Origin of the sequence: Paraburkholderia sp. USG1, from assembly GCF_031570135.1 — a bacterium.
Classification (GTDB): domain Bacteria; phylum Pseudomonadota; class Gammaproteobacteria; order Burkholderiales; family Burkholderiaceae; genus Paraburkholderia; species Paraburkholderia dioscoreae.
Genome location: NZ_JAMWXW010000004.1, coordinates 57,672 through 114,453, shown reverse-complemented (window position 1 = coordinate 114,453; position 56,782 = coordinate 57,672). Strand labels below are relative to the sequence as shown.

Genomic DNA, 56,782 nt, shown 5'->3' with positions numbered 1-56,782 from the left:
CAAATTCAAGGTCGGCATTTCCATGCAGACCATGAATCTCGACTGGTCGCAACTGCAGGTGCAAGGCATTACCGATACGCTGAAGAAGTACGGCGTGGAAGTGATCGGCACGGCATCGGCTGAATACCAGGTCGACAAGCAGATCGCCGATATCGAGAACACGATCCAGCGTCATCCGGACGGCATCATCTCGATTCCGGTCGACGGCACGGCAACGGCCGCCACCTACAAGAAAGTGTCGGCGGCCGGCATCAAGCTCGTGTTCATGGACAACGTGCCGACCGGCCTGAAGCATCCGGAACAATACGCCGCGATGATTTCGGCGGACAGCGAAGGCAACGGCCAGATCGCGGCGAAAGTGCTAGCCTCGTGCGTGCCGCAAGGCGCGACCGTCGGGCTCGTGAATTTCGGCGTGGATTACTTCAGCACGACGGAGCGCACCAAGGCCGTCAACGACTGGCTGAAGAAGAATCGCCCGGACATCAAGATCAAACAGGTTGCCTTCACGGACCCGTCGAAAGTCGGGCAGATCGCGGGCGATTTCCTCACCGGCAATCCGGACGTGAAGGGTCTATTCGCCGTATGGGATCAACCGGCGCTGGACACGCTCACTTCGATGCGCGCACAAGGCGTGACGATTCCCGTGACGACGGTCGACCTCGGCCTGCAATCCGCGATCGAAATCGCCAAGGGCGGGCCGCTGAAGGCCACCGGCTCGCAGCGTCCGTACGACCAGGGCGTCGCCGAGGCGCTGGCGATGATGAAAGCGCTCATCGGCCAGACGCCGCCGGCGTGGATCGGCGTGCAGTCCTTGCCGGTGGTTCAGTCGAACGTGCTCGAGTCTTATAAGACGGTGTTCAAGAAAGACCCGCCGCCGCAGCTTGCCGATGCCTGCAAGAAAGCCAAGCCGGCTTGCGGTTGACAGCAACGAGCCGCACCGCATCATCGCGTCGTTCTCCTTCAGCGTCCGAACGCCGGCGGCACAAGCCGGCGTCAGGCGCGAAATCTGCTACTCGATAGACCTGCCGCGTCGACTCGAAAAGGAGAAAACGATGACCCTGGTCATTTATCTGGTTGGCTGGATCATTCTGATCGGCGGCGTGTCCTGGGGATTGATGGCCATGCACGTCGCTCAACATACGATTGCCATCGTGGCGGTCATTCTGCTCGGCGTGGCCGTGATCACTGGCGCGACACGCGCTCGCAGCCGCGACCGTTCATAGCGCCGGCGCCGGCGTCCCCGCCGTGCGAACCGCGCCGGCATCCTGCGTGCCGTGCTCCAGCGCATAGAGTTCGCGATTGCGCGCCACTTCGGCTGCCGTCGGCGGATAGTCGTTGTCGTGTGTCGGCACGATGCCTTCGGCCTGTGCCTGCTGCAACTGAGCCATGACCTCCGCGCGCGTCAGCCCTGACGTGCTGGTTTGCGCAAAGGCATTGGCGCCGAACGTCAGACTGAGTGCGGTAACGGCAATAGCGCCAAGCAATTTCATGATGTCTCTCCGGGTAGCTGCGATCAATGAGTGGCATGGACCACGCTTCCCATTCTCGTCATTTCGCCTGTCCGGGCACTGACCTTCAGATTACCGTTCTGTTATCTCTCCCTTCCTGAAGAAACGCCGCGAGTCGCCGCGCCATAGCGCCGCCCATTCGAATCGCCACGCGCATAACAGAACCGTAATCCAGGCGACGGCGGCCCGTCAGCGCCCCCACGCCACACTCCTGACTCATGAAGCCCGCGTCACCCAGTCCCGCCGCATGGCAACGACGCGAACCTCCATCGGCCTCTTTTCAGGAACCCGTCATGTGGATCGTCAGGCTCGCGCTGCGCCGCCCTTATACCTTCGTGGTCCTCGCCGTGCTGATTTTTATCGCCGGCCCGCTCGCGATACTGCGCACACCGACCGATATTTTTCCGAACATCAATATCCCGGTGGTCAGCATTGTCTGGACCTATAATGGCTTCTCCGCCCAGGACATGGCCAATCGCATCACGTCCAACTACGAGCGCGCGCTGACCTCGGACGTCGACGATATCGAGCATATCGAGTCGCAATCGCTGAACGGCGTCTCTGTAGTGAAGATCTTTTTCCATCCGGGCGCGGATATCAATCGGGCGATTGCCGAAGCGGCGTCCAATTCGGCGTCGATCCTGCGCGTGCTGCCGCCCGGCACGTTGCCGCCGAACATCATTACGTATAACGCGTCGACGGTGCCGATCCTGCAGCTTGGCCTGTCCAGCAACACGCTCTCGGAACAGCAGCTCTACGACCTCGGCAACAGCCAGATCCGCACGCAACTGGCAACGGTGCAAGGCGCGTCGGTGCCGCTGCCGTTCGGCGGCAAGGTCCGCCAGATCATGGTGGATATCGATCCGCGCGCCTTGCAGGCCAAAGGCCTCGCGCCGCTCGACGTGGTCAACGCCGTCAACGCGCAGAACCTGATCCTGCCGGGCGGCACGGCGAAGATCGGCACGAAGGAATACAACGTGCAGATGAACGGCAGCACCGACACCGTGGCGGCGCTCAACGATCTGCCGATCAAGACCGTGGCCGGCGGCGTGGTCTATGTGCGCGACGTCGCTCACGTGCGCGACGGCTATGCGCCGCAGACCAACATCGTGCGCAGCGACGGCAAACGCGCCGCGCTCCTCACCATCGAAAAATCCGGCAGTACGTCGACGCTCACCATCATCCAGCAGGTCAAGTCGATGCTGCCGCATATCGCCGCCGGCCTGCCGAGCGCGCTGCACATCACCGCGCTCTCGGACCAGTCCGTGTTCGTGAAGTCGGCGGTGGTGGGCGTGGCGCGCGAGGCCTTGATCGCCGCCGCTCTCACCGCCGTGATGATCCTGCTGTTTCTCGGCAGCTGGCGCGCCACGCTGATCATCGCGGTGTCGATTCCGCTCGCCGTGCTGACCTCGCTGATCGCGCTGTCCGCGCTCGGGCAGACCATCAACATCATGACGCTCGGCGGCCTCGCGCTCGCGGTGGGGATTCTCGTCGACGACGCCACGGTCGCAATCGAAAACATCACGCACCATCTGGAGAACGGCGAGCCGCTATACGACGCGATCCTGAACGGCTCGGGCGAAATCGCCGTGCCGACGTTCGTCTCGACCCTGTCGATCTGTATCGTGTTCGTGCCGATGTTCCTGCTCTCAGGCGTGGCGCGCTATCTGTTCGTACCGCTCGCGGAAGCGGTGGTGTTCGCGATGATCGCGTCGTACTTCTTCTCGCGCACGCTGGTGCCGACGCTCGCCATGTACCTGATGCGCGCGCGCAGCAATGCGCCCGTCACCGGCAACGGCCCGATTGCGCGGCTGATCCGCTTTCAGGCCGGGTTCGAGCACCGTTTCGAATTGCTGCGCGAACGCTATCGCGGCGTGCTCGCCGCGGCGATCGCGAGTCCGCGGCGCTTTATCGCGATCTTTCTGCTGCTTTGCCTCGGCTCGCTCGCGCTGGTGCCGTTTGCGGGGCGCGACTTCTTCCCGGCCGTGGATACCGGCGAGATCCGCCTGCATCTGCGTGCGCCGACCGGCACGCGGATCGAGGACACCGCGAGCATCACCGACCAGGTCGAAGCGCGTGTGCGCGACGTGATTCCGAAGCAGCAGCTCGCGGCGATTCTGGACAACATCGGCGTGCCGGTGAGCGGTATCAATCTGACCTACGACTCGTCGGATCCGATCGGCCCCGAAGATGCCGACGTGATGATCACGCTCGCGCCGAAACACAAGCCGACCGCGCAATACGTGGCGACGCTGCGCACCACGCTCACCAAAGATTTCCCCGGCGTGACGTTCGCCTTCCTGCCCGCGGATATCGTCAGCCAGATTCTCAACTTCGGCCTGCCCGCGCCGATCGACATCCAGATTGTCGGCAACAAGCTCGACGCCAACCGCGCGGTGGCGAACCGCCTGCTCGCGCAACTGCGCGGCGTGCGCGGCCTCGTCGACGCGCGCATCCAGCAGCCCGGCGACGCGCCCGCGATCAACGTCAACGTGGATCGCACCCGCGCGATTCAGGCCGGCCTGCTGCAACGCGACGTGTCGCAGAACCTGCTGATCGCGCTGTCCGGCAGTTCGCAGACCTCGCCGAACTTCTGGCTCGACCCGCACAACGGCGTGAGCTATCCGCTCATGGCGATGATGCCGCAGTACGACATCAACTCACTGCAAGCGCTCGCCAATATTCCGGTCGCGCAGAAAGGCGGCGCGACGTCGCCCGCGGCGGCAGCCTCGTTCTCGGCGAGCGGCGCGGGCCCCGCGCCGCAAAACCTGCTCGGCGCCTTGAGCACGCTGACACGCGGCACGCAGCAAGCCGTGGTCTCGCACTACAACGTGCAGCCGGTGCTCGATATTTTCGCGTCGGTGCAAGGGCGCGATCTCGGCGGCGTGGCGGCGGACGTGAACCGGCTCGTCGAGCAGATCCGGCCGCAACTGCCGCCGGGCGCGTCCATCGTGGTACGCGGCCAGGTGCAGGCCATGCACGATTCGTTCAGCGGCCTCGCAAGCGGCCTCGTGTTCGCCATCGGCCTCGTCTATCTGCTGATGGTCGTCAATTTCCAGTCGTGGCTCGACCCGTTCATCATCATCAGCGGCTTGCCGGGTTCGCTCGCGGGGATTGCGTGGATGCTGTTCAGCACCGGCACCCGCCTGAGCGTGCCGGCGCTCACCGGCACGATTCTGTGTATCGGCATTGCCACGGCGAACAGCATTCTCGTCATCAACACCGCCCGCGAAGCCCACCAGGCCGGCCAGCCGCCGCTCGCGGCCGCGCTCGAAGCCGGCTTCAGCCGCTTCCGTCCAGTGCTGATGACCGCGCTCGCCATGCTGATCGGCATGCTGCCGATGGCGCTCGGCCTCGGCGACGGCGGCGAACAGAACGCGCCGCTCGGCCGCGCCGTGATCGGCGGCCTCGCGCTCGGCACGATGTCGACCTTGCTGTTCGTCCCGGTCGTCTACGGGATGGTGCATGCGTGGCTCGACAAGCGCCGCGCGGCACGCAGCGAAAAAAAGCCGAATCCGCCGTCCCCGCCCGCACCCTTTGATTTCGACGAGACCTATGCCATGAACGATTCATCACTTCAGCCGGGGCTTGGTGAGCAGCCACCCAAGGCCGTGAAAACCACCCACACCGCTCACGCCGGCGCCGCTCACCCCGCGCCCGAGCCCGACCCACACGCGAAACCGCGCCGCCGTCTGTGGCCGTTCGCACTGGGCGGCCTCGCCGTGGCGCTGCTGATCGCCGGCATCGTGCCGCGCCTTCATGCCAGCGCCGCGCTCACCGAGCAAACACAAGCGCAAAGCATGCTCGTCGTGTCGGTGGTCAAGCCGCGCCCCGCGCCGAGCGTGAATGAACTGCTGCTGCCCGGCTCCGTGATGCCGTTCGCCGAAGCCTCGATCTACGCGCGCACGAGCGGCTATCTCGCGCACTGGAACACCGACATCGGCACGCAGGTGAAAAGCGGGCAGGTTCTCGCGACGATCGAAGCGCCCGATCTGGACGCGCAACTGCGCCAGGCCCGCGCCGACGAAGCCACCGCGCAGGCCAATTTCGACTACGCGAAGACCACCGCGCAGCGCTGGGAGGACATGCTGAAGACCCAGTCGGTCGCGCAGCAGGACGCCGACGCCAAGGTCAGCGACATGGAAGCGCGCCGCGCAATGCTGGCGTCGGCGCAGGCCAATGTCGCACATCTGGCCGAACTGGTCTCGTACGAGAAAATCACCGCGCCGTTCGACGGCGTGATCACCGCACGCAACGTGGACGTCGGCGCACTGGTGACGGCGGGCGGCACGCCCGGCACCGCGGGCATGTCGGGCGAGCTGTTCCATATCCAGCAGAACGGCGTGCTGCGAGTGTTCGTCGACGTGCCGCAGAACGACGCGCCTTACGTCACGCCGGCCACCGGCGTCTATCTGAGCGCCCAGCAGTATCCGGGCCGCCGCATCCCCGCGAAGGTGGCGCGCAGCACCGGCTCGATCGATCCGTCGAGCCGCACGCTGCGCGTCGAGGTGGACGTCGACAACAAGGACGGCGCGCTGATGCCCGGCGCTTACACGCAGGTGCATCTGCAGCTGCAATCGGCCACGCCGGCGCTCGACGTGCCCGTCAGCGCCCTGCTGTTCCGGCCGGACGGCGTGACGGTCGCGGTGGTGGACAGCAATGGCCGCGCGGTGCTGAAGACCGTGCATATCGGCCGCGATTTCGGCACGCACGTGGAAATCACGACGGGACTCGCCGCCACCGACCGCGTGATCGACAACCCGAGCGATTCGCTGAGCACCGGCCAGATGGTTCAGATCATGCCGGCCATGCACGGCTGAGCGCCTCATCACAGAAAGGATCCGCCGATGTTCTCCCTGTCTCTTTCACGACCGCTGCCGCGCCGCGCGCTGGCGGCCACGCTGATCGGCGCGCTGCTCAGCGCGTGCTCGACCCTGCCGCCCTATCAGCGCCCGAGCGCCGAGATCCCCGCGCACTACGCGGGCGCCGCGCCCGGCTGGGCGCAAGCCGCGCCAGGCGACGCCGCACCGCGCGGCCCCTGGTGGACGATCTTCAACGATCCGGTGCTCGATCAGCTCGAAGCGCGCATCGACATATCGAACCAGACCGTGCGCAAAGCGGTCGCGCAGGTTCAGCAAGCGCGCTCGATGGTGGACTATCAGCGCGCCGGCTTCTTCCCGACGATCACCGCCGGTGTCGCGCAGGACCGTTACCGGACCTCGCAGAACGTCGAAGGAAAGTCGCTCGCGGGCAAGACCGTGCCGGACTATTCCGCGGGCGTGGCGGCGAGCTGGGAGCCGGATCTGTTCGGTCGGGTGCGCGACAGTGTGAACGGTGCGCAGGCCGACGCTCAGGCGAGCGAAGCGGACCTCGAAGGCGTGCGCCTCGCGATGAGCGCGGATCTGGCCATCGACTATTTCTCGCTGCGCTCGCTCGACACGCAAAAGAAGCTGCTCGACGACAGCGTGAGCGCCTACGCCGCCGCGCTGAAGCTCCTGCAGCAGCAGTTGAAAAACGGCGCGATCGACGCCTCCGCCGTGGCGCAGGCCACGACGCAACTCGAAGCGACGCGCACCCAGGACACCGACATCGACGTGACACGCTCGCAGATGCAGCACGCGATCGCCACGTTGATCGGCGAGCCGGCTTCGAGCTTCACGCTGCCGCCGAACGGCTCCGCTGTGACGCCGCCCGCGATTCCGCCCGGCTTGCCGTCGCAACTGCTGGAACGGCGCCCCGATATCGCCGCCGCTGAACGGCGCGTGGCGTCGGCGAACGCGCAGATCGGCGTGGCGCATGCGGCGTTTTTTCCGGACCTGGTGCTGTCCGCGAGCGCCGGGCTCGAAAGCTCGTTCTTCGCCCCGTGGCTAAGCGCGCCGAGCCTGTTCTGGTCGCTCGGGCCGCAACTGGCCGGCACGCTGTTCGACGGCGGCAAACGCAAGGCCAGCCTGCACGGCGCCACCGCGCAATACGACGGCGCCGTGGCGGATTATCGTCAGTCGGTGCTGGTGGCGTTCCAGCAGGTCGAAGACAACCTCTCCGCGCTGCACTCCCTCGCCGACGAAGCCGTCAGCCAGCAGCGCGCCACCACCGCCGCGGATCTGTCGTTGCAGCTCACCACGAACCGTTTCAACGCCGGCGCAGTCAGCTATCTCGACGTGGTCACGGCGCAGACGATCGCGCTTTCGAACCAGCGGATCGCGGATCAGATCGCCGCGCGGCAGTTGGAGTCGAGTGTGCTGCTGCTGGAGGCGTTGGGCGGGACGTGGGGCAATGGAAGCAGGAGCGCGGCGGGTGCGGCTTAGGGACAACTTGGGTCAACTTCGGGTCAAGCTGGGCTCGCCTCGCGCGTTCACGCGCTGCGCCGGAACGTCAGCACGAACCGCGTGCTCCGCGCATCGCTCTGCGCGTGCACGGACCCGCCGTGCAGTTCCATGATCGTGCGCACGATAGCGAGCCCGAGCCCCGTGGAGCCGGAAGACCCTTGCGACAACCCCGCCGACGGCAGCGCACTGCGCGACGGATCGACCCGGTAGAAGCGGTCGAAAATCCGTTCGATGTGCTCGGCCGGAATCGGCTGCCCCTGGTTCTCCACGGTCACGCGCACTGCGTCGGCCGACTCGCTAGCGTCCAGCGCGATCTCGCCGCCCGGCGGCGTATAGCGAATGGCGTTGGCAAGCAGATTGCTCACGGCGCGGCGGAACAGTTCGAGATCCGCGGTCAGACCGGCCGCGCCGCTGACGCGCACGCGCACATTCGCGTCCTCGGCAATCCCTTCGAAGTAGTCGGCGATATGCGCCAACTCCTGCCCCACATCGAACGCACGCATATGCTTGACGAACTGCGGATGCTCGGCGCGCGCCAGAAACAGCACGTTCTCGATCATCTTCGAGAGCCGGTCGCACTCTTCCAGATTCGACGCGAGCACCGATTCGTATTCGTCGACGGAACGCGGCCGCGCCAGCGCGACTTCAGCGGCGCCGCGCATGTTGCTGAGCGGCGTGCGCATGTCGTGTGCAAGGTCGGCGGTGAAACGTGACAGACGCTGAAAACCGTGCTCGACGCGCTCGAGCATCGCGTTCAGCGCGGCCACCAGCGTTTCGAGTTCGCTCGGCACGCGCGCCACCGCGATTCGCGTATGCAGGCGATTCACTGTGACGAGGCTCGCGCTCGCCGCGATATCGCGCAACGGCCGCAGCGCGGCACGAATCAGCAGGTAGCCGAGCAGCACGGCCAGCAGCACGCCGGCCACGCCCGCCAGGTTGAGCTTGTCGCGGTAACGGTCCAGCAGGAGCCAGCGGTCGCTCATGTTGCGCGCCACCAGCACGCTTGCCGTGTCGCCGTCGCGCAGCCGCGCGTCGGTGAGAATGCCGCGGATCGGCGCGCCGTTGCGGCCGGTCCAATCGCCGATATCGGCTTCCGTAATGCGCTCGGTTGCCGCCACTCGCGTGAGCGGCGGCAACGCCGCCAGCGTTGCGGCGCCGCTCGCCGCATCCGGCGCCGCGAGCACGCCGGCGATGTTGTGTTCGATCGCCCGCGCGCCGTCGGGATCGAACACTTCCATCGACATGGCTTCGTTGCCCAGCACGATGCTGGTCAAGCGCTCACTGTGGTCGCGAATGCCCTGCGCCGTGTCCAGTTCCTCGGCGAGCCGCCGTGCATGACGCGCGGCGAGCACGATGTCGAGATTGTCCTGCGCCTTGATCTGCTTTTCGAGCGCGAGATACAGAAAACTGCCGACCAGCACGAAAACCGCCAGCGTCGTGGCGCCGAACGCCAGCGCGAGCGTCGCGGCGAGCGAGCGGCCGCGCATCAGGCCGTGTCCTTCAGTTCGAGCACATAGCCCACGCCGCGCACGGTGTGAATCAGCTTGACGGGAAAGTTATCGTCGATCTTGGTGCGCAAGCGGCGGATCGCGACTTCGACCACATTGGTGTCGCTGTCGAAATTCATATCCCACACGTACGACGCGATCTGCGTGCGGCTCAGCACTTCGCCCTGACGCCGCGCGAGCAGTTGCAGCAGCGAGAATTCACGCGGCGTGAGATCGATGCGCGTGCCGCCGCGCTTCACGCGCCGGCGGTTCACGTCCATTTCCAGGTCGCCCACCTTGATCAGTTCGCTTTCGCGCGGCGGCCCGCGGCGGGCCAGCGTGCGCACGCGGGCCAGCAGTTCGACGAAGGCAAAAGGTTTGACGAGGTAATCGTCCGCGCCGAGTTCGAGGCCGCGCACGCGGTCGTCCACGTCGTCGCGCGCGGTGAGGAACAGCACGGGCGTGGTGCGCGTGGTGCGCAAGGTCTTGACGACGCCCCAGCCGTCCATGCCGGGCAACATCACGTCGAGCACGATCACGTCGTACTCTTCTTCGAGGGCGAGGATCAGCCCTTGCGGGCCGTCGTTCGCCACGTCGACCGCGTAGCCGGATTCTTCCAGGCCTTTCTTCAGATAGGCCGCTGTTTTCAGCTCGTCCTCGATTACCAGGATTCGCATCGGTTGCTCCGCTTTGCGTTGACGGTGAAATCATACCGTCAAGCACTCGGGCGCGTGATTACGATCCGGTAATGTTCGCGCGCTCACTCCGCATGCGCGCGGCCCGTTTCCGAAGAAGCCTGCATGGCGGGCGCCAGCGCCGCTCCATCTTCCCCCGCATGCGGCGCCGCAGCACCGGCGTGCCGCAGCTTCTTCGCCCTGCCGATCAGCTCGCGGGTCAAACGCCGCGCGCGAATCGCCGCGAGGCCCCAGTTCGAATTGATGGTCTGCACGGTCCACGCGGTGGTCGCTTCGCCGCGCGACCAGTACGCCTTGAAGTCTTCGGTGCCGACGCCGAAATCGAGGTCGTAGCCGCTGTCGAAGGCCCATTTCACGCATTGCTCGACGGCGATCAGGCCCGGGCAGAACTTGCCGTAGTGCGGGTCGAAGCCGGCGAAGATCGCGCTCGCCCACGGATTGCCCACGCTCGCGATGATCGCGGCCACCGGCGTTTCGTCCAGTGTGACCACGATCAGGCGCGCCATCGAGGGCACTTCGCCCGAATAGATCAGCTTGCCCAGGAAGCGCTCGAACTCGGGCAGATCGAGCCATACGCTGCGCTTGCCGACGCGATCGCTCCACGCCCGTTTACATTTGAACATCCACTCGATGATGGATGCCGTTTCGCTTTCTTCCGCCGGATCGAACGTGCGCACGGCGACCGTGCCTTCTTTCGACAACTTCTTCGCGAAGCCGCCGGGCCGCTTGCCGAACAGAGTGCCAAGCGTCTGGCAATACGCGTCCCAACTGCCGTGCCCGCGCAACCTGGCGACGGACGCGTTGTGCGCCTCGCTGAACAGGATCCTGCGTTCCCGCATAACGAGCGTGTACAGTTCGAGCCGCTCACGCACGTACGGCAGGTGGATGAAGTCGGCGCCGCAACGCCGGCGAGCCGTGTCCCACGCGCCCGCCACCCGCGCCGCGGCCGCTTCGCCGGCCTCGACCAGCACGCTCGTGAAGTCGCCGCCCTGCGGGCCGAGCGGCACGAGATAGGTCCACAGCGAGCGTTTGACCGCTTCGAGCGGCCAGATCATCACCAGCTTTCCGTCTTCGCGGCACACAATGCATTTCAGCTTGCGGCCATGCGGCTTCGACACGTGCTTCCATGCCAGCCAGCAAAACGCGAACGACTGATAGCAATAGCCTTGCGCGTTTGACCACAGCGCGTCCCATTCGGGCTGCAGGGCGCGAAATTCAGCTTCGTCGCTGATGACGTCGTAGCGCCGTGTGGTCCGGGTTGTCTCATCCATGTCGCCTCACACCGTAGCGTGTCGTGTTTTTTGTTCCCGAGCCGGTCAGTGGGGAAAGCGCGGACGCCGGACCCCGCCGGCGCCGACTGGAGCGGGTGACATGAGCATGCTCCGACGCATGCTTAAGGTGTGTGCGGCGCCGCACGCTGCAATGCGGCGTGACGGCGGTTCCGGTATTGCAGCGCCGGAAGGCGCACGTGACGGCGCCGCCGGGGGGTGCGCGGGTTGCACGCTACTCGACGTTGTCCGCGACATCGGTCATGCGGATCATGTGCGGCTTGACGACGTCGTCCTCGTCGTCGTGGCTTTCCGTGGGCGGATGGATCAACGCTTCGAGCCGCGCCCTGGTGGCCAGAAACTCCGGCGACGTGACCTGCGAGTAATCGCGCGGTCGGGGCACCGGCACTTCGATCAGCTCCTGCACCTCGCCGGGATTCGCCTTCAGGACCAGAATACGGTCGGCCAGAAAGATCGCCTCGTCCAGATCGTGCGTGATGAACAGCACGGTCACGTCGATGTTGCGCCAGATATCGAGCAGATGCGTCTGCATCTTCGCGCGCGTTTGCGCGTCGAGTGCGCCGAACGGTTCGTCCATCAGCAGAATGCGCGGCCGGTTCGCGAGCGCGCGGGCAATCGCCACACGCTGCTTCATGCCGCCCGACAATTGATGCGGATAGGCATTGGCGAACTTCGTCAGGCCGACCAGATCCAGCCACTGCAGCGCCTCGCGCTCCGCATGGAGGGTGGCGTGGCCGTTCATCTTCAGACCGAACATGACGTTCTTCTTGACCGTCAGCCACGGAAACAGCGTGTAGCCCTGAAACACCATGCCGCGGTCGGCGCCCGGCCCCTGCACGGGTTTGCCGTCGAGCAGCACGCTGCCGCCGGTTTGCCGCTCCAGTCCGGCGAGAATGCGGATCAGCGTGGACTTGCCGCAGCCCGACGGTCCGATCACGCAGACGAACTCGCGCCGGTGCGTCTTGAAGCTGATGCCGTCGAGCGCGGTGCACTCGCCCTGCGGCGTCTCGAAGCGCTTGCCGAGCTCGCGCACCTCCAGAATCACCTCACGCGACTTCAGGCGGTCGAAACGTTCGCGCACCGCTTCGGACTGGATCAGGTACGACGGAATCGGTTGCGGATTTAACATGATGGAATCCCTTGAATGCGGTGCAGTACATGCGATAAGCCGTGTCACGAAGGCCTGCGCTACGCCTTGAGCGTGCGGTCCCATGGAAACAGCTTGCGGCCGAGCCAGGCCAGCACGAGATCGGTGCCCAGACCGATGATGCCGATCATCATGATCGCCGCGTAGACGTTCTCGAAATGCTCGTAGCGCGCCTGCTGCGTGATGTACCAGGTGATGCCCGAACTGGTGCCGACCAGTTCCGCGACGATCAGATAGGTCCACGCCCAGCCGAGCAGAATGCGCTGATCGCGATACAGATCCGGCAGAATGCCGGGAATCACCACATGGGTGAGGAGCTTGAACTTCTTCGTGCCGAGGGTCATCGCGGCTTCGAACAGGCCGTATTCGAGCTTGCGGGTGGTGTTCGCCACGATCAGCACCTGCTGGAACAACGTGCCGATCACGATGATCGCGATCTTCGGGCCGTCGTAAATGCCGAGGATCGCCACCATCAGCGCGCCGAACGCGGGTGCCGGCAAATAGCGGAAGAACTCGAAGAACGGCTCCTGCAAACGCGCAATCGCGCTATACGTGCCGCACACAATGCCGATCGGCACGCCGATCACGGACGACAGCACGAAGCCCCAGAAAATCACCTGAATGCTATGCCACAGGCTTTGATGCAGCCACGCGCCGTCGCGCGACGCGGGCGGCGTGGTGAACGCGGTGTAGAACGCGCGCAGCACTTCATGGGGCGCGGGCAGATACACCGGGTTGACCGGCTCGCCCAACGGCAACGCCGTATGGGCTTCGCGCGCGTGGCTGAGTTCGTCGGCGAATACGTCCTTGTCGACACGCATGCCCGGCTGGAAATAGTCGACGCTGCCGGGACTCTCGATCAGCACCTGCGGATGCCAGATGAACGGCACGTAGCTGACCAGACACCACACGAGGAGCGGCAACAGGAACGAGCCCGCGCCCAACAGCCATTTGCCGCGTACGGAAAGTTCGCGGCGCACCGCGAACCATTCGGTTCTGTCAATGACGGCCATGTGATTCTCCGGAGCAGACTTCGGTTGGGCCATCCGCGGACGGTGAGGCGGGGGCCGTTTCGCCGTGCCACGCGCGCGCCAGATCGAGCAGCATCACGTCTTCATGCGCACGCGCGACGAACGTCACACCGAACGGCAGACCCGCGTGTCTGCCGATCGCACAGACGCCGGCCGGCACCGCCAGCGCGGACAGGTCGAGCAGGTTCACGAAGTTCGTGTAGTAGCCGAAGCGCGAATTCACGCGGATCGGGTCCGCTTCCAGTTCATCGACGGTGGCGGTGGTCGCCGAGGTCGGCGTGATGATCGCGTCGATGCGCTGCCAGACTTCGGCGGCCTGCATGCGCAGCAACGCGAGGCGGTCGAAGGCGGCGAACGCATCGGCCGCGCTCCAGCGCGCCGCCCCGCCGATGATCTCGCGGATCACCGGATGCAGCGCGTCAGGCTGCGTATCGACGAACTGGCGGATCGCGGCGAGCCGCTCCGCGACCCACGGTCCTTCGTAGAGCAGCCGCGCGGTGGCGAGGAACGGCTCGAAATCGATCTCGATCAGTTCAGCACCGGCTGCACGCAAGCGCGTCAGCGCGGCGTCGAAAGCGTGCGCGTACGAGGTGTCGCCGAAAAATTCGAGCTGGTTCGCACGCGGCACGCCGAAGCGCACACCACGCAGCGACCGTTGCGCACCGGGTTGCGTCACGGCCTGCGGCGGCTGGAATTCACGCGCATACGGGTCGCCTTCGGTCACGCCGCGTGCGGCGTCGAACACCCGCTGCGCGTCGTCCGCCGAGCGCGCGAAGATCGACACGCAATCGAGCGATTTACACGCGGGCACTACGCCTACCGTGCTCAACAAACCCTTGGTCGGCTTCAACCCGATCAGGCCGTGAAAAGCCGCGGGCACGCGTCCCGAGCCTGCGGTGTCGGTGCCCAGTGCAAACGCCGCCAGTCCGAGCGCGACCGAGACCGCCGAGCCGGAACTCGAACCGCCCGACGCATAACGTGGATCGAGCGCGTTGCGGCACGCGCCGTGCGGCGAACGCTGCCCGGACAGACCCGTGGCGAACTGATCGAGGTTGGTCTTGCCAATCGGAATCGCGCCGGCTGCGATCAGGCGCGCGACAACGGGAGCGCTCGCCGTAGGCGTGTACGCATAGGCAGGGCACGCGGCCGTGGTCGGGATACCGGCGAGGTCGATATTGTCCTTGATGGCGAACGGTATGCCGTAGAGCGGCAACGTGCCCATGTCGCGGCCTTCCAGTGCGTCGACGTAACGCATCATCTCGTCGCGGCTCAAAGGACGGATCCACGCATGATGCGGGTCGTCGCCCGAGGTGCGCGCGGCGATCGCGTCGACCAGTTGCGCGGGCGTCAGGCTGCCGGCGCGGTAGCGCGCCTGTAGTCCGGCGATCGACATGGACTGGAACAGATCGTCGTGTGATTTCATTTGCATGTGGCCTCCTCGGTGGCGTCGGCTGCAATGCCGGCGCGCATCACCATCAAACGTTGCCCCGCGACGACCGCCGCGCCCTGGGCGCAATCGATCGCTTCAATCACGCCGTCGCCAGTCACGGTGACGGATATTTCCATCTTCATCGACTCGACGATCGCAACCGCCTGGCCGTCGCTCACGCGGTCGCCTTCGCTCACGAGCAGCTTCCACACGCTGCCCGACACGTCGGCGACGATGCCTTGCTGACCGGCCGAAAGCGCGTCGTTCGCCGCAGTGCCGGCGGCTGCATCGCCATCCGTTTCGCCATCAGTTTCGCCGACGTATTCGGCATGACCGGCGGCGTTCCAGCGCTCGCGCTCCGCGTCGAAGGCGGCTTGCTGCGCGCTTTTGAACGCGGCAATCGATCCGGCTTCGTCTTTCAGGAAGCGGTTGTACGCGCCGAGGTCGAACACGGACTCCTCGATCTTCAGGCTCGCGCGGCCCGCGATGAAATCCGTGCGCAGCTCGGCCAGCTCCGCTTCGCTGACTTCGTAGAAGCGGATTTCGTCGAAGAAGCGCAGCAGCCAGGGCTTGCCCGCTTCGAACTCGCGCGTGGTGCGATAGCGGTTCCACATCTGCACGGTGCGGCCGACGAACTGATAGCCGCCCGGCCCTTCCATCCCATACACGCACAGATACGCACCGCCGATGCCCACCGCGTTCTCCGGCGTCCACGTGCGCGCCGGGTTGTATTTGGTGGTGACGAGCCGGTGGCGCGGATCGAGCGGCGTCGCGACCGGTGCGCCGAGATAGACGTCGCCGAGGCCCATGACGAGGTAGCGCGCGTCGAACACAATGCGCTTCACGTCGTCGATGCTATTCAACCCATTGATGCGGCGAATGAACTCGATATTGCTCGGACACCACGGTGCATCGGGACGCACCGACTGCATGTAGCGCTCGATCGCGATTCGCGTCGACGGGTCGTCCCAGGAGAGCGGCAGATGCACGATGCGGTTCGGCACGCGCATCTCGTCGACGGCGGGCAGTTCGCGCTCGGCTTGCTGGAGATGCGCGAGCAAGGTGTCGTGCGACAGCATGCGATGGTCGAAATGCACCTGCAACGAACGGATGCCGGGCGTCAGATCGATGATGCCCGGCAGCCGGTGCGCGTCGAGCCAGTTCATCAACGCATGCACGCGAAAGCGCAGGTTCAGGTCGAGCACGAGCGGGCCGTATTCGATCAGCACGTTCTGGTCGCCGGAGCGGCGATACACCACGCCAGTGCCCTCGCCTGCCGTGGGATCGCGATAGAGGATGCAATCGTGGCCAATGTCGCCGGCCTGAGCCACATGCTCCGGCGCGGCGAGCGCCGCTTTGACCGGCATGCGTTCGAAGCGCACCGTATCGCCGGGGCGCAGTTGCCCGAGCTTCCACAACTCCTCGCCCACCACCGTGACCGGACATACGAAACCGCCCAGACTCGGACCGTCGGGGCCGAGAATCACGGGCATGTCGCCGGTGAAATCCACCGCGCCGACCGCATACGCGTTGTCGTGAATATTCGACGGATGCAGCCCCGCCTCGCCGCCGTCCGTGCGCGCCCATTGCGGCTTCGGGCCGATCAGGCGCACCCCCGTGCGGCTGGAGTTGTAGTGCACCGTCCAGCGGGTGCCGTAGAGCATCGCGATGTCGTCGGCCGTGAAGAAATCGGGCGCGCCATGCGGGCCGTCGAGCACGCCGAGCGTCCAGTCGTGCGTCATCTCCGGCACGCGTGCCGCGTCCAGTTGCGCGCCCGCTTCGCCACGGCCCGCTCCGTCCGCGAGATGCAGCACGTCACCCTTGCGCAGCGCACGCCCCGCATGGCCGCCGAACTGGCCGAGCGTGAAAGTCGCCTTGCTGCCCAGATAATCCGGCACTTGCAGGCCGCCCTTGAGTGCGAGACACACCCGCATGCCGGCGCCCGTCACGCCGCCGAGCTTGAGCACCGAACCCGCAGGCGCGCGCGTGACCTGCCAGAGCGTAACCGGCGCACCGTCCAGCGTCGCAGCGAGCGGCGCGCCGCCCAGCACGAACAGCGTCGCGGTATTGAAGCGCAACGTGGCGCCGACCATCGCGCATTCGAGCCCTGCGGCATCGGCGGGATTGCCGAGCAGTTCGTTGGCGAGGCGGAACGACAGATCGTCCATCGGACCCGACGGCGGCACGCCGATGTCCCAATAGCCGGTGCGTCCGGGCGTCTGCTGCACGGTTGTCTGCACGCCGCCGTCGAGCACGTCGATGGTGTGCGGCGCGAACATGAAGCGCGACAGGAACGCCGTGGTCTGCTCACCGCGTGCAAACGTCGCCGAGCCGGCAATCGCGCGCAGATAGTCGAGATTGGTCTCGATGCCGTAGAGCTGCGTTTCTTCCAGCGCGGCGCGCAGTGCCGCGAGCGCGGCCTCGCGCGTTTCGCCTTTGACGATGAGCTTGGCGAGCAACGGATCGTAGAAAGCACTGACTTCCGTGCCCGCATCGACCCAGGTGTCGACCCGCGCGGCGGCGGCGAACGCGACATGCGTCAGCACGCCCGCGCTCGGTTGAAACTGCTTGTGCGGGTCTTCCGCATACAGACGCACCTGGATGCTTGCACCATGCGGCACGGGAGCGAGCGTGTCGAGCGGCGCGAGTTCGCCCTCGGCCTCGCGAATCATCCACTCCACCAGATCGATACCCGTGACCTCTTCCGTCACGCAATGCTCGACTTGCAGCCGCGTGTTCACTTCGAGGAAATAGAAACGGCGCGTGTCGGCATCGAAAACGAACTCGACCGTGCCTGCGGATTTGTACTTCACGGCCTGGGCAAGACGCACCGCGCTCGCATGCAGCGCGCTGCGTTCCGCATGCGTCAATCCGGGCGCGGGCGTTTCTTCGATCACCTTCTGGTTGCGCCGCTGCACCGAGCAGTCGCGCTCGCCAAGGGCGATCACGCTGCCGCGGCCGTCGCCGAAAATCTGCACTTCGATATGGCGCGCGTTCTCGACGAACTTTTCGAGGTAGACGCCGGCGTTGGCAAAGTTGGCTTCGCCGAGCCGCGCGACCGAGGCGAACACGCTCTCCAGTTGCGCCGCGTAGCGACACAGCGACATGCCGATACCGCCGCCGCCCGCGGTGCTTTTCAGCATCACGGGATAGCCGATCGAGTCCGCCTCGCGCAACGCCGTGCTCACGTCGGGCAGCAAGCCGGTGCCCGGCAGCAGCGCAACGTGGTTGGCTTGCGCCAGTTCACGCGCCGTATGCTTCAGGCCGAACTCGCGCATCTGCGCCGGGGTCGGGCCGATGAAGCGAATCCCCGCGTCGTCGCAAGCCTGCGCGAAAGCGGCGTTCTCGGACAGAAAACCGTAGCCGGGATGCACGGCGTCAGCGCCGTAAGCGCGCGCGGCATCGAGAATCGCCGCGCTGTTCAGATAGCTCTGCGCCGCGAGCGCCTGGCCGATGCACACCGCCTCATCGGCGAGCATCACATGCATGGCGTGACGATCGGCCTCCGAATACACCGCGACCGACGCAATGCCCAGACGCCTGAGCGTACGAATCACGCGGCAGGCAATCTCGCCGCGATTGGCAATCAGGACTTTGCGGAATCTCATTGCGCATCCCATATCGTCAGTCGCACGGGCGTCGGGTTGTAGCCGTTGCACGGATTGTTCAACTGAGGGCAGTTCGAAATCAGCACCGTCACATCCATGTCGGCGCGCATTTCGACGTACTTGCCCGGCGCGGAGATGCCGTCCTCGAAAGTCAGTTTGCCGGGCGGCGTGACCGGCACGTTCATGAAAAAGTTGATGTTGCTCACAATGTCGCGCTTGCCGAGTTGCGTGCCCACGCCGCAGGTGCAATGCGTGATCGCATGCAGGAAGCTGTCGCGGCAGTTGTGCATGTAACGCTTGTCGAGTGCATAGCGCACCGTGTTGCTTTCGGCCGCGCACGCGCCGCCGAGCGTATCGTGCCTGCCGCATGTGTCGGCGACGATCGTCAGCATCGGCTTGCCGAGGTTCGACATCAGCACGCTGCCGGCCGAGAGATAGAGATTGCGCTGCGCGCGGATCGTGTCCTGCGCGCTATAGCGTTCGAGCGGATCGGCGCTGTTGTAGAACAGCGTGTCGACCGCCTGATTGCCTTCCAGGTCGAGAATGCGGAACACCTGTCCGCGCTTGACTTCATGCAGCCACGGTTCGCCCGAAGGCAGCGTCAGGTCGTAGACCGCATGACGGAGTTCGAGCTTGCTTTCGATAATAGGCATAGCGGGTCTCCTTAAACGAACAGACGGTCGGTGTTGACGAAGCCGCGCTCATTCTCGGCACACGCCGAGCGGCAGAAATCGTCGGCCGGTACGCAGGCGTCGGCCGCATACGCGCGGTAGGCGATCAGCTTGACGGGCCTCGGTTCGTATTCGGATGAAGGGTTCAGCGGATGCGGCGCGGTGGAGAACGCGGCAAGCGTGTCCATTTCGAAGCGCAGGTCGAACGCCGCGCCGGCCGGCGAATGGCCTGCTACGAAGTCGAGCGCGCCGTCCTCGCCGATCGCGAGTTTGCTGAAGAAGTTGATGTTGGCGACGAGATCGCGTGCGCCGAGACCGTGCTTCGCCAGTTCGAGCAGCAGGCTGTCGCGGCCGTTGCGGATCATCGCGTTGCGATGCTGCTGATAACGGGCCACGCCGTATTTGCTCGCGAACAGTTCCGCGTCGCCGACCCCGCCGAGCGGATCGTGCCAGCCGAGCGTATCGGCCGTGATCGAAGCCAGCACGCGACCCATGTCCGAGTAGAGCACGTGGCCGCGCGTCAGATGCGCGGTGTGCTGCGCCTTCAGCGTATCGGCCATGTTGTAGCGTTCGAGCGGTTCGTCGTGCCGGTGGAACACGGCGGCCAGATTCGCGCCGCCTTCGCTATCGACGACGCGCAACGCCATGCCACGGCGCAGCACGCCGGACCAGTGCGTGCCGGCGGGAATCACCGTTTCCCACGCCACATGCGGGATCGGTGCGAGATCGACTGGGATTTGCGTCGACATGGAGGCTCCAGGTATCGGTTGGGAATAAGCGTGAGAGGGCGATTGACCGACATCGCGACCTCCCGGGCTTTTATCCCTCCGTGGAGCCTCGCCGGCGCCTTGAAAGAAGGTGAACGGCAAGACCGGATTGCTCTCGGACCAGGCATCGTGCGCATGAAAGCGCCCGACCGGAACCCTAGCGATCCTGAAGATGATGCAAATTACTTCGCACCTCTCGGTGTACAGCTAAGCGAGTTGTGTGCCAGTGTCTCGTCGCAATTGCGGCAAATGCGGCGTGGCAAGGGATTGGATATGAACGCGGCCTCGTCGCTCCGCGCGCCGAGGGATCGCTCACGCACCAGCGCCGTTGGTGGATTCGCACCAGTTGGAGGCGCCGGGCACCACGATTGGGCTGGACGGCCGTGCGTGTCACGCTCGGGATGGCTCCGGGCGATGGCATGGTGTGTGCATATCAACGCGCCACGTCCACTCCCTTTCTGACACGATCATGCCGACCCTTGCCGCTATTCGCCGCGCGCTTTACGCCCTCATGTCGGCACGTTTCATCGAACTGCAGAAGCAGCAGCGCCACTCGTAACCCAAAGCGGCGCTATCGTCGCGACGCTGCGCATTCAAGCTCCGCTATCGGCTCCGCGCGCGTCTTCTCTCAACCTTCAGCATCCTGCTCCGCGCCTGCATAACGCGCCTGCTGGCCGAAGCTCGCCAGCGCCTTCGATCCATCGGGCAACACGAGTTCTCCCCGTTCGAGACGCGCCTTCAGATAGGTAAAGCTCTGCGCCGTCTGCGCGAACAGATGGTCGCCCGCCGACACCGGCGGATATTTCGCCACCGCCTCGGGCGTCGCGAACTGCGGCAGCGGTGCGACCACCGTGTGATAGTCGCAGGCGAAAAAGAGCGGGAACGAGTAGCGCTCCTCCCTCACCTTGCGCACGCGATGCGAGGTCGCGACATAGGTGCCGCCCGTCCACACTTCCAGCATGTCGCCGATGTTCACGACGAAGGCGTTCCCGACCGGCGGCGCATCGATCCACTCGCCCTTGCCGTTCATGACTTCGAGACCTGGCGCGGTCGGCAGCAGGATCGTGAAGCACTCGTAGTCGGTATGCGCGCCGATGCCCGGCCGGTCTTCGGCTGACGGATCGAGCGGATAGTGGATCAGGCGCAACTGGCTCGGCGGCTTGCGCAGATAGCGTTCGAAGTGCTGTTCGGGCAGGCCGAGCGCGAGCGAAAAGCCTCGAAACAACGCACGGCCGAGTTCGAACGCCGCTTCATAGTAGCCGCCCACCGCCTCGCGAAAACCCGGTTGTTCGGGCCAGCTATTCGGGCCGAGCATCGGTGTGCCGGCAATCACGTCGGGGTCGTCGGCGGGCAGTTCGCGGCCTGTGTCGAACGCTTCCTTCCTGTCGCGCTTGCCGCCCGCGAAGACTTCCTCGCCTTCGGGCACATAGCCGCGATGCGCGCTCGAGTTGCCGATGTAATAGTGCATCTTCCAGTCGTGCCCGGCGGCAAAGAAGCGTTTGGCCTGCTCGATCAGCGCGCCCTGCTGTTCGCGCGACACCTGATGGCCGGTGACGTAAAAGAAACCGGCTTCGCGTGCAGCGCGATCCAGTTCGCGCGCGGTAACGAGGCGGCGCTCTATGTCGTCGCTGAAGAGGCCGCTGACATCGACGACAGGCAAGTGCTGAAAACCGGTATGGGTTGAGCTCATGAGAGGAGTGACGCCTGGGCGGCCTGCGGGTTGAAATGCGATTGCGTTTGCTGCGCGCCGCGCCCGGCAAGAAACGCGGCCAGATGGCGCCGTTCCTCGCGGCCCATCCATGTATTGATCTCCCATAGATCGGCCACCGGCGCATTCGTAAACGGCAGCGTGTGCAGATAGCCGTCAGGGCCGAACTCCGGCGTCATCGTCGTGACCGTGTAGCCCTGCCCGATCTGCGCGGTCCACAGCGCTTCCCAGATCCGCTGATGCGAGGCGAGGCAATCCGCGTACTCCGGCGCTGCCGGGTGCGGCACCTGCGGACCTTGCGGATAGCCGACACGGCCATGCAGATGATGCGCATGCGGCGCAAGTTCGAGGATCGTGTCCCACTCGCTGTCGAGCAGCCGCTCGCAGACGGACACCCAATGGCTGAAGTCGCAGGTCAGCTTGAGCGAGGGCACGGCGCGCGCGACATCCCGCGTAATCCACGGGTTGAAGAACGAACGCCCGCGGTGCGTTTCGAAACTGCAGATCACGTCGTGCTTCGCGGCGATTTCCACCGCGCGGGTGAAGAAGTCCACTTGGGTCGCGGCAGACCATGCGTCGCAACCGGCCATCACATTGAAGAAGCGCGGTTCGAGCGGCTTGCCCCAGACGATCTTCTCCTCCAGATCCCGCAGATGATCGGCCGACGTGGCCGAGCGCTCCGGCACATAGCTGCCCGCCGTCGTGATCTCCGCGATGAAGCCGAGGCCTTCGTCCGCGATCGCCTCCGCAAAAGCGTCGCGCGCCGCGCCGCCGGGCGGCACCGGCGCTTCGATACCGTCGAAGCCCGCGGCCCGCACCAGCGGCGCGGCATCGCGCGGACCGCCATCGAATCCCCAGAACGTCTTGAACAATTCGAATTTCATCACCTCTCCATTTACATGCAAAATTGCATGTAATAGTACATATTAAATTCGCGAGTCAATAAACTATCCGTGCATGGCCGTGCAAAAATCCGGGCACGCCCGATTTGCGGCTCGATTAGCACTTAAACTGTGCAGCCCTCCTCCTCGTGGTGAATCGATGAAGAAGAAAATTGCGCGTGCCAAAGGTCAGGCCGTCGCGCGCGCCATTCTCGACATGGACTGGCAATGGTCGGCGCATTTCGGCGATCTCGGCCTGAACGATCTGAACTACAGCGATCTGTTCTGCCGCATGTGGGTGGACCCGGAAGACTACTTCGCCAAGACCGCGCTCTACGAGTTCATGCCGGGCGTGAGCCGCCGTACCGCCGTGCGTTACGTTCAGGAGCTGATCGACCGCGGCTGGCTGCTGGAGACGAGTTCCGCCGAAGATCGCCGCATCAAGCAGGTGAGCCTCGCGGCGTCGATCGGGGAGCGGCTCGAGCAGTTTCTGGCTTACGTGCACCAACGGTTCGCGGCGCTGGATTGACAGCGCGTCCGCATAAACCCTGGCGCGAAATCCACTGGCATATTTCTCGCTAGATAATTCGCCGAGAGGTGCGGCAGCGTCGCATCTTAGGGATGCTAGGGTTCCGGTTCGAGAGAACGTCTGGTCCGAGAGCAGCCCGGTGCGCCGGCAGGTTCGATTGCAGACACGAACGGCTGGCGGCACTACACGGCGGGACAAAAGCCCGGGAGATTGGCGATAGCAATGTCTATCGTGCCTCTCCGTGGCCGGCGTTTGTCTCGTGCACGTTTGTTTCGTGCATGTGTCTCGTGCGTTTCCGCGCTTTGTCGTTCGCTCTCGCGCGGGAGCCGGTCATGTTGTTTCATCGCGCAGTCGCCGCGCGATCCAACTCAACAATCGCAATTGACCGGTCTCCTGGAGAAAACGATGAAACGCTTCGAATCTTTGCCCACATCCCGTCCTTCCCTCACTTCGCCCGCGCGCTTCGCGTCGGCCCTTCGCGTGCGTGGCGTGCTCGCCGTGGCCGCTGCCGCGCTCAGTATCGGACTGACTGCGGGCTTTACCGCGACCCCGGCGTACGCGGCCACGCCGCTCGCCATCGGCTATAGCGACTGGCCCGGCTTCGTCGCCTTTCAGATCGCGATCGAAAAAGGCTGGTTCAAGGAAGCCGGCGTGGACGTCAATTTCCAGTGGTTCGACTACTCGGCCTCGCTCGATGCGTTTTCCGCCGGCAAACTCGATGCGGTCGGCGCAACCAACGGCGACGCGCTGGTGACAGGCGCAAGCGGCGCCAAGAACGTGATGATCCTGCTGACCGACTATTCGAGCGGCAACGACATGATCGTCGCCAAACCGCCGGTGCGCACGGTGGAAGGATTGAAGGGCAAGAAGGTCGGCGTTGAAATCGGCCTCGTCGATCACCTGCTGCTCGACACGGCGCTGGAAAAACACGCGCTGAAGGAATCGGACCTCACGCTCGTCAACGCGAAGACCAACGAATTGCCGCAAGTGCTCGCGTCGTCCAAAGACATCGCCGCGGTCGGCGCCTGGCAACCGAACGCGGGTGAAGCGCTCAAGCGCGTACCGGGCTCGCGGCCGATCTTCACGTCCGCCGACGCCCCCGGCCTGATCTACGACGCGATCACCGTGAACCCCGTCAGCCTGCAATCGCGCAGGGCCGACTGGGCCAAGGTGATCACGGTCTGGTATCGCTGCGTGGCCTATATCAACGATCCGAAGACGCAGCCGGACGCGGTCAAGATCATGTCCGCGCGGGTCGGCCTCACGCCGGCGCAGTACCTGCCCCTGCTCAAAGGCACCCACCTGCTCGACTCCGCGGCGGCGAAGAAGGCCTTCACCAAAGGCGACGGACTGGACTCCGTGTACGGTTCGAGCGTGAACGCCGACAGGTTCAACGTGCGCAACGCCGTGTACAAGCAGTCGCAAAACGTGAGCGCCTATATCGACCCTTCGCTCGCCAACGCGCAGTAAGCAGCCTGCGAAGCGCTGCCGCTATAACCGCCGAAATAGCCCGCGGACCCGAAACTGTTATTCTTGCGTCTCTCCCGACCATCAAGGTCGCCTGCTGCCTCCGGGCGGCAACTCCCAGGCGGCGCTTCTGCGCCCGACTTCCGAGAGACAGGAATTTGCATGTTCGGTTTTCTGCGCGGCTATTTTTCCAACGACCTGGCAATCGACCTCGGCACGTCGAACACGCTCATCTACATGCGTGGCAAGGGTATCGTGCTCGACGAACCTTCGGTGGTCTCGATTCGTCAGGAAGGCGGTCCGAACGGCAAGAAGATCATTCTGGCCGTCGGCAAGGAAGCAAAACAGATGCTCGGCAAGGTGCCGGGCAATATCGAGGCGATCCGCCCGATGAAAGACGGCGTGATCGCCGACTTCAACATTACCCAGCAGATGATCAAGCGCTTCATCCAGATGGCGCACGAGTCGCGTATGTTCGCGCCGTCGCCGCGCATCATCATCTGCGTGCCGTGCGGCTCTACCCAGGTGGAGCGCCGCGCGATCAAGGAAGCCGCGCACAGCGCGGGCGCTTCGCAGGTCTATCTGATCGAGGAGCCGATGGCCGCGGCCACCGGCGCGGGCTTGCCGGTGTCGGAAGCGACCGGCTCGATGGTGGTCGACATTGGCGGCGGCACCACCGAAGTGGGCGTGATCTCGCTCGGCGGCATTGTCTATAAAGGCTCGGTGCGCGTGGGCGGCGACAAGTTCGACGACGCGATCGTCAACTACATTCGCCGCAACTACGGCATGCTGATCGGCGAGCAAACGGCTGAAGCCATCAAGAAGGAAATCGGCTCCGCGTTTCCGGGCTCCGAAGTCAAGGAGATGGAAGTCAAGGGCCGCAATATGTCGGAAGGGATTCCGCGCAGCTTCACGGTGTCCAGCAACGAGATTCTCGAAGCGCTGACCGATCCGCTCAACCAGATCGTCTCCGCCGTGAAGATCGCGCTGGAGCAGACGCCGCCGGAACTGGGCGCGGACATTGCCGAGCGCGGCATCATGCTGGCGGGCGGCGGCGCGCTGCTGCGCGATCTGGACCGTCTGCTGGCAGAAGAAACGGGCTTGCCGGTGTTCGTCGCCGAAGCGCCGCTGACGTGCGTGGTGCGCGGTTCAGGCATGGCGCTCGAACGGATCGACAAATTCGGCGGCGCGTTCTCTTACGAATGAGCCTCGCGCGCCTGCGGACGCTCGAACCACTCAAGCCGCTCAAGCAACTCAACCCGCTCAGGACACGAACGGCAGCTTGCTGTCGCGCGCCGCGGCAAGCATGGATAGTGTGATCTTGCGCACTTCCAGCTTGCTCTGCGTGATATGCGCGCGCAGCAGAATGATCGCTTCGGTCAGCCGGTTGCGTTCGATCAGATTGAGCATGGTGGCATGTTCGTCGTACGTGGCGCTGGTGCGGTGCGGTTTCAGAAAATCGAGCCGCCGCACAATGCGGATGCGCTCGGTCACTTCGTTATGCACGCGCAGCATTTCAGCGTTGCCGGTGGCGGCGACCAGTTGTCGGTGAAAATTTTCGTCCATGCCGAACATTTTCACCGGGTCGCTCTCGCGCAATTCGGGCTCGACGCACCAGACGGCCTTCAATGCCTCGACGGCGGCGTGCGCGCTATCGCCGCCCGTGCCTATCCGCTCCACCGCCGCGACTTCCAGCACGATGCGCAAATCGTAGAGCTGATCGAGTTGATCGAAGTTGATCGGCGAGACTTTCCAGCCGCGCCGGAAGCCGACTTCCAGATAGCCCTCGCGTTGCAGCCGGAACAGACCGTCGCGCATCGGCGTGCGCGACACGCCGTAGTGCTGCGCAATGCCGTTCTCCGAAAAACGGTCGCCGGGAAAGAGGCGAAAGCTGAAGATATCGTTCTTGAGCTGCTGATAGACCTGCTCGGCGAGCGGGTTGGCCGCGGCAGGCTGCGCGGGCGCATCCTGCACGCCTGAGGCAGCGGGCGTCTCCAGCAGATTGGTCGGGTCGTCGTTCATGTTGCCTGGTCCTTTGTTCTTATTATCGGCGTTTCATGGCATGGCGATAAGGCTGACATGCGCGGCGACGATTTTCCAGCCATCGGCGGGACTGAGCCTCGCCCACGTTTGCATCTGGCGACCGAGCAAGGGCGTGGCGTCGCTCGTGAATTCGGTGCTGACGGTGGCGAAGTCCGCGCCGAAGGTCGTCACCACGGTTCGATGCAGCTTGCGCGACTTCGGCACCGGCTCGCAGCGCTCGCGCCATGCGCGGATCGCTTCGCCGCCGTGCTGCACCTCGGCAATGCCGTAGCGCACCGTCTCCGGCGTGTGCCAGAAAAGCGCGTTCATCGCCTCGATGTCGTTCTCCACCAGCGCCCGTTCGTATTCGACGAACGCCGCCTGCACCTGTGCCACGATGTCGGGCTGATTTACTTCCATGCTGGGATCGTCCCGTCGATTTTCAATAGTGAGGACAAAGGTGCGGTCCAGCCGACAATGCCGCCTTGCGAGCGCACCATCTCGAGCGTCGCCTGTTTGAACGCGGGGAAATAGCTCGCGGTGGCGTCTTCGATCAGCAGGCTGTCGTAACCACGGTCGTTGGCTTCGCGCATCGACGTTTGCACGCATACCTCGGTGGTCACGCCGGCAAACACCAGATGCGTGATGCCGCGCATCGCCAGTTCCTCGCCGAGCCGGGTTGCGTAAAACGCGCCCTTGCCGGGTTTGTCGATTACCAGTTCGCCGGCCAGCGGCACAAGCGGCTCGATGATCGCATTGCCGGGCTCGCCGCGAACGAGGATGCGACCCATCGGCCCCGCGTCGCCGATACGCGCATTCGGCGCGCCGCGCAGACGCTTGGCCGGCGGACAGTCGGACAGATCCGCCGCATGCGATTCACGCGTATGCACGACGAGCCAGTGGTGTTGGCGCGCGAACGCGAGCAGCGCGGCCACGGTCGGCACGATCTCCGCGAGCAGCGACACGTCGTTGCCGAGCGATTCGCCGAAGCCGCCCGGCTCGATGAAGTCGCGCTGCATGTCGATCACGACCAGCGCGGTCTTTGCGGGGTCGAAGCTGAACGGTCCGGGTTGGGCGGCGATGCTCAGCAGGTGGGTCGATGTCATCCGATGGTTTCCCTCAGTTTTTCAGCCGGTGCGGCGTGTGGCGTGGCGGTGTCGCCGTGTCCGGCCATATGCTGGCCCAGCACCGTCCGATCCGCGCGCGCCGCCGGTGTTTCGAACACCAGCTCGCCCTCGGCGATCACCATGATACGGTCCGCCAGTTCGAGCAGTTCGTCGAGATCTTCGCTGACGAGCAGCACGGCCGCGCCCGCATCGCGCGCGGCCATCAGACGCGCATGGATATCGGCCACCGACGCGAAGTCGAGCCCGAACACCGGATTCGCGACGATCAGCACATCCACCGGCTGCCCGAGTTCGCGCGCCAGCACCGCGCGTTGCACGTTGCCGCCCGAGAGCGTGCCGATCGCGCGTTCCGGTACGGGCGGGCGCACGTTGAATTCGCCGATCAACTGCGCGGCGCGCTCGCGCATGGCGCGGCGATCGAGCCACCAGCCGCCGCGCCGCAACGGCTCGCGATCGAAGTCGCGCAGCGCGAGATTCTGCGCGACGCTCATGCCGCCGACGCAGGCGTTCTTCAGCGGCTCTTCGGGGATCGCGAACACACGCCGCTGCGTCATCTGTTCGCGCGTTGCATGGTACGGCCTGCCGGCCACCTGCATGTCGCCGGTCTTCACGCGGCGCTGCCCGACCAGCGCTTCCACCAGTTCCTTCTGGCCGTTGCCGGAGACGCCCGCGAGACCGAGAATTTCGCCCGCGCGCACGGACAGTGTTGCGTGCTTGACGGCCGTGTGTCCGCGGTCGTCTTCCACGGACACATCGCGCAGCGCGAGGCGCACCTGGGCGGATTCATCGACCGGCTTGCGCTGCACGCGCTCTTCGGTCACAGCCGCCATGACAGGCGCGTCGCCGGTCGCCACGGTGCCCATCATCCAGGCGGCGAGTTCGTCGCGCGTGGTGTTCGCGACCGCGCTCGTGCCGACCTGGCGCCCCTTGCGCAAGACCGTGACGTCGTCCGCGTAGGCCATCACTTCGCGGAACTTGTGCGTGATCATCAGCACGGTCAGCTCGCCGCGCGTGGTCAGATCGCGCATCAGGCCGAGCACTTCGTCGGCTTCCTGCGGCGTCAGCACGGAAGTCGGTTCGTCGAGTATCAGGAAGCGCTGCTGCAGATAGAGCTGCTTGAGGATTTCGAGCTTCTGCTTTTCGCCGGCGGCGAGTCCCGCGACCGGCGCGTCGAGCGGCAGGCGAAACGGCATGCGCTGCATGAACGCGGCGAGCGCCGCGCGCTCCGCTTTCCAGGCGATTTTCCACGGCATCTGCCCACGCGCGAGCAACAGGTTCTCTTCGACGGACAGGCCCGCGGCCAGCGTGAAATGCTGATACACCATGCCGATGCCGAGTGCTTGCGCATCACGCGGCGAATGAATGTGCACTTCGCGGCCGTCGGCGGCGATCTGGCCGTCGTCGAGCACGCCGTAGCCGACCAGTCCCTTCACAAGCGTGCTCTTGCCCGCGCCGTTCTCGCCGAGCAGCGCGTGAATCGTGCCGGCCTTGACCTTGATCGAAACGCCGTCCAGCGCGCGAAACGCGCCGAACGACTTGCTCGCGTTCAGCACTTCCACGCCGAGCGCCTGCCGTACCGTCGTCGACATGATCATCCCCCCAGCGTGTGCAGCAAGGCGCCGGAGTCCGACACCGTGCCGAACACGCCGCCTTGCATCGTGATCATGTGCAGCGCGGCGTCGTGATTGCCTTTGTCGGTCGCGCCGCAACAGTCGGCGAGCACCGTGCATTCGAAACCGCGGTCGTTGGCTTCGCGCATGGTGGTGTGCACGCAGACATCGGTCGTGATGCCGGTCAGAATCAGATTCTCGATGCCGCGCGTGCGCAGGATCAGTTCCAGATCCGTCGCGCAGAACGAGCCTTTGCCCGGCTTGTCGATCACGATCTCGCCCGCGAGCGGCTTCAGTTCGTCGATGATCTCCCAGCCCGCCTCGCCGCGCACGAGGATCCTGCCGCACGGGCCGTCGTCGCCGATGCCCACGCCGTCGGTGCCGGCACGGCGGCTGCGCCAGCGCTTGTTGGCGGGCAGATCGGAGAGATCGGGCCGGTGGCCTTCACGCGTGTGGATGATCGTGAAGCCCTGCTCGCGCATGGCCTTCAGCACACGTTTGATCGGCTCGATCGGCGCGCGCGTGAGCGAGAGGTCGTAGCCCATCTTGTCGACATAGCCGCCGTGGCCGCAAAAATCCGTCTGCATGTCGATGATCACGAGCGCGGTGTTTTCCGGGCGCAGGTTGCCGTCGTAGGGCCACGGGTACGGTTTGGCTTCGATGAATCGGGTCATGGTCTGGGTATCCTGGGTTAGGTTCGTCAGGTTCGTCGGAGTCGGCAAGCTCCGCGAATGCGCGAGCACGTCAGCACGTCAGCGAGTCAGGCTCAGCTCGCCGGGCGCGCCCGCCAGCGTGCGATCCGGACGGCAATTGATGATCATGATCACGAGCGTCAACACATACGGCGCCGCGTTATAAAGGTAATAGCCGCTCGTCACGCCGATCGCCTGCAACGCCGGTCCGAGCGCGCCCGCCGCGCCGAACAGCAGCGCGGCCCACAAACAGCGCAACGGCTGCCAGCGCGCGAAGATCACCAGCGCGACCGCCATCAGCCCCTGGCCGCTGGAGAGTCCTTCATTCCAGCTACCGGGATAAACCAGTGACAGATACGCACCGCCCACGCCCGCGAACACGCCGCCCACCGCCGTCGCGGCAATCCGCACGCGGGTCAGCGGATAGCCCATCGCGCGCGCCGTTTCCGCGTGATCGCCGACGAGCCGCAGCACCATGCCCCAGCGCGTATTGCGCAAGCCCCATTGCAGAACGAAGGCGAGCACCACGCCGATCACGAACAGCAGGTTCAGATGCAGCGCGTTATGCAATTGCGGCGATGAACTCCACCCGCCGAGGTCGATGAACGGCAGCATCGGCGCCTGCGGTTCGATAAAGGGTTTGCCGAGATAGAACGCGAGTCCGGTGCCGAGCAGCATCAACGCGATGCCGAAAGCGATATCCGACACGCGCGGCAACGAGCACACCAGACCATGCAGGCAGCCGAGCAGCAAGCCGACCGCGCCGGCGGCCAGCACGCCGATCCACGGCGAGCCGCTCAGAAAGGCGCCCGCATAACCGCTCATCGCGCCGGACACGAGAATGCCTTCCAGTCCGAGATTGACGCGGCCGCCCTTCTCGGTCAAACACTCGCCGAGACTGACGAACAGATAAGGCGTGCTGACGCGAATCGCCCCGGCGAACAGCGACAACAACAGGATCACGACAGGCGAGTGCATATCAGGCATGGGTCTGCTCCAGTTGCACGGGGAGATCGGTCTGCGCGGCGGCCTGCAACTTCACGCGCCACGCGGCGATGTGGCCGCCGAGCGCTTCCCACGCAAGCAGGTTGGCGAACAGCAGGCCTTGCAGAACGAGCGTGGTGGCGTCGGGCAGATCGAGGCGGCGTTGCAGCAGACTGCCGCTCGCCTCGATGCCGCCGATCATCAGCGCGCACGCAATGATCGCGAGTGGATTCTGGCGCGCCGCGAACGCGACGAGAATGCCCGCGTAACCGTAGCCTGCGAGCAGCGACGCATTCGCGCTGCCCTGCACCGCCGCGACTTCGAACATGCCGCCGAGCCCGGCCGCCGCGCCGCCCAGCACGCAGGCTGTGAGCGCAAGCACATTGACCGGCAAGCCGACCAGACGCGCCGCGCGATTACTGCCGCCCACCACCCGCATCGCGAAGCCCTTGGTGCTGAACTTCACGAACACCCACGCCGCGACGCAGGCGACGACGCCCCAGAACAGGCCCCAATGCGTATCGAGTCCGGGGATCGAGCCGATCATCATTGCGTCGGGCACGGGCAGCGTCGACGGTTTGTTCAGGCTCGCGAGGTCGCGCAGCGGCCCTTCCACCAGATGCTTGAACACGGCGATCGCGATATATGACATCAACAGGCTGCTAATGGTCTCGTTGACGCCGCGCCACTGCCGCAACGCGCCGACCGCGCCGATCCAGACACCGCCCGCCAGCATGCCGGCGAGCGCCATCAACGGCGTGGCGATCAGCCAGGGTGTGCCGTGCGGCAGGATCTGCGGAACGATGGCGGCGCACATGCCGCCCAGTGCGAGCGCGCCCTCGCCGCCGATCACGATCAGCCCGACCTGCGCGGGCAACGCCACGCACAACGCGGTCAGCATCAACGGCGCCGCGCGCAGCAACGTGCTTTGCCACGCGAACGAGGAGCCGAACGCGCCCTGGAAAATCAGCACGATCGCGTCGAGCGCGGGCTGTCCCTGCACCAGCAGGAACAGCGAGAACAGCAGCAAGGTGCCGAGCACCGCCAGCACGGTCGGCAGCGCGGGCAGGAACGAGAGCATCACTCTCGCAACAGAGGCATTGGGGCGCATCACGGCTCCTCGATCGACGCCAACATCGTCACGCAAACACCGCCGTCATCAGATCTGGCCGACGACGCCCGCCACCAGATAGTTCATGCTTTCGAGCGTGTAGTCGGTCTGAGCGTGGCTCGCGCCCGAGGCGATCGCCATGCCGCCCTTGTTGTCCTTCATCGGGCCTTTGAAGATCACGAAGTTGCCGGCCACCATGCTGGTCTTGATCGAGTCGGCGTTCTGTTTCGCCGCGGCCGTGACTTTCGCACCGTACGGCGACATCTTCACGAAGCCCTCTTTCAAACCGCCGCGCAGCACGTTGGGCTGCGGCGTGCCGGCTTGCGCGCCCGTTACCAACTGCTTGTATGGCGTCGCCCAGTCCCACTCGGCGCCGGTCAGATAACCCTTGGGCGCGAGCGCGGCCTGGCTCGCGTGGTAGCCGCAGCTCATCGCGCCGCGTTTTTCCGCGGTCTCGACCACGACCTTCGGACCGTCGACGTGACAGGTCAGCACGTCGCAACCCTGATCGACGAGACTGTTGGTGGCTTCGGCTTCCTTCACCGGCATCGACCAGTCGCCCGTGAAAATCACCTGCGTGGTGATCGACGGATCGACCGACTGCGCGCCGAGCGTGAACGAATTGATATTGCGCAGCACCTGTGGAATCGGCTTGGCCGCGACGAAACCGAGCTTCCTGCTCTTCGTCATATGACCGGCCACCACGCCGTTCAGGTACTGGCATTCGTCGATATAGCCGAAATAGCTGGTGATGTTCGACGGGTTGCCCTGCTTCCACAAACCGCCGCAATGGGCGAAGCGCACCTTCGGATACTTCGCCGCCATCTTCAGCACGTGCGGATCGAAGTAGCCGAACGAAGTCGCAAAAATGAGCGTGGCGCCGTCCTGTTCGATCATCGCTTCCATCGTCTTCTGCACGGCGATGGTCTCGGGCACGTTCTCTTCTTCCACCACCTTCACGTCGGGCATCTTCTTGATCACCGCGGCGGCTTGCGCTTGCGCCTGGTTGTAGCCGTAGTCGCCGCGCGCGCCGACGTAGATCACGCCGACGGTGGTCTTCGGCGCGGCGAACACCGACTGGATAGGCAGAATATTGCCGAGCGTCAACAGACTGGCGCTCTTGATGAAATTGCGGCGGCTTGTCATGGTGTCCAATTCCTGATGGAGGGTTAAAGAGCGTTGGCCTGCGGGGTTGGCTGCGGGTTTGCCTTCAGGCTGGCGAGATACGCGAGCCAGCCGCCGAATGACGTGATATCGAGCGCGCCGCTGTCGTCGCTGACGGCCGACGGCTCGCAGATAAAGCCCTTCACACTGTGGCCGGAGGCGAGTTCCAACGTGCCGATGCCGAGCGGCGCGGGCACGTCGGCGACGAATTTGCCGAAGGTGCGCAGCGGCACTTCCCACAGTTCCACGGCAATCGGCCAGCCTTGCTGCAGCGTGGCGCGCACGAGGCCGGGTTTCGGCGGCTGGGTGTTGGCGAGCGCGTAGAGCTTGTAGCCGGGCGCGGTGTGTGCCGCTTCGACGAAACGCGCGCCGGCTTCCTGGAGTTGCCAGTTCAACGGCTGTCCGCGCAGATGCGCGCCGACCACCGCGAGGGTGACGGTCGGCTCCTGGAATGGCAGCGGCTGAATGAGTGCGGCGATTGATGCGGCTGCGGTGTTGGCGGCCTCGTTGGTGTTGGCAACGTCGTTGCTGTTGACGGCCTCGTTGGTGTTCGCTGCTTCGCTGGTATTGCCGGCACTCGCGGCCTCCGTCGCGCTCGCGAACAGCGCCTGAATCCGCGCGCCGAGTTCAGCGAGACGCCGGTCCGCGCCGCTCGGCGCGATCAGCGTCACGCCTGCGGGCAAGCCGTCGCTGCGCCGCTGACACGGCACCGCCAGCGCGCACAGGTCGAGCAGGTTGACGAAGTTGGTGTAGTAGCCGAGCTGGCTGTTCAGTTCGACTGGATTGGCCTTCACGTCCGCGATCAACGGATGCGTCGGCGTGGTGGGCACGATCAGAATGTCGATCGCTTCAAAGAGCGCTTCGGCGTGGCGCTTCAGATCGGCCAGCGCGTACTGGCCGTTGAAGGCATCGGCGGCGTTGAACTGCTCTGCTTTGCCGATCACTTTGGCCACGACCGGATCGATTGCTTCGTGATGGGTTTCGAAAAACGTGCCGAGCGCCGCACGGCGTTCGGCGACCCACGGGCCGTCGTAGAGCAGAGCCGAGACGGCTTTGAGCGGCTCGAAGTCGATTGATTGTGTGGTCAGATGCAGGTGCGTGGTGAGCGTGTCGAGTGCCGATGAAAACGCTTGGCTCGCTGCTGTGTCGCCGTAAAACTCCAGTTGCTCCGGCACGCCGATGCGGGGTGCCGCACGCAGCAGACCAAGTGCCGGCACCTTGCGCGAGTAACCGTCGAGCGAATCGAAGCAGGCGATTTCACTGAGCACACGCCATGCGTCGTCCACGTCGTGCGCGAAAACGGAGATCGTGTCGAGGCTTCGGCACGCGGGCACCACACCACGTTTGCTGACCAGTCCCAACGACGGCTTGAGTCCGACGAGCCCGTTGAATCCCGCAGGCACGCGGCCCGAACCGGCCGTGTCGGTACCGAGCGAAAACGCCACGCAACCTGCCGCCACCGCCACGGCCGAGCCTGAACTCGAACCACCCGAGACGTACGGCGGCGACCCGGCATGCCGCACGGCGCCATACGGCGAACGCGTGCCGACGAGGCCGGTGGCGAACTGGTCGAGATTGGTCTTGCCGATCAGAATCGCGCCGGCATCGACAAGCCGCTGCACGGCGAACGCCGACGCGTCCGGCGTATAGGCGAACGGCTCGCAAGCGGCCGTGGTCGGCAAGCCGGCGACGTCGATATTGTCCTTGACCGCGAACGGCACGCCGAACAGCGGCATCTGCTCGAATACGGCGCTGCCCTGCGCTTCGTATAGCGCTTCGAGCGCTTTTGCGCGGGCCTGCAGGTCGGCCACCGGCACGCGCAGAATCCAGACTTCGGGCCGGTCGATGGCGTCGATCTGCGCCAACGCCGCCGTCACGGCTTCAGTCGGCGTGAGGCTGCCCGCAGCATAGGCCGCGAGCAAGCCTTTGACCGTCATGGGTGAAGAAATAGGCACCTGTTTATCCTTGAGTGCAATCTTGAATACAAGTTTGGACTCAAATTAGCAGGAGCTATGCCAAGCGCTTATTTCACTGCGGGAAATCGCTTCAAACCCAAGCCAGGCGGAGCTTCACCCGTCCGGCCACAGTGCCCGGGACGCTCACGAAAACTCAGTTGACCGCACTGCCGTTGGTGCAGCCCTCACCAACTCGGGGCTCACGCGCCCTGGATTTGCGCTCGCGCCCGCTTCGGCAACGCAGGCTGCGACGCGCCGGCCATCACGAACGCGCGCACCATTTCATGCGCCTGGGCTTTGTGGTCTTCCTGCCACTGCGCGGCAAGCATGTCGGTATTGAAGATGCGCGACAGCGTATAAGCGTTCGACTTGTGGAACGAACACAGACTGACGAGCGCGACATACAGATGCAACGGGTCCATGTCCCGGCGCAACGAGCCGTCTTCCTCGCCGCGCGCGATCACCGTGCGCAGCAGCGTCAACACCGGCGACGACATTTCCGGAATCGCGCTCGAACGCTTCATCACGCGGGCACGGTTCAGATTTTCGAACGACAGCAGCTTCGCGAGCTCAGGATGCGCCGCAAAGTGTCCTTCGATGAAATCGTAGAGCTGCACGATGGCCGTGACCGGATCGATGCGGTCGATATCCAGTTTGAGTTTGAGCTCGGCTTCGCGCAGCCGCGCCAGCACGAATTCGAGCACTTCCAGATAGAGCGCTTCCTTGCCGCCGAAGTAGTGATAGATCATCCTGATATTGACCTTCGAGCGGCTCGCGATCGTCTCCACTCGCGCGCCGCTCAAGCCTTTGTCCGAGAACTCGGCGATCGCGATCCTGAAGATGCGCTGACGGGTCGCTGCCGCGAGCTTCTGACGCTGGGTCGTGGGTGCCGTTGAACCGGCGGCGGATACAGCGGAAGTCGATCGGGCTGAAGCACGTGTCATAAGAGTCGAAAGCCGGACAGCGGCGTGATTGCGTCAAGAGGATGCGTCGGAATGCGCGACTCCCGCATTGTAAGCGCGACCTCAGCGACGGAACGGCTGGGTGAGCGCGAGCGGCGCAGTTTGCCGGCCGATCAGCCCCGCCACCGCGATCAGCGCGAGCAGATAAGGCAGCATCACCAGCAGCGCGGTCGGCACGTGCACGCCGATCAGCGGCAACTGGAACTGCAACGCGCTCGCGGCGCCGAACAGCAGACAGGCGCCCACCGTGCGGCCAATCTTCCAGTTGCCGAAAATGATCGCGGCGATCGCCAGATAACCGGCGCCGCTCGTCATTCCTTCGGTGAAGGTGTGAATGTCGCCGATCGAAATGAAACAGCCCGCCGCGCCGGACATGACACCGGAAAACAGCACCGCGCCATAGCGCAGCCGCGTCACCGAAAGCCCCGACTGATCGACCGAACGAGGCGCCGCGCCGACCGCGTGCAGCGCGACACCGAGCGCGGTGCGCCGCATGACGAGCGAAGTGGCGAGCAGAATCGCAACGCCGAGATAGACGAGCCACACCTGATGAAACACCGGCTCGCCGATCACGGGAATCGCGCCGAGTCCCGGCGGCGACCAGCGCGCGAGTCCGGGAATCACCGCGCTCGAACGCTCGCCGAACAGCTCGCGGTACGCGAGCGTCGTCGCGCCGAGCGCAAGGATATTGATGCCGATGCCGGTCACGATCTGATTAGCGCGCAACGTCACGCTGAGAAACGCCTGCAGCAACGCGATCGGCAGCACGCCGAGCATGCCGATGGCAAGCCCGAGCGCCGCGTTGCCGGTCGCCCATGCGCCCGCCGCGCCGAGAAAGGCACCCGAGAGCATCATGCCCTCCACGCTCATGTTGAGCACGCCGGCACGCTCGCTGATCAGCTCGCCGGTCGATGCGAGCATCAACGGCGCCGCGAAGCGAATCGACGAGCCCACGAAAACCGCCGCGAATTCCGCGTTCATGAGCGAGCTCCCTTGGGTTCGAGCCACAACGAACCGCCCGCCAGCGCGACGATCACGATGCCCTGCGCCACCAGCACCAGCGCCGACGGCACCGATGCGACCATTTCCATATTGATGCCGCCCGAGCGCATGAAGCCGAACAGCAGCGCCGCCGCGCATACGCCGGTGATCGAACTGCGCGCGAGCAAGCCGACCACGAGGCCGTCGAAGCCGTAACCCGACGAGAAGCCCGCCTTCAGCGAATACTGTTCGCCTTGCAACATCAACGCGCCAGCGAGACCGCCGAGCGCGCCGGCCAGCGCCAATGCACCGACGATGGTCGAGGTGATCGGCATGCCGGCGCGGCGCGCGGCCAGCGCATTCAGGCCGACCGCGCGCAGATGCATGCCGAAGCGGCTATACGTCAGCACGAGCGCCACCGCGACACACAGCACGAGCGTGATGGGCAAGCCGATATGCAGCCCGGTCGAGATTGCGCTCGCGAGCAACGGCAGTTTGGTCGAATCGGGAATTTCCAGCGATTCGGGGAGCGTGGCGGCGTTGCTCATCGGCTGGCGCAGCAGCGCTTCCGACTGCACGCACCAGTAGAGAAACCACACGGCGATGAACGTGAGCAGCAGCGTGCTGATCACCTCGTTGGTGCCGGCGCGCACTTTCAGCCAGCCGGGCAGCGCGCCCCACGCGGCGCCCGCCAGCGCGGCCGCCAGCATCGGCACGATGAACGCGAGACCGAACGGCAGGTGCGCGACATGGCCGTACAGACTGACCGCGGTGGCGACGATGCCGCCCATCGCGATCTGCCCTTCGCCGCCGACGTTGGTCAACTGCGCGCGGTTAGCCAGCACGAAGCCGCTGCCGACCAGCGCGAACACGAGGCTGCGATTGATCGATGCGCCGATCGCGTAGGGTGAGCCCCACGCGCCGTCGGCGAACGCGGCCAATGCGTCGCCGAGCGGCACGTGGACGATCGCGATCAGCGCCAGCGCCGCCGCAATCGCGACGAGCGCAGCGCCGCCGAGCACCGCGGCGGTTCTCACGCGCCGCGAACCGCGCCACTCGGCGCGAGGAAAAGAACTCGATGAGGTCGTCGGAGTCATGCTGTCTGGCCTGCCATCCATGCGCCAATGCGCTCGCGTTGAAGATTGAGTTGCGACGCATCCGGCACACAGGTGCCCATGATGCGGCCGCGATACATGACGAGCACGCGATCGGCCACCGCCATCAGTTCGTCGAGCTCGGACGAGATGAGCAGCACGCCGACGCCTTCGTCGCGGGCAGCGCGAATGTGGTCGTAGACCGCGGCCACTGCGCCGACGTCGAGCCCGCGCGTAGGCTGCGCGGCGATCAGCACCGCGAGTCCGTCGAGCGTGAGTTCGCGCGCCAGTACCGCTTTCTGCTGATTGCCGCCCGAGAGGCCGCGAAACGCGACGTCGGGACTCGCGGCGCGCACGTCGAAGCGCTGCATCAGCGCGCGCGCATCCCGGCGCATCGCGCGGCGCTGCATGAATCCGTGCCGCGCGTAGTCGTCGAGCCGGTTGAGAAAGAGGTTCTCGGTCAGGCTCATGTCGGGCACGCAGCCGACCGCGTGCCGGTCTTCCGGCACCACGCCGACGCCGGCCTTCGTCAACGTCTGCGGCGCGGCCTGCGTACAGTCGGCGCCTTGCACGAAGAAACGCCCTGCACTCGCCTTCTGCATGCCGGCCAGCACCGCGCCGAGTTCGCTCTGGCCATTGCCTTCCACGCCCGCTATGCCGACGATCTCGCCGCGGTTGACTACCAGCGTGCAGTCTTCGAGACGCGTCACGCCGTCGGCGTCGCGCACGGTGAGGCCGTCGATCTGCAAGGCTTCGTCGGCGAGCGGACGGGCGTAGGGGGACGCGCTGCGGGTTGTTGAACGTGGCGTGGCGGTGGCAGTTGTAGTCGAAACCGCCTCCTGCTCCGCATTGCCCGGCCGCTGGATCATCGCTCTCACCAGCGCGTCGACATCGGCCGACGGCGTGCTCGAACGCGCCACCACGCGGCCGCTTTGCAGCACCGTCGCGCGGTTCGCGATACGGCGGATCTCGGCCAGCTTGTGTGTCACCAGCACGACCGCGCAGCCGCGCGCCACCACCCGCGCGCACGTATCGAGCAACGCATCGATCTCGGCCGGCAGCAGCACGGCGGTCGGCTCATCGAGCACCAGCAGACGCGGCTCGCGAATCAGGCATTTGACGATCTCGACGCGCTGCTTTTCGCCCACGGAGAGTTCGGCGACCCGCGCATCCGGATCGAGCGCGAGCCCGAGTTCCGCCACCAACGCGCGCACCCGCTGCGCCTCGCGCTTGCGATCGAGCCAGCCGCGCACCTGCCCGAGCAACAGGTTATCGAGCACGCTCACGTCTTCCACCAGGCTGAAGTGCTGATGCACCATCGCGATGCCGTGCGTCAGCGCATCGCGCGGACTATGCGGCTCATACGGCGCGCCGTCGAGCCACATCGAGCCCGCGTCGGGTTGATGCACGCCGAACATCACGTTGCACAGCGTGGATTTGCCGGCGCCATTTTCGCCCAGCAGGCAATGCACTTCGCCGGCGAAGAGTTCGAGCGAGACATCGCTCAGCGCCTGAAACGCGCCGAAGCGTTTGACGATGCCTTCCATGCGCAGCACCGCTGTTCGCGGCTTGCCATCAGTCATGGGCGCGTCGGCTTTGACGGCGGCAGCCGCGCCTGCAGAAGCGGAAGTCGCGTCCATGTCAGCCTTCGGAGACCTTGATCTTGCCGCTTTCGATGTCCTGTTCGATCTGCTTGATCTTCGTCGACATCTCCGGGGTCGGCTTGCACACCACCATGCCCGACGCCTTCGGTCCCATCGCCAGGCCAAACGCCTTGTAGCCCGGCTGCCAGGTGCCGGCGGCCATCTGGTCGATCGCGTATTGCACCTGATAGCCCACACCCGTAATCGAATACGCGATATACAACGGGTCCGTGCCGCAGCGGTCGGTATAGCTGCCGATCACGTGCGTGTGCTTTTCGTTGGCCGCCTGCTCCATGCCGCGCAAGCCGAGGTTGAGAATGTGATAGTGGATGTCCGCGCCTTGCGAGATCGCGGCGAGCGTCGCTTCCTTGGCCTTCGACACGTTGTCGAAGTCGCCGGTATAGCTCTCGAAGTATTTGATCTTCGGATTGATCGAGCGCGCGCCGTTGCCGAACTCCTTGCCGGCGTTGACGATCGACGGAATCTCCATGCCGCCCACGTAACTCACCGCGCCGTTCTTCGACAGCATCGCCGCGGCCGCGCCGGCAACATAGGCGATCTCCGCCTGCTTGACGTCATAGCCGGCCACGTTCGGCGGCATGTCCTGCCCCTTGTTGCCGCCCACGATCGCGAACTTCACGTTGGGAAAGCGCTTCGCGATCTTCAGCACCGAGGCCTGCGTTTGCCCGCCCACGCCGATCACCAACTGGTTCTTCGAAGCGAGGTTGGTCAACGCCTGTTCCATGTCGGCGTAGTTGATGTTCTCGATCATCTGCGTCTTCAGCTTCGGGCCGAGTTCCTTCTGCGCGGCAACCAGTCCGTCGTAGCCTGATTCCATCCAGCCTTTGTCCGACTTCGAACCGGGAATCAGCACGCCGACCCGCAGCGGATCGGCCGCTACCGCATGGATCGCACTGCTGGAGGCGGCGAGCGCGACGACACAGGTGGCGAGGGTTTTGAGCTTGATGATCGACATTCTGGCATTCCTCTTGCGTCTGGTTTGGGTAAGTAGGTTATTCATGAACGAAACCAATGCAACTTCGATGCCATGCGATGGTTTTCGCGGCATGCGGGCTTCGTTCAGGCCTGCGCGAAAGCGCGAACCGGAGACCATGCAAGCAATGCGCGACATGCTTCACCCCACATCTTTTTTATAGCAATCGACACCCGATGGAGAACCTTCGATGAAACAGCACGACGCATACGGCACAAGCGTTTCCGGCCAGTTGGGCCGCGACGGCCGGCCTCGCTGGGTAGCCGGCGAAACGCTCGTCGACATGTCGTTGCCGGCGCCCGAACCGGTCGTCGCGACGCTGCCGTGCGAGCCGCAAAATGTCCGCGTCGATCTGCGCAGCACGGCGATTATCGTGATCGACATGCAGAACGACTTCTGCACCAACGGCGGATGGGTTGCCCAGATTGGGGGCGATTTCTCGGTCGACCGCGCGCCGATTGCACCATTGCAGCGCCTCCTGCCGGCGCTGCGCAAAAGCGGCGTGCCGGTGATATGGGTGAACTGGGGCAACCGGCCCGACCTCGCCAACATGCCGCCGAACCAGTTGCATCTATATAAGCCGACGGGCACCGGAACCGGCCTGGGCGAACCGCTCGCGAGCAATGGCTCGCACGTGCTCGAAAAGGATTCGTGGGCTGCGGCAGTGGTCGATGAACTCGCGCCGCTGCCGGAAGATATCCGCGTGGACAAGTACCGGATCAGCGGGTTCTGGGACACGCCGCTCGACAGCATTCTGCGCAATCTCGGCATTCGCACGGTGATGTTCGCGGGCGTGAATACCGATCAGTGCGTGCTGCATTCGCTCACCGACGCCAATTTTCTCGGCTATGGCTGCGTGCTGGTGGAGGACTGCTGCGCGACGTCGTCGCCGGCCTTCTGCACGGAAGCGACCATCTGGAACGTGAAGAAGTGCTTCGGCTTCGTCACTGACTCGGCGCGAATCGTCGCTGCGCTGGCGGACGCCGCATGAACGCGTTCATCCCCGGCCCTCGCGTGCAGGTTGCCGCGACGGCGAGCGGGCCGCTGAACGGCCTGCGCTTCGCGGTGAAGGATCTGATCGACGTCGCCAGCGTGACGACCGGCGGCGGCAATCCCGGCTGGCTCGCGAGCCACGCGGCGGCTCGTGCTCATGCGCGCTGTGTGGATACGCTATTAGCGGCCGGCGCGGCGCTCGACGGCAAAACGATCACCGACGAACTCGCCTATAGCCTCGAAGGCGAGAACCATCATTACGGCACGCCGCTCAATCCGCGTTGGCCGCATGCGTTGCCGGGAGGATCGTCGAGCGGATCGGCGTCGGCGGTGGCGAACGGTGAGGTGGACTTTGCGTTGGGCACCGATACCGGCGGCTCGGTGCGCGTGCCCGCCGCGTTCTGCGGGCTGTTCGGCATGCGGCCGAGCCATGATGCGATTCCGCTCGACGGCGTGCTGCCGTTCGCGCCGTGCTTCGATACCGTCGGCTGGTTCGCGCGATCGATCGACGTGCTGGCTGCCGTGGGCGATGTGTTGTTGCCAGTCGCGCCGTCCGCTTCCACTGCTTACGCTTCGGGCCGCGCCGTACGTCTCACGCGCGTTGCCGAAGCCTTCGCGGCGCGCGAGCGCAACGAAGCCGACGACGCCGCGCGGCTCACGGCACTGGCCGAAAGGCTGGGCGCGCGGACATCGCTCGACGTGTTCGCCGGCAACCAGGCTCGCTGGCTCGCGTGCTATCAGGCTGTGCAAGACCTTGAAATCGACGCCTCGCTCGGCGCCTGGATCCGCTCGGCACAGCCGCGCTTCGGGCCAGGTATTGCGCCGCGTTTTGCACGACTGGACACGCTCGACAGGCAGCAGGCCGCGCAATGGCGCACGGTTCTGCACGAACTGCGCAGCGCGCTGAACACGCTGTTCGAAATCGATCGGACCGTGCTGGTAATGCCAACCACGCCCGTCGCGCTACTACCAAAAAACGCCAGCGGCGACACGATCGGCCGCTTCTACGAAGACTCGCTCACGATGAATTCGATCGCCGCGTTCGGCGGCCTGCCGCAAATCACACTCCCTTTCGCCGACGAACTCGACCGGCCGCTCGCGCTCTCGCTGATCGGCGCGCGTGGCAGCGATCGCGCGTTGCTGAGCCTCGCGCGCGATCTATACTCGCGACACGCTTCGGCGACCCCTCAGTAGCGGAGCCTCGATGCACAATCTGAAACCCGCCGGCACGCACGGCGGCATGGTCACCAGCCCGCACGCGTTGGCGAGCGAAGCGGGCCGCGACGTCCTGCGCGCGGGCGGCAATGCCATCGAAGCCGCCATCGCGATCGGCGCCGCGCTATGCGTGACGTACCCGCACTTCACGGGACTCGGCGGCGACGCCTTCTGGGTGATCGGCGACCGGCAAGGAATGCTGCGCACGGTGTCGGGCATCGGCCAGGCCGCGGCGCAATTGCCTGCGTTCGGCGACGCGATTCCGTTGCGCGGTGCGGCGTCGGCAATCACGACTGCGGCGACCGTCGATACCTGGCATCAGGCTTACGAAATCAGCCAGAACGCGTGGGGCGGCAAGCAGTCGTGGTCGTCGTTGTTCGACCGCGCGCTCGAACTCGCCGCCGACGGTTTTCCCGTGACGCCGTCGCAGCACTTCTGGCAAACCATGCGCGCCGACGAACTGCGCACGTTGCCCGGTTTCGCGGCAACCTTCGCGCCGCACGGCCGCATTCCCGCGATTGACGAGCGCTTCATGCAGCCGGCATTGGCCAAAAGCATCGACCGTATTGCGCGTTTCGGCGCGCGCGAGTTTTACGACGGCGAACTGGCCGAGCGAATCGCCTATGGTCTTCAGCAAGCGGGTTCGCCGCTCAGCTCTACCGACCTCGCCCGCACGCGCGCTCGTAACGAACCGCCATTGCGTGTCGCCTATCGCGGCGGCGAACTGGTGAGCCTGCAGCCGCCCACGCAAGGCGTGACGACCTTGCAGATCATGGGCACGCTGGAGCGCTTCGACCTTGCGTCGATTCCGGAAGGCAGCGCCGACTACTATCACCTGCTGGTGGAAGCGGTAAAGCGCGCGTTCGTGGAGCGTGACCGCTTCGTCTGCGATCCGGAGTTCAACAGCGTGCCTGTGAATGACATGCTGTCACCTGCCACGCTCGACGCCCATGCGCGTTCCATCGACCTGCACGAAGCGCGTGCATGGCCGCACGTGTTCCGGCCGGGCGATACGGTGTTCGTCGGCGCAACGGATCGTGAAGGCCGCAGCGTGAGCGTGCTGCAAACGGTGTACTTCGATTGGGGCAGCGGCGTGGTGGCGGGCGAGACCGGCATTCTGTGGCACAACCGCGGCGCGTCGTTCAGCACGAACCCCGCGCATCATAACGCCGTGCAGCCCTGCAAGCGGCCTTTCCATACGCTGAACCCCGGCATGTATGTGAAGGACGGCCGCCCGCAACTGCTGTTCGGCACGCAAGGCGCGGACGGTCAGCCGCAAACGCTGGCCGCGATTCTCACGCGGCTGATCGACTACGGCATGGATCCGTTGAGTGCCCTCGCCCGCCCGCGTTTTCTGCTCGGCAAGACCTTCTCCGACACGCGCGATGCGTTGAAGCTCGAAGCGGACGCCGGCGCCGACGTGTTCGCGGCACTCGCCGCGCGCGGCCATGAAGTGAGCGCGATTGCGGCGCAGAGTCCGTTGGCGGGACATCCCGGCGTGATTCGCATCGAGCCGGACGGGTCGGCTTCGGGCGCGCATGATCCGCGCAGCGATGGGCGTGCGCTGGCGGTTTGATGGGCGGTTATGCCGGGTTATGCGAGCCGGCACGTCATCCAAGCGTAAACCGGTCCCGCGTGGTTATATAGTCGCTCGCGCCGAAGCGCCCCACCGGAAAATAATGTTGCAAGCGCACGCGCCACGTTTCCGTATCGATCAGCTCGTCGCGCGCGTGCAACCGATGCACACGTCCAATGAAAATCTGCCGGCTCGTCGTTTCCAGCGTCTCCCATGTCGTGCACTCGAACGCGACCGGCGCTTCGGCAATGCGCGGCGGCGCAACGTGCGAGCTCGGCACGGGCGTCAAGCCGACTTCGGCGAGTTCGCTCACGTTCGGCGGCAGCCGTTCTCCACAGCGATGCATTTTGTCCGCGATAGCTTCGTCGGCGAGATGCACCACGAACTCGCCGGTGCGCACGATATTCACCGCGGTGTCCTTGAGCGTGCCGTCGGCCACGCGGTTGACGCTGATCATCACGATCGGCGGTTCCTCGCCGAGCATGTTGAACATCGAGAACGGCGCGGCGTTGATCGTGCCGTCGGCGCCGAGCGTGGTGACGAGCGCGATAGGACGCGGCACGATCAGGCTCGCCATCAGCTTGTAGCGCTGGTATTCCGTGATTGCTGCGAAATCGATTTCCATGTCGGCTGCCTAGTTGGAAGTGGCGGATACGGTGATGCCGAGCAATTGGCCGAGGCTCTTTTCGCCGCGCATTCGCGAGGTTTCGATCCGTTCTTCGAGGTCGCGCAGATGCGCTTCCATATGCGCCATCGCGCCGGCCGCGTCGCGCGCCTCGATGCAATCGACAATCGCCGCATGCTCCGCGTGTTCGCACGGTGCATGCCCCGGCGGTTCATACACGCCCACGATCAGCGAGCAGCGCGAGACCAGTTCCTTCAGATAGTTTTGCAGGATCGAGTTACCCGCCAGCGCGGCGATGCGCATGTGAAAGCCGCTGGCGAGCGTCGCCCACGAAGGCTGGTCGAAGCGGTGCATCGCGTCATGTTCGCTCGCGAGTTGCTGACGCAACGCCTTGATATCCCCGGCATTCGCGCGCTGCACCGCCAACTCGACCAGCATCCGCTCGACGGAGCGGCGCGCTTCGAAGATCTCGCGCGTTTCCTCGGGCGTGGGTTCGGCGATCGCCGCACCCTTGTTAGGCCGCAATACGACAATGCCGTCATACGCGAGCTTTTCCAGCACGCGCCGCACCACCGCGCGGCCCACGCCGAACAGTTGGCACAACTCGGGCTCCGGCAGCTTCGTGCCCGGCGTCAGACGATGGTTCAGCACGCCGTCGAAAATCGACTGATAGATGCGCGCGTCGAGATCCGCATCGTCTTTGCGGGCTTTTTTTGCGGTAGCCGCGCCGGCTTTCGCGTTCATGCAACGGGCGGGCGCACGATGCCGTCCCGCTCCAGTTTGTCCATATGGTCCGCGATAGCGCCCGGCGTGGTGATCCACACGTCGCCCCGGGCGCGTGCCGCGGCGATATGCTGAAGCGCACGGCGCAAATGCCGTAAGCGATAAGGCTGCCCCACCAGATACGGATGCAACGCAATGCCCATGACGAGCGCCTGAGGCTGCGTGCCGCGATTGGCCTGTTCGAGCATCTCGTCGAACTGGTCGACGATCATATCGGCGAAGGCCCGGCCATCCATATGGCGGCCCACCATCATCGGCAGATCGTTGAGTTCCTGCGGATATGGTATCGACCACAGCGGCGCGCCGCGCGTAGCCATCCGCACGGGACGGTCGTCGTGACACCAGTTCAGCGTGTAGCGATAGCCGGTCTCGGCGAGCAGATCCGGCGTCAGATGGGACTCCGAAATCCACGGCGAAAGCCAGCCGTGCGGTATCGTGCCCGACACTTCGACGATCCGCTCGCGGCAATGCAGAAGCAACTCGCGTTCGCCGCTTTCGTCCAGATCGCTTTGCCGGTGCGCATTCGTGTGGCCGTGACCGATCAGTTCATCGCCGCGCGCCACACAGGCCTCGATCAGTTCGGGACAATGATCGTAGAGCGCGGTGTTGATCAGCGCGCCGGCCGGCAGATCGAGTTGATCGAACAGTTCGATGCAGCGCCACGCGCCGACCCGATTGCCATACTCCCGCCAGCTGTGGTTGAGTACATCCGGTTGCGGCGAGATCGGGCCGAGCGCCGCGCCCAGCCCTTCGCCGAAAGCAAAGTGTTCGATGTTGAAGCCCAGATAGACCGCGAGCCCGGTATCGCCCGGCCAGCGGAATGCGTCGCTGTCGGTGATCGGCCGGTACGCAAAGCGGCCGTGCGTGGCGAGCAACTGGCGCGCGCGGTTCGCTGCTGCGGGCATGTTCAGTGTGTCGTTCATTTGAAGAAGCCATGGGTGATGAAACGCGACGGGTTGCGTCACAGATGAACCGGATTGGCCGGATCATGCCCCGAGACGGACCGAAGACGCACCGTGATCGCGCAAGAAGAAACGCCTGAATCGCTAACGATCGATGCTGCGGATCGTTTGCAAAATATGAGCCAACTCGTAGACGTTAAGCACAACGGTATGTCGGCAATCGGCGCACCGTTCGATGCAACGGATGGCACATGTCTTGCATTTGCCTGGTTTCGTTCGGGCGCAGCGTCAGCTTTCGCGCGCCGCGCTCTTCGCCGTTCACGAGGACACCTCCTGATGATTCAGCCTGTTTCAACGGTGCTCGAAACCAAAGCCGCCGATATCGAACTGGTGCACGTGTCGAAGCAATACGGCGACTCGCTTGCCGTCGACGCAATCGATCTGCGCATTGCCGGCGGCCAGTACTGCTGTCTGCTCGGGCCGTCGGGATGCGGCAAGACCTCGACCTTGCGCATGATCGCCGGGCATGAATCCGTCACCGAAGGCGACATTCTGATCGCCGGCCGCAACGTCACGCGCGCGGAGCCGGCCGCGCGCGGCACGGCTATGGTGTTCCAGAACTATGCGCTGTTCCCGCATCTGAGCGCGCTCGACAACGTCGCGTTCAGCCTGAAGATGCGCGGCATCGCCAAAGATGTGCGGCGCAAACGCGCCGCCGAGTTGCTGGAACTGGTCGCCATGTCGGCGTATGCCGAACGCAAACCGGCGCAGCTTTCCGGCGGCCAGCAGCAACGTGTCGCGCTCGCGCGCGCATTGCTGAATCAGCCGGGCTGCCTGTTGCTCGACGAACCGCTGTCCGCGCTCGACCCGTTCCTGCGCGTGCAGATGCGCGCCGAACTCAAGCGCTGGCAGAAGGAACTCGGCATTACCTTCGTGCACGTCACGCATTCGCAGGAAGAAGCAATGGCGCTGGCCGATCTCGTCGTGGTGATGAGCCACGGCCGCATCGAACAGAGCGGCACGCCGCACGAGGTCTTCAACCGTCCGCGCACCGAGTTCGTGGCGCGCTTTCTCGGCGGTCATAACGTCTTCAAAACCAATGGCCGTTTGTTTACCGTGCGCGCCGATCATCTGCGCATCGTGCCGCATGGCATCACGCCGGTGCAGAACGCCGGCGGCGACAACGGCATGACGCGCATCGGCGGCGTGCCTTGCACAGTGCGCGAAGCCGAATACCAGGGCACCCATCTGCGCATGACGCTCGATCCGCTCGACGGGTCGCCTGAGTTGATCTCGCTCGTGAGCGACGGCGATTACGACCCCGCACGGCTCGGCCCCGAAGCTCGCGTGGTGGTCTGGTGGAACGAACAGGACGCGCATCCGCTCGCGGCCTGAGTAGTGGTGAAGTTTTGTGCATTGAAGCGGTATGACATCGCCGCGCACGAGACTTCCAGCAAGCAAAAACCGAACGTCAATCGAACGTCAACTGAGGAGAAAGCAATGAGTGAAGCGAACGAGAGCCCGGCACCGGCCGCAACGGATGGGAAGGAAACAGGCCTGTCGCGCCGCACGTTCATCAAGGGCGCGGTCGCGGCAGCCGGTATTGCCGGTTTTCCGTACGTGCACGCGCAGGAAAAAATCACGTTGCGCTACCTCGGCACGGCGGTCAATCAGAGCGCCGACATCGCGAAGAAATTCAAGGAAGACACCGGCATCGAGATTCAATACGTGCCGGTGACGACCGATGACGTCGCCAAACGCATCATCACGCAGCCCAACTCGTTCGACATTGTCGACACCGAATACTTCGCGCTCAAGAAGCTGATTCCGGCCGGCACGCTGGCAGGCATGGACGTGAAGCGCATCAAGCTCGCCGACAAGATCACGCCGGTGCTCACGCGCGGCGAAGTCAACGGCAAGAAGATCGGCGATCAAGGCACCGCGCCGAAGAAAGTGATGTTCCTCACCGGCCCGCGCTCCACGCAATTCTCCGCCACGCCCACCGAGTGGATGACGCTGATTCCCACCACCTACAACGCGGATACGCTCGGCATCCGGCCCGACCTGATCAAGCGGCCCATCGACAGTTGGGCGGAACTCCTCAATCCGCAGTTCAAGGGCAAGGCGGCGCTGCTGAACATTCCCGCGATCGGCATCATGGATTCGGCGATGGCGATCGAGGCGATGGGCCACGTGAAATACGGCGACAAGGGCAACATGACCAAGGCCGAGATCGATCAGACCATCAAGATCCTGATCGAAGCGAAACGCGCCGGCCAGTTCCGCGCGTTCTGGAAGGACTTCAACGAAAGCGTGAACCTGATGGCCTCGGGCGAAGTGGTGATCCAGTCCATGTGGTCGCCCGCCGTCACGAAAGTCCGCACGATGGGGATCGCCTGCAAATTCCAGCCGCTCAAGGAAGGCTATCGTTCGTGGGCATCGGGCTTCGGTTTCCCGCGTTCGCTGCAAGGCAAGAAGCTCGACGCGGCGTATGAGTTCGTCAACTGGTTCCAGGACGGCTGGGCGGGCGCATATCTGATGCGTCAGGGCTATTACTCGGGCGTGCTCGAAACCGCGAAGACGCACATGCAGCCCTACGAGTGGGACTACTGGATCGAAGGCAAGCCGGCCGCGCAGGACATCAAGGCGCCGGACGGCCAGTTGCTCGAAAAAGCCGGCACCGTGCGCGACGGCGGCTCGTACAACCAGCGCATGGGCGCGATTGCCTGCTGGAACGCGGTGATGGACGAGAACATCTACATGGTCCAGAAGTGGAACGAGTTCATCGCGGCCTGATGGACACCGTGGTCAATACCGCAGTCGAGGCCGCGGTTCGACGTGACAGCCGGCGCCCAGAGCGCCGGCTGTCACCGCCTGTCTGAACGCAAAGTCATTCCTTAGAAATCCGCCTATGGCAACGATCGACCTTCCCTCGCACGCGCAGGACGAGCCCGTCAAACACCGCCGCGCGCCGGCATGGTTGCAGGCGACGCCGCTCTCGCTGACCTTCCTGCTGTTTTTCATCGTGCCGCTGGTCATTACGCTGATCGTCAGTTTCTGGGACTTCAACGAATACCAGATCATCCCCGCGTTCACGCTGAAGAACTACGCGGCGATCTTCGACGGCTGTTCGTCGATGACGGACATCTGCGTCACCTTCAAGACCTACTGGTCGACGCTCAAATTCTGCGCGATCGTGTGGGCGGTGACCTTGCTGCTGGGTTTTTCGATCGCCTACTTCCTCGCGTTCCATGTGCGCACCACGAGCATGCAGACCGTGCTGTTCCTCGTCTGCACGATTCCGTTCTGGACTTCGAACGTGATCCGCATGATTTCGTGGATGCCGCTGCTCGGCCGCAACGGTCTCGTCAATCAGGCGCTGCTCGGCGCGCATCTGATCGACCAGCCGCTGGAATGGCTGCTGTATTCGAACTTTTCGGTGGTGCTCGCCTTCGTTCACCTCTACACGTTCTTCATGATCGTGCCGATCTTCAACGCGATGATGCGCATCGACCGGTCGCTGCTCGAAGCCGCGCGCGACGCCGGCGCGAGCGGCTGGCAGGTGGTGCGCGACGTGGTGCTGCCGCTGTCGAAAACCGGCATCGTGATCGGCTCGATCTTCGTCATCACGATCGTGATGGGCGACTTCCTGACGGTCGGCGTGATGGGCGGCCAACAGATCGCGTCGGTGGGCAAGATCATTCAGGTGCAAACCGGCTACCTGCAATTTCCCGCCGCAGCGGCCAACGCGATCATTCTGCTCGCCGTGGTGCTGATGATCGTGTGGGGTTTGACGCGGGTTGTGGACATTCGCAAGGAACTGTGAAGATGCAGGCCATTCGCCTCAAACATCGCGAGCATCGCCCGGCGAGTTTCTACTGGCTCGCGCTGCTGTTCGGCCTGTTCGTGCTGTTTCTGTACGGACCGGTGATCACCATTTTCATTCTGTCGTTTCAGGGCCCCGAAGGCGGCCTCACGTTTCCCATGCGCGGTGTGTCGCTGCACTGGTTCTCGGTACTGCGCGACGGGGTGGGCGACGTCGATATCTGGGCCGCGTTCGGCCGCTCCGTGCGGCTCGCCGTGGCCGTTACGGTGCTTACGGTGCTCTTTTCCGTCGCGGCGGGCCTCGCGTTTCGCAGAAAGTTTCGCGGCGATACGGCGGTGTTCTACGTCTCCGTTGCGAGTCTGATCATGCCGTCCATTATCGTTTCGCTCGGCATCGGCCTGACGTTCCGCCTGCTGGATAACGGTGTGAAGTACCTTGCCTCGGCGTGGGGCCATCAGTCTTTCGCCGATACCTATACCACCTCGATGGGTCTCTTCACGTCCGCGCTCGGCGCGCATCTCACATGGACACTGCCGTTCGGTTTGCTGGTCATGTTCGCGGTGTTCAACCGCTTCAACCCGGCTTACGAAGAAGCGTCGCGCGATCTGGGCGCAACGCCGTGGCAGAGCTTCCGGTATGTGGTGCTGCCGATCATCGGTCCTTCGGTGGTGGGCGTCGCCATGTTCGGCTTCACGCTCTCATGGGACGAGATTGCCCGCACCTCGCAGGCAATCGGCGACCAGAACACGCTGCCGCTCGAGCTTCAGGGACTCACCACGTCGGTGACGACGCCGGTGATTTACGCACTCGGCACCATGACGACGGTGTTGTCGCTAACGGTGATGGGCCTATGTCTGCTCGCCGTGCGATGGCTGGCGCGCAGGCGCGCGGTGGCGGGATTGAAGTAGGCCTTCTGCCGCGCCGCGGCGGTCGCGGCGCTTTCCGGCAGGCATTTCACTCCTGCTGCTAAGAATCGGCCAAATACTTCGTTGCTCGACCCGTTCCCGTCCCTTACCGTTCTCTGATCGCGCCCCACGCGCACCCCGTTTCGGAGAACCCATGTCCGCAGTTCAATCGCCAACCAGCCCAGAACACAGCATCGCCGACGCCGCGCAACTCTTCGGCGACGATCCGCTGACGCGCCGCTTCGCGCCTGTTTTCGCCCGGATCGCTGAAGGCGCGGTCGAACGCGAGCAGCAGCGCGAACTCGCTTACGAGCCGGTGGAATGGCTGCGTGAGGCGGGCTACACCCGGTTGCGCGTACCCAGACAGTACGGCGGCGAAGGCATCTCGCTCACGCAATTCTTCGCGCTGGTCACGCGTCTCGGCGAAGCGGACTCGAATCTGCCGCAAATCCTGCGCGTACATGGCGGCTTTATCGAGGCACTGCTGGAAAACGGCGACGAATCGCTGCGCGAGCGCTGGTTCACGAGGATCGTGCAAGGCCAGATCGTCGGCGGCGCGGTGTCCGAGCGCACGGGCGTCACCAACAACAGCGTGCGTCTCACGCAAACGGATGGCGCATGGCATCTCGACGGCGAAAAGTACTACACCACGGGCACGCTGTACGCGGATTGGGTCGACGTCACCGCGCACGACGGCACGAGCGACGTGCGCGTGCTGGTCGAAACCGGCACGCCGGGCCTCGAACGTATCGACGATTGGGACGGTTTCGGACAACGGCTCACGGGTAGCGGCACGGCGCGCTTCACGCGGGTGCCGGTCTCGCCCGACAACCTCTACCGCCGCTATAACGCTGCCGAGCCGCGTCGCAACAGCCTGCTCACGGCCTACTATCAGGCGCTACATGTCGCGAATCTCGCCGGGATCAGCCGCGCGGCGTTGCGCGATGCGGTCGCGTTCACGCAAGCCAGAACCCGGACCTTCGGTGTTCCGGGTGCTTCGAGCCCGCGCGACAATCCTCTCGTGCATCGCGTGGTCGGGCGCCTCGCGAGCCTCGCTTATTCGACGCAAAGCATCAGCACGTCACTCGCGCGCGCCATCGATGAAGTCTCCGTCGCGCGCCAGGAAGGCCGCACCGACGAGCAGACTTACATCCACCTGGACATCCAGACTTTCCAGGCACAGCAGATCGTCATCGAGCAGACGTTGCAGGCGGCGACGCTGCTGTTCGAAGTCGGCGGCGCGTCGGCCACCAGCGAAGCGCGCCGCTTCGATCGCTACTGGCGCAATGCGCGCGTGCTGGCGTCGCACAATCCGGCGATCATTCGCGAGGCCGCGATCGGCGACTTCTACCTGAATGGCAACGCGCACAGCGAGCGCTTCGGGGTGGCTCGGCAGCAGGAGATAGCTGCGGCAACGCAAGCGGCGGCGGCATAAGGACGGCATAAGGACAGCAGACCGGCGGCGGCATGCGGATCGCCGCCTTCATGTGGCACAGTGTTGTCAGGCGCATGCGCTAAGCTTGCGCAACCGAACAGCCCTGACGAGCGACATGAAGAATCTGCCTGCCTACGAGCCTCCGGTCGACGAGAACCAGCTTCTGCTGAAGTGGATCCGCCGTGCGCGCGAATCCCAGATGAGCCATTACGACATGGCGGACCTGCTATCGGCGCGCGACCGTCAGGTCGGCTGGCTCGCAACCGCGTTGACCGCCTTCGTGGGGACGGCGGTGTTCGCTTCCCTGCATGCCACCGCTGTCTCGCCCGAGTTCAGGATCTTCGTGGGCTTTGTGAGCGTGGCGGCCGCGGTCTCCACCGCGCTGCAGACCTTCCTGCGCTACGCCGAACGCGCCGAAAAACATCGCGCCGCCGGTGCGCGCTATGGCGCGGTGCGTCGCCGGCTCGAAGCGGTCTTTGCAGGTGATGCCGATGCGCGTGACGGCCACTATCTCACCGCGATCCGCGACGAGCTCGACCGGCTGGCCGAAGATTCGCCCAACGTGCCGCCGCGCGTTTTCCATCGCACCCAGCGGACGCTGTCCGCGGATACGCCGCGCAGCCGCGATGCTTAGGCGCCTTCGCCGGCAGTAAGGTCGCCGGCGTCGATACCCAGCTCTGCCGCCATGCGGCGGACCACGGTCTGCAGCCGGCTCACTTCATCGGCGAGGCGCTTCTGTTCGGCCTTGACCGCCTCGAACGCGGACAACGGCACCGCGTCGTCTTCGGCGCCCGGCTGCGCCAGTTCGCTCGCACTCACCTCGCCGCACAGCAGATGCGTCCAGCGGTTCTCGCGCTCGCCCGGCGTGCGCGCGAGTTTCACGACCCGTGGCGGGTCGTTGGCCGCGAGTTCGTCGAGAAACGCTTCGACCGACGAGATATCGGCAAAGCCATGCAAACGCGCGCTGTTCAGGCGCAATTCGGCGGCGGTTTGCGAGCCGCGCAGCAACAGGGTGGTAAGCAGCGCCGCCGACTGGCTCGGCAAACCCAGCACCCGGTTCATGTTGTGCTCGAAGCGCGGCACGCGGCTGCTGCTGCCTTCCATTACGAGGCTCAAGCGTTTCAATCCGTCGACGGCGGTCAGCACCTCGGCTTCGGTAGCGTTCATGACCGGCGCGCGGCCGGTTTTCTGGTTGCAGCCCAAGGTCAGCGCGTTGAGCGAAAGCGGATAGCTGTCCGGCACCGTGTGCTGCTTTTCGACGAGCACGCCGAGCACGCGCCCTTCAAGCAAGGTCAGCGCGCGGATCGAAGGACGGGAGGAAGTGTCGGGAGTGGAGTTCATGGATGATGTCGCGGTATGAGCCGCCGGGTCTCGTGAATGACGTGCTGATGTGCGTTACCGCTGCACAGCCGGGCGGCGCGTTCTGGTTTGTGGGCACTATGATAAACGGCCGAGGTCGTGGCGGTGTACGAATCTCCGCTGCGGCATGGCGCACGCGAGGCCATCTGGCACGCGGCGTGCTGCCAGCGAATGTCCTTCACTCATGGAGTCGCTCGATGCCTTTACGCCGCCAGTCGGTCCTGCGCCTGAGCGCCATTTCACTCGTGGTCGGCGCAGTGTGCCTGCTCGGCGCCTGCGCGTTCAGCCCGGCCGGCAAAAGCGGCAACGCGCGTGTGCCCGAGCCGGCGAAACCCGTGGATCTGAGCCGCTATCTCGGTCGATGGTATGAACTGGCGCGCTATGAAAACGGCTTCGAGCGCGATTGCGAAGCCGTCACCGCCGACTATGCCACGCGCGACGACGGCCTGATCGACGTCATCAACAGTTGCCACAAGGGCGCCGTGAACGGGCCGGCGGACGTGGCTAAGGGCCGCGCGAAAGTCGTCGCCGGTTCGGGCACTGCGAAGCTGAAGGTGTCGTTCTTCGGCCCGTTCTTCTTCGGCGACTACTGGGTGCTGGACCACGCGGACGACTATAGCTGGTCGATCGTCGGCGAGCCGAGCGGACGTTATCTGTGGATTCTGACGCGCGAAGCGACACCTGCCGCAAGCGTGAAAGACGCGCTGATCGAGCGGGTTCACGCACTGGGTTACGACACCTCAATGCTGCGCATGACCAGGCACGAGTAAGCTGCGTCCCTTGACTGCGCGAGAACCGATCGGAGCACGCCCACCGGCCGCCCCATTTTTTCCTGATTGACCATTTTCCATATTCGAGATAATTTCCCGAATATGGAAAACCCACTCCCCGACGACAACGCCATCGACCGCCGCATCGCGCAGCGGTTGCGGGCGCTGCGCGCCGAGCGCAACTGGTCGCTCGACGATCTCGCGAGACTCAGCAGCGTCAGCCGCGCGACGCTCTCTCGCCTCGAAAACGCCGCCGTGAGCCCCACGGCGAGCGTGCTCGGCAAGCTCTGCGTGGCGTACGGCCTGCCGATGTCGCGCCTCATGCACATGGTCGAAGAAGACTTCGCGCCGCACGTGCCGCGCGCCGCCCAGCCGCTCTGGACCGACGCCAGCGTCGGCTTCCGGCGGCGCTCCGTGTCGCCGCCCGCGCAGGCGTTGAGCGGCGAAGCGCTGGAATGCGAACTCGATGCCGGCGTGCGCATCACCTACGACGCATCGCCGCGGCCCGGCCTCGAACATCATCTGATCCTGCTCGAAGGGCAACTGCAGATCACCGTCGACGGCCAAAGCCACAACCTGCAACCCGGCGACTGCCTGCGCTATCAGCTGTTCGGCGCAAGCGCTTTCGTGACGCCCGCGCACAGCGGGGCCCGCTACATTCTCTTCATCGTGTGAGCCAGCATGAGCGCGACCACCCTCACCGCTTTCTCCGCCGACGACCTCGTGCGTCAGCTTCCCGAACTCGGCGCACTGCTGCGCGCCTGTGTGCATGACGGCGCCAGCGTCGGCTTTGTGATGCCGTGCGGCATCGACGAATGTGAGGCGTTCTGGCGCGGCAAAGTGCTGGCTTCGTTGCGTGCCGGCAGCCTGGTGCTGCTGGTTGCGCGTCACGGCGAAGCGATTGCGGGCACAGTACAGCTGGATTACGACACGATGCCGAATCAGCAGCATCGCGCCGAAGTGCGCAAACTGCTGGTGCATCCGGCTTTGCGCCGCCAGGGCATTGCGCGTGCGCTGATGACGGAACTCGAACGCCATGCGCATGGCTTGCAGCGCAGACTGCTCACGCTCGACACCCGAACCGGCGACCACGCCGAGCCGCTTTATACCGCACTGGGTTATCGCACGGCGGGCGTGATCCCGGGATACGCGCGTGACACGCATTCCGATGAATTCGACGCGACCACCATTATGTACAAGGCGCTATGAGTGAGGCGTGGATGTGCCGTTGTGCCGTTGTGCCGTTGTACGTCAGGCCGTCTTCGAATACTTGAACATCTATCCGCGTGTCTGCCCGGCCGCGTTGCGTCCGCTTCACCGAGTGACACCGAGTGGCACCGGACGACACTGAATGAGCACGATCGGCCATACTTCGCCCGCCTCCGCAGCCCGATTGGCCGCGCTCAGGCACAATCGTCTTTTCGCCGCGCGTGCGGCCCGACCCTGTGCGTTTCGCTTCCCATCCTGCCTCGATGAGTTCAGCCACTCCCGCCGACGGCGCGCCCCACTGG

At 64.8% G+C, this 56,782-nt stretch carries 50 protein-coding genes, 1 pseudogene and 2 riboswitches (2 of these 53 only partly in view); of the genes and pseudogenes, 21 read left to right on the top strand and 30 right to left on the bottom strand.

Going from position 1 to position 56,782, the window contains the following annotated elements:
* Both NE850_RS06950 and NE850_RS06945 read left to right on the top strand, forming a co-directional pair.
* A protein-coding gene (locus NE850_RS06950; protein ID WP_007177301.1) for a substrate-binding domain-containing protein crosses the window boundary here: on the top strand, positions 1-922 show its 3' portion. The gene continues 224 nt to the left of window position 1, outside the view; 922 of the gene's 1,146 nt are visible here — the last part of the coding sequence; the start codon falls outside the window, past its left edge; its stop codon occupies positions 920-922.
* Between the two features lie 130 nt (positions 923-1,052).
* Positions 1,053-1,223: a hypothetical protein gene (locus tag NE850_RS06945; RefSeq protein ID WP_007177302.1), complete on the top strand. Its 171-nt coding sequence runs from the start codon at positions 1,053-1,055 to the stop codon at positions 1,221-1,223.
* Here the strand turns inward: NE850_RS06945 and NE850_RS06940 are convergent.
* On the bottom strand, positions 1,218-1,490 hold the full coding sequence (locus NE850_RS06940) for a DUF4148 domain-containing protein (protein ID WP_007177303.1): 273 nt from the start codon (positions 1,488-1,490) through the stop codon (positions 1,218-1,220). The two genes, NE850_RS06945 and NE850_RS06940, sit on opposite strands and share 6 nt — an antisense overlap.
* Before the next feature lie 311 nt (positions 1,491-1,801).
* Between NE850_RS06940 and NE850_RS06935 the strand changes: the two are divergent.
* The 3 genes and pseudogenes from NE850_RS06935 to NE850_RS06930 form a co-directional block, all read left to right on the top strand.
* Positions 1,802-5,008 (top strand): annotated as a pseudogene (locus NE850_RS06935) (efflux RND transporter permease subunit); the annotation flags it as partial.
* A gap of 60 nt (positions 5,009-5,068) precedes the next feature.
* On the top strand, positions 5,069-6,328 hold the full coding sequence (locus tag NE850_RS39410; RefSeq protein ID WP_007177305.1) for an efflux RND transporter periplasmic adaptor subunit: 1,260 nt from the start codon (positions 5,069-5,071) through the stop codon (positions 6,326-6,328).
* A gap of 27 nt (positions 6,329-6,355) precedes the next feature.
* On the top strand, positions 6,356-7,813 hold the full coding sequence (locus tag NE850_RS06930) for an efflux transporter outer membrane subunit (protein ID WP_007177306.1): 1,458 nt from the start codon (positions 6,356-6,358) through the stop codon (positions 7,811-7,813).
* Between the two features lie 47 nt (positions 7,814-7,860).
* On the opposite strand, the gene NE850_RS06925 is transcribed toward NE850_RS06930, so the two are convergent.
* The 11 genes from NE850_RS06925 to NE850_RS06875 form a co-directional block, all read right to left on the bottom strand.
* Positions 7,861-9,321 carry a heavy metal sensor histidine kinase gene (locus NE850_RS06925; RefSeq protein WP_310698563.1) on the bottom strand — a complete coding sequence of 487 codons (1,461 nt, stop codon included), beginning with the start codon at positions 9,319-9,321 and terminating at the stop codon, positions 7,861-7,863.
* Positions 9,321-9,998: a heavy metal response regulator transcription factor gene (locus tag NE850_RS06920; RefSeq protein WP_007177308.1), complete on the bottom strand. Its 678-nt coding sequence runs from the start codon at positions 9,996-9,998 to the stop codon at positions 9,321-9,323. Before NE850_RS06920 ends, NE850_RS06925 begins: the two co-directional genes overlap by 1 nt.
* Before the next feature lie 83 nt (positions 9,999-10,081).
* Positions 10,082-11,287: a GNAT family N-acetyltransferase gene (locus NE850_RS06915; protein WP_007177309.1), complete on the bottom strand. Its 1,206-nt coding sequence runs from the start codon at positions 11,285-11,287 to the stop codon at positions 10,082-10,084.
* A 232-nt stretch (positions 11,288-11,519) separates the two neighbouring features.
* Complete coding sequence (locus NE850_RS06910; RefSeq protein WP_007177310.1) at positions 11,520-12,434, bottom strand: ABC transporter ATP-binding protein; 915 nt, start codon at positions 12,432-12,434, stop codon at positions 11,520-11,522.
* Between the two features lie 59 nt (positions 12,435-12,493).
* A complete protein-coding gene (locus NE850_RS06905) occupies positions 12,494-13,465 on the bottom strand; it encodes an ABC transporter permease (protein WP_310698562.1) in 972 nt (323 codons plus the stop codon).
* Positions 13,452-14,912, bottom strand: coding sequence for an allophanate hydrolase (gene atzF / locus NE850_RS06900; RefSeq protein ID WP_007177312.1), 1,461 nt, complete (start codon positions 14,910-14,912; stop codon positions 13,452-13,454). The genes NE850_RS06905 and atzF (NE850_RS06900) overlap by 14 nt, the downstream gene beginning before the upstream one ends.
* Entirely contained in the window at positions 14,903-18,520 is a 3,618-nt protein-coding gene (uca, locus tag NE850_RS06895; protein WP_310698560.1) for an urea carboxylase, read from the bottom strand. Before uca ends, atzF (NE850_RS06900) begins: the two co-directional genes overlap by 10 nt.
* Complete coding sequence (locus NE850_RS06890; RefSeq protein ID WP_007177314.1) at positions 18,517-19,173, bottom strand: urea amidolyase associated protein UAAP2; 657 nt, start codon at positions 19,171-19,173, stop codon at positions 18,517-18,519. The genes uca and NE850_RS06890 overlap by 4 nt, the downstream gene beginning before the upstream one ends.
* Positions 19,174-19,184: 11 nt before the next feature.
* On the bottom strand, positions 19,185-19,940 hold the full coding sequence (locus tag NE850_RS06885) for an urea amidolyase associated protein UAAP1 (protein ID WP_007177315.1): 756 nt from the start codon (positions 19,938-19,940) through the stop codon (positions 19,185-19,187).
* Positions 19,941-19,997: 57 nt separating this feature from the next.
* Positions 19,998-20,130: riboswitch (guanidine-I (ykkC/yxkD leader) on the bottom strand.
* 456 nt (positions 20,131-20,586) lie between these two features.
* A complete protein-coding gene (locus NE850_RS06880) occupies positions 20,587-21,648 on the bottom strand; it encodes a 2-oxoglutarate and iron-dependent oxygenase domain-containing protein (protein ID WP_310698559.1) in 1,062 nt (353 codons plus the stop codon).
* A complete protein-coding gene (locus NE850_RS06875; RefSeq protein ID WP_007177317.1) occupies positions 21,645-22,550 on the bottom strand; it encodes a sugar phosphate isomerase/epimerase in 906 nt (301 codons plus the stop codon). The genes NE850_RS06880 and NE850_RS06875 overlap by 4 nt, the downstream gene beginning before the upstream one ends.
* Before the next feature lie 157 nt (positions 22,551-22,707).
* On the opposite strand from NE850_RS06875, the gene NE850_RS06870 reads away from it, so the two are divergent.
* The 3 genes from NE850_RS06870 (at position 22,708) to NE850_RS06860 (ending at position 25,749) form a co-directional block, all read left to right on the top strand.
* A complete protein-coding gene (locus NE850_RS06870) occupies positions 22,708-23,076 on the top strand; it encodes a MarR family transcriptional regulator (RefSeq protein ID WP_007177318.1) in 369 nt (122 codons plus the stop codon).
* Positions 23,077-23,160: 84 nt separating this feature from the next.
* Positions 23,161-23,287: riboswitch (guanidine-I (ykkC/yxkD leader) on the top strand.
* Between the two features lie 194 nt (positions 23,288-23,481).
* A complete protein-coding gene (locus NE850_RS06865; RefSeq protein WP_007177319.1) occupies positions 23,482-24,546 on the top strand; it encodes an ABC transporter substrate-binding protein in 1,065 nt (354 codons plus the stop codon).
* A gap of 159 nt (positions 24,547-24,705) precedes the next feature.
* Positions 24,706-25,749: a rod shape-determining protein gene (locus NE850_RS06860; RefSeq protein ID WP_007177320.1), complete on the top strand. Its 1,044-nt coding sequence runs from the start codon at positions 24,706-24,708 to the stop codon at positions 25,747-25,749.
* A gap of 57 nt (positions 25,750-25,806) precedes the next feature.
* On the opposite strand, the gene NE850_RS06855 is transcribed toward NE850_RS06860, so the two are convergent.
* From NE850_RS06855 to NE850_RS06790, 14 genes are all read right to left on the bottom strand, one after another.
* Positions 25,807-26,565 (bottom strand): GntR family transcriptional regulator, encoded by a 759-nt coding sequence (locus tag NE850_RS06855; RefSeq protein WP_007177321.1) that lies wholly within the window; start codon positions 26,563-26,565, stop codon positions 25,807-25,809.
* Between the two features lie 33 nt (positions 26,566-26,598).
* Positions 26,599-26,985: an oxalurate catabolism protein HpxZ gene (hpxZ, locus tag NE850_RS06850; RefSeq protein WP_007177322.1), complete on the bottom strand. Its 387-nt coding sequence runs from the start codon at positions 26,983-26,985 to the stop codon at positions 26,599-26,601.
* Complete coding sequence (locus NE850_RS06845) at positions 26,976-27,671, bottom strand: cysteine hydrolase family protein (protein ID WP_007177323.1); 696 nt, start codon at positions 27,669-27,671, stop codon at positions 26,976-26,978. Before NE850_RS06845 ends, hpxZ begins: the two co-directional genes overlap by 10 nt.
* Positions 27,668-29,281, bottom strand: a complete 1,614-nt coding sequence (locus NE850_RS06840; RefSeq protein ID WP_007177324.1) for an ABC transporter ATP-binding protein — start codon at positions 29,279-29,281, stop codon at positions 27,668-27,670. Before NE850_RS06840 ends, NE850_RS06845 begins: the two co-directional genes overlap by 4 nt.
* A 2-nt stretch (positions 29,282-29,283) precedes the next feature.
* Positions 29,284-29,976 carry a cysteine hydrolase family protein gene (locus tag NE850_RS06835; RefSeq protein WP_007177325.1) on the bottom strand — a complete coding sequence of 231 codons (693 nt, stop codon included), beginning with the start codon at positions 29,974-29,976 and terminating at the stop codon, positions 29,284-29,286.
* Positions 29,977-30,054: 78 nt separating this feature from the next.
* The gene (locus tag NE850_RS06830) at positions 30,055-30,981 is read right to left on the bottom strand and encodes an ABC transporter permease (RefSeq protein WP_007177326.1); all 927 of its coding nucleotides are present in this window, start codon (positions 30,979-30,981) and stop codon (positions 30,055-30,057) included.
* Complete coding sequence (locus NE850_RS06825) at positions 30,974-32,089, bottom strand: ABC transporter permease (RefSeq protein WP_310698557.1); 1,116 nt, start codon at positions 32,087-32,089, stop codon at positions 30,974-30,976. Before NE850_RS06825 ends, NE850_RS06830 begins: the two co-directional genes overlap by 8 nt.
* 48 nt (positions 32,090-32,137) lie before the next feature.
* The gene (locus NE850_RS06820; RefSeq protein ID WP_007177328.1) at positions 32,138-33,235 is read right to left on the bottom strand and encodes a BMP family ABC transporter substrate-binding protein; all 1,098 of its coding nucleotides are present in this window, start codon (positions 33,233-33,235) and stop codon (positions 32,138-32,140) included.
* A gap of 23 nt (positions 33,236-33,258) precedes the next feature.
* Positions 33,259-35,190 carry an allophanate hydrolase gene (atzF, locus tag NE850_RS06815; RefSeq protein WP_310698626.1) on the bottom strand — a complete coding sequence of 644 codons (1,932 nt, stop codon included), beginning with the start codon at positions 35,188-35,190 and terminating at the stop codon, positions 33,259-33,261.
* 218 nt (positions 35,191-35,408) lie between these two features.
* A complete protein-coding gene (locus tag NE850_RS06810; protein WP_007177330.1) occupies positions 35,409-36,152 on the bottom strand; it encodes a TetR/AcrR family transcriptional regulator in 744 nt (247 codons plus the stop codon).
* An 81-nt stretch (positions 36,153-36,233) separates the two neighbouring features.
* Complete coding sequence (locus NE850_RS06805) at positions 36,234-37,151, bottom strand: ABC transporter permease (RefSeq protein ID WP_007177331.1); 918 nt, start codon at positions 37,149-37,151, stop codon at positions 36,234-36,236.
* Positions 37,148-38,248 carry an ABC transporter permease gene (locus NE850_RS06800; protein ID WP_007177332.1) on the bottom strand — a complete coding sequence of 367 codons (1,101 nt, stop codon included), beginning with the start codon at positions 38,246-38,248 and terminating at the stop codon, positions 37,148-37,150. The genes NE850_RS06805 and NE850_RS06800 overlap by 4 nt, the downstream gene beginning before the upstream one ends.
* Positions 38,245-39,885 (bottom strand): ABC transporter ATP-binding protein, encoded by a 1,641-nt coding sequence (locus tag NE850_RS06795; RefSeq protein ID WP_232064348.1) that lies wholly within the window; start codon positions 39,883-39,885, stop codon positions 38,245-38,247. Before NE850_RS06795 ends, NE850_RS06800 begins: the two co-directional genes overlap by 4 nt.
* A gap of 1 nt (position 39,886) precedes the next feature.
* Positions 39,887-40,864: a BMP family protein gene (locus NE850_RS06790; protein ID WP_007177334.1), complete on the bottom strand. Its 978-nt coding sequence runs from the start codon at positions 40,862-40,864 to the stop codon at positions 39,887-39,889.
* A 208-nt stretch (positions 40,865-41,072) separates the two neighbouring features.
* On the opposite strand from NE850_RS06790, the gene NE850_RS06785 reads away from it, so the two are divergent.
* The 3 genes from NE850_RS06785 to NE850_RS06775 are packed head-to-tail and all read left to right on the top strand — an operon-like array spanning position 41,073 to position 44,666.
* Positions 41,073-41,873, top strand: coding sequence for a cysteine hydrolase (locus tag NE850_RS06785; RefSeq protein ID WP_007177335.1), 801 nt, complete (start codon positions 41,073-41,075; stop codon positions 41,871-41,873).
* Positions 41,870-43,069, top strand: coding sequence for an amidase (locus NE850_RS06780; protein ID WP_007177336.1), 1,200 nt, complete (start codon positions 41,870-41,872; stop codon positions 43,067-43,069). Before NE850_RS06785 ends, NE850_RS06780 begins: the two co-directional genes overlap by 4 nt.
* Positions 43,070-43,079: 10 nt before the next feature.
* On the top strand, positions 43,080-44,666 hold the full coding sequence (locus tag NE850_RS06775) for a gamma-glutamyltransferase family protein (RefSeq protein ID WP_007177337.1): 1,587 nt from the start codon (positions 43,080-43,082) through the stop codon (positions 44,664-44,666).
* A 34-nt stretch (positions 44,667-44,700) separates the two neighbouring features.
* Here the strand turns inward: NE850_RS06775 and NE850_RS06770 are convergent, their stop codons facing one another.
* From NE850_RS06770 to NE850_RS06760, 3 genes are read right to left on the bottom strand one after another with little or no spacing between them, the layout of a single operon-like run.
* Positions 44,701-45,291 carry a flavin reductase family protein gene (locus tag NE850_RS06770; protein ID WP_007177338.1) on the bottom strand — a complete coding sequence of 197 codons (591 nt, stop codon included), beginning with the start codon at positions 45,289-45,291 and terminating at the stop codon, positions 44,701-44,703.
* Between the two features lie 9 nt (positions 45,292-45,300).
* Positions 45,301-46,035: a GntR family transcriptional regulator gene (locus NE850_RS06765; RefSeq protein WP_310698556.1), complete on the bottom strand. Its 735-nt coding sequence runs from the start codon at positions 46,033-46,035 to the stop codon at positions 45,301-45,303.
* Positions 46,032-46,997, bottom strand: coding sequence for a polysaccharide deacetylase family protein (locus NE850_RS06760; protein ID WP_007177340.1), 966 nt, complete (start codon positions 46,995-46,997; stop codon positions 46,032-46,034). The genes NE850_RS06765 and NE850_RS06760 overlap by 4 nt, the downstream gene beginning before the upstream one ends.
* A gap of 315 nt (positions 46,998-47,312) precedes the next feature.
* Between NE850_RS06760 and NE850_RS06755 the strand changes: the two genes are divergently transcribed.
* The 6 genes from NE850_RS06755 to NE850_RS06730 all read left to right on the top strand — a co-directional run bounded on the left by NE850_RS06755 (position 47,313) and on the right by NE850_RS06730 (position 53,776).
* Complete coding sequence (locus tag NE850_RS06755; protein ID WP_007177341.1) at positions 47,313-48,371, top strand: ABC transporter ATP-binding protein; 1,059 nt, start codon at positions 47,313-47,315, stop codon at positions 48,369-48,371.
* Between the two features lie 105 nt (positions 48,372-48,476).
* Complete coding sequence (locus NE850_RS06750; RefSeq protein ID WP_007177342.1) at positions 48,477-49,772, top strand: PotD/PotF family extracellular solute-binding protein; 1,296 nt, start codon at positions 48,477-48,479, stop codon at positions 49,770-49,772.
* Positions 49,773-49,887: 115 nt separating this feature from the next.
* Complete coding sequence (locus tag NE850_RS06745; RefSeq protein WP_007177343.1) at positions 49,888-50,802, top strand: ABC transporter permease; 915 nt, start codon at positions 49,888-49,890, stop codon at positions 50,800-50,802.
* Between the two features lie 2 nt (positions 50,803-50,804).
* Positions 50,805-51,710 carry an ABC transporter permease gene (locus tag NE850_RS06740; RefSeq protein ID WP_007177344.1) on the top strand — a complete coding sequence of 302 codons (906 nt, stop codon included), beginning with the start codon at positions 50,805-50,807 and terminating at the stop codon, positions 51,708-51,710.
* 151 nt (positions 51,711-51,861) lie between these two features.
* Entirely contained in the window at positions 51,862-53,142 is a 1,281-nt protein-coding gene (locus tag NE850_RS06735) for an acyl-CoA dehydrogenase family protein (protein WP_007177345.1), read from the top strand.
* Between the two features lie 115 nt (positions 53,143-53,257).
* On the top strand, positions 53,258-53,776 hold the full coding sequence (locus tag NE850_RS06730) for an SLATT domain-containing protein (RefSeq protein ID WP_310698555.1): 519 nt from the start codon (positions 53,258-53,260) through the stop codon (positions 53,774-53,776).
* Here the strand turns inward: NE850_RS06730 and NE850_RS06725 are convergent.
* Positions 53,773-54,483, bottom strand: a complete 711-nt coding sequence (locus tag NE850_RS06725; protein WP_007177347.1) for a YceH family protein — start codon at positions 54,481-54,483, stop codon at positions 53,773-53,775. The genes NE850_RS06730 and NE850_RS06725 overlap by 4 nt on opposite strands.
* Positions 54,484-54,698: 215 nt before the next feature.
* Between NE850_RS06725 and NE850_RS06720 the strand changes: the two genes are divergently transcribed.
* From NE850_RS06720 to NE850_RS06705, 4 genes are all read left to right on the top strand, one after another.
* Complete coding sequence (locus NE850_RS06720; RefSeq protein WP_007177348.1) at positions 54,699-55,271, top strand: lipocalin family protein; 573 nt, start codon at positions 54,699-54,701, stop codon at positions 55,269-55,271.
* 102 nt (positions 55,272-55,373) lie between these two features.
* A complete protein-coding gene (locus NE850_RS06715; protein ID WP_310698554.1) occupies positions 55,374-55,946 on the top strand; it encodes an XRE family transcriptional regulator in 573 nt (190 codons plus the stop codon).
* A 6-nt stretch (positions 55,947-55,952) separates the two neighbouring features.
* On the top strand, positions 55,953-56,480 hold the full coding sequence (locus NE850_RS06710) for a GNAT family N-acetyltransferase (RefSeq protein ID WP_007177350.1): 528 nt from the start codon (positions 55,953-55,955) through the stop codon (positions 56,478-56,480).
* Between the two features lie 263 nt (positions 56,481-56,743).
* A protein-coding gene (locus NE850_RS06705) for an MFS transporter (protein WP_007177351.1) crosses the window boundary here: on the top strand, positions 56,744-56,782 show its start. It continues 1,218 nt past the right edge of the window; only the first 39 of its 1,257 coding nucleotides appear in the window; the start codon lies at positions 56,744-56,746; its stop codon lies beyond the right edge, outside the window.

What these genes read in the sequence shown, in the direction of transcription:
- NE850_RS06710 (WP_007177350.1), top strand. Translation starts at nt 55,953, where the DNA reads ATGAGCGCGACCACCCTCACCGCTTTCTCCGCCGACGACCTCGTGCGT.
- NE850_RS06730 (WP_310698555.1), top strand. Translation starts at nt 53,258, where the DNA reads ATGAAGAATCTGCCTGCCTACGAGCCTCCGGTCGACGAGAACCAGCTT.
- uca (WP_310698560.1), bottom strand. Translation starts at nt 18,520, where the DNA reads ATGAGATTCCGCAAAGTCCTGATTGCCAATCGCGGCGAGATTGCCTGC.
- NE850_RS06865 (WP_007177319.1), top strand. Translation starts at nt 23,482, where the DNA reads ATGAAACGCTTCGAATCTTTGCCCACATCCCGTCCTTCCCTCACTTCG.
- NE850_RS06930 (WP_007177306.1), top strand. Translation starts at nt 6,356, where the DNA reads ATGTTCTCCCTGTCTCTTTCACGACCGCTGCCGCGCCGCGCGCTGGCG.
- NE850_RS06790 (WP_007177334.1), bottom strand. Translation starts at nt 40,864, where the DNA reads ATGTCGATCATCAAGCTCAAAACCCTCGCCACCTGTGTCGTCGCGCTC.
- NE850_RS06875 (WP_007177317.1), bottom strand. Translation starts at nt 22,550, where the DNA reads ATGAAATTCGAATTGTTCAAGACGTTCTGGGGATTCGATGGCGGTCCG.
- NE850_RS06750 (WP_007177342.1), top strand. Translation starts at nt 48,477, where the DNA reads ATGAGTGAAGCGAACGAGAGCCCGGCACCGGCCGCAACGGATGGGAAG.
- NE850_RS06870 (WP_007177318.1), top strand. Translation starts at nt 22,708, where the DNA reads ATGAAGAAGAAAATTGCGCGTGCCAAAGGTCAGGCCGTCGCGCGCGCC.
- NE850_RS06830 (WP_007177326.1), bottom strand. Translation starts at nt 30,981, where the DNA reads ATGCCTGATATGCACTCGCCTGTCGTGATCCTGTTGTTGTCGCTGTTC.
- NE850_RS06945 (WP_007177302.1), top strand. Translation starts at nt 1,053, where the DNA reads ATGACCCTGGTCATTTATCTGGTTGGCTGGATCATTCTGATCGGCGGC.
- NE850_RS06735 (WP_007177345.1), top strand. Translation starts at nt 51,862, where the DNA reads ATGTCCGCAGTTCAATCGCCAACCAGCCCAGAACACAGCATCGCCGAC.
- NE850_RS06880 (WP_310698559.1), bottom strand. Translation starts at nt 21,648, where the DNA reads ATGAGCTCAACCCATACCGGTTTTCAGCACTTGCCTGTCGTCGATGTC.
- NE850_RS06820 (WP_007177328.1), bottom strand. Translation starts at nt 33,235, where the DNA reads ATGACAAGCCGCCGCAATTTCATCAAGAGCGCCAGTCTGTTGACGCTC.
- NE850_RS06760 (WP_007177340.1), bottom strand. Translation starts at nt 46,997, where the DNA reads ATGAACGACACACTGAACATGCCCGCAGCAGCGAACCGCGCGCGCCAG.
- NE850_RS06755 (WP_007177341.1), top strand. Translation starts at nt 47,313, where the DNA reads ATGATTCAGCCTGTTTCAACGGTGCTCGAAACCAAAGCCGCCGATATC.
- NE850_RS06840 (WP_007177324.1), bottom strand. Translation starts at nt 29,281, where the DNA reads ATGTCGACGACGGTACGGCAGGCGCTCGGCGTGGAAGTGCTGAACGCG.
- NE850_RS06890 (WP_007177314.1), bottom strand. Translation starts at nt 19,173, where the DNA reads ATGCCTATTATCGAAAGCAAGCTCGAACTCCGTCATGCGGTCTACGAC.
- hpxZ (WP_007177322.1), bottom strand. Translation starts at nt 26,985, where the DNA reads ATGGAAGTAAATCAGCCCGACATCGTGGCACAGGTGCAGGCGGCGTTC.
- NE850_RS06800 (WP_007177332.1), bottom strand. Translation starts at nt 38,248, where the DNA reads ATGACTCCGACGACCTCATCGAGTTCTTTTCCTCGCGCCGAGTGGCGC.
- NE850_RS06810 (WP_007177330.1), bottom strand. Translation starts at nt 36,152, where the DNA reads ATGACACGTGCTTCAGCCCGATCGACTTCCGCTGTATCCGCCGCCGGT.
- NE850_RS06825 (WP_310698557.1), bottom strand. Translation starts at nt 32,089, where the DNA reads ATGCGCCCCAATGCCTCTGTTGCGAGAGTGATGCTCTCGTTCCTGCCC.
- NE850_RS06920 (WP_007177308.1), bottom strand. Translation starts at nt 9,998, where the DNA reads ATGCGAATCCTGGTAATCGAGGACGAGCTGAAAACAGCGGCCTATCTG.
- NE850_RS06855 (WP_007177321.1), bottom strand. Translation starts at nt 26,565, where the DNA reads ATGAACGACGACCCGACCAATCTGCTGGAGACGCCCGCTGCCTCAGGC.
- NE850_RS06775 (WP_007177337.1), top strand. Translation starts at nt 43,080, where the DNA reads ATGCACAATCTGAAACCCGCCGGCACGCACGGCGGCATGGTCACCAGC.
- NE850_RS06885 (WP_007177315.1), bottom strand. Translation starts at nt 19,940, where the DNA reads ATGTCGACGCAAATCCCAGTCGATCTCGCACCGATCCCGCATGTGGCG.
- NE850_RS06905 (WP_310698562.1), bottom strand. Translation starts at nt 13,465, where the DNA reads ATGGCCGTCATTGACAGAACCGAATGGTTCGCGGTGCGCCGCGAACTT.
- NE850_RS06720 (WP_007177348.1), top strand. Translation starts at nt 54,699, where the DNA reads ATGCCTTTACGCCGCCAGTCGGTCCTGCGCCTGAGCGCCATTTCACTC.
- NE850_RS06780 (WP_007177336.1), top strand. Translation starts at nt 41,870, where the DNA reads ATGAACGCGTTCATCCCCGGCCCTCGCGTGCAGGTTGCCGCGACGGCG.
- NE850_RS06715 (WP_310698554.1), top strand. Translation starts at nt 55,374, where the DNA reads ATGGAAAACCCACTCCCCGACGACAACGCCATCGACCGCCGCATCGCG.
- NE850_RS06725 (WP_007177347.1), bottom strand. Translation starts at nt 54,483, where the DNA reads ATGAACTCCACTCCCGACACTTCCTCCCGTCCTTCGATCCGCGCGCTG.
- atzF (WP_007177312.1), bottom strand. Translation starts at nt 14,912, where the DNA reads ATGCAAATGAAATCACACGACGATCTGTTCCAGTCCATGTCGATCGCC.
- NE850_RS06925 (WP_310698563.1), bottom strand. Translation starts at nt 9,321, where the DNA reads ATGCGCGGCCGCTCGCTCGCCGCGACGCTCGCGCTGGCGTTCGGCGCC.
- NE850_RS06785 (WP_007177335.1), top strand. Translation starts at nt 41,073, where the DNA reads ATGAAACAGCACGACGCATACGGCACAAGCGTTTCCGGCCAGTTGGGC.
- NE850_RS06860 (WP_007177320.1), top strand. Translation starts at nt 24,706, where the DNA reads ATGTTCGGTTTTCTGCGCGGCTATTTTTCCAACGACCTGGCAATCGAC.
- NE850_RS06915 (WP_007177309.1), bottom strand. Translation starts at nt 11,287, where the DNA reads ATGGATGAGACAACCCGGACCACACGGCGCTACGACGTCATCAGCGAC.
- NE850_RS06910 (WP_007177310.1), bottom strand. Translation starts at nt 12,434, where the DNA reads ATGTTAAATCCGCAACCGATTCCGTCGTACCTGATCCAGTCCGAAGCG.
- NE850_RS06745 (WP_007177343.1), top strand. Translation starts at nt 49,888, where the DNA reads ATGGCAACGATCGACCTTCCCTCGCACGCGCAGGACGAGCCCGTCAAA.
- NE850_RS06805 (WP_007177331.1), bottom strand. Translation starts at nt 37,151, where the DNA reads ATGAACGCGGAATTCGCGGCGGTTTTCGTGGGCTCGTCGATTCGCTTC.
- NE850_RS06835 (WP_007177325.1), bottom strand. Translation starts at nt 29,976, where the DNA reads ATGACCCGATTCATCGAAGCCAAACCGTACCCGTGGCCCTACGACGGC.
- NE850_RS39410 (WP_007177305.1), top strand. Translation starts at nt 5,069, where the DNA reads ATGAACGATTCATCACTTCAGCCGGGGCTTGGTGAGCAGCCACCCAAG.
- NE850_RS06940 (WP_007177303.1), bottom strand. Translation starts at nt 1,490, where the DNA reads ATGAAATTGCTTGGCGCTATTGCCGTTACCGCACTCAGTCTGACGTTC.
- NE850_RS06845 (WP_007177323.1), bottom strand. Translation starts at nt 27,671, where the DNA reads ATGACATCGACCCACCTGCTGAGCATCGCCGCCCAACCCGGACCGTTC.
- NE850_RS06740 (WP_007177344.1), top strand. Translation starts at nt 50,805, where the DNA reads ATGCAGGCCATTCGCCTCAAACATCGCGAGCATCGCCCGGCGAGTTTC.
- NE850_RS06770 (WP_007177338.1), bottom strand. Translation starts at nt 45,291, where the DNA reads ATGGAAATCGATTTCGCAGCAATCACGGAATACCAGCGCTACAAGCTG.
- NE850_RS06795 (WP_232064348.1), bottom strand. Translation starts at nt 39,885, where the DNA reads ATGGACGCGACTTCCGCTTCTGCAGGCGCGGCTGCCGCCGTCAAAGCC.
- NE850_RS06765 (WP_310698556.1), bottom strand. Translation starts at nt 46,035, where the DNA reads ATGAACGCGAAAGCCGGCGCGGCTACCGCAAAAAAAGCCCGCAAAGAC.
- atzF (WP_310698626.1), bottom strand. Translation starts at nt 35,190, where the DNA reads ATGACGGTCAAAGGCTTGCTCGCGGCCTATGCTGCGGGCAGCCTCACG.